Origin of the sequence: Streptomyces sp. Root1304 (genome assembly GCF_001426405.1) — a bacterium.
In the GTDB taxonomy this organism is placed as follows: Bacteria; Actinomycetota; Actinomycetes; order Streptomycetales; family Streptomycetaceae; genus Streptomyces.
Genome location: NZ_LMEP01000005.1, coordinates 156,720 through 213,005, shown reverse-complemented (window position 1 = coordinate 213,005; position 56,286 = coordinate 156,720). Strand labels below are relative to the sequence as shown.

Annotated in this window: 54 protein-coding genes and 3 pseudogenes (1 of these 57 cut by a window edge); 33 read left to right on the top strand and 24 right to left on the bottom strand. The window is 73.0% G+C overall.

From position 1 onward, the window contains the following. The 3 genes from ASD33_RS09825 to ASD33_RS09815 form a co-directional block, all read left to right on the top strand. Positions 1–423 carry the end of a substrate-binding domain-containing protein gene (locus tag ASD33_RS09825; protein ID WP_056556674.1) on the top strand. The gene continues 711 nt to the left of window position 1, outside the view, so the window shows 423 of its 1,134 coding nt (coding positions 712–1,134); its start codon lies beyond the left edge, outside the window; the stop codon is at positions 421–423. Between the two features lie 91 nt (positions 424–514). Continuing rightward, on the top strand, positions 515–1,447 hold the full coding sequence (locus tag ASD33_RS09820; RefSeq protein WP_056556671.1) for an SIS domain-containing protein: 933 nt from the start codon (positions 515–517) through the stop codon (positions 1,445–1,447). Beyond that, complete coding sequence (locus ASD33_RS09815) at positions 1,444–2,196, top strand: PIG-L deacetylase family protein (RefSeq protein ID WP_056556668.1); 753 nt, start codon at positions 1,444–1,446, stop codon at positions 2,194–2,196. Before ASD33_RS09820 ends, ASD33_RS09815 begins: the two co-directional genes overlap by 4 nt. 86 nt (positions 2,197–2,282) lie before the next feature. Here ASD33_RS09815 and ASD33_RS09810 read toward each other — a convergent pair whose 3' ends face one another. After that, a complete protein-coding gene (locus ASD33_RS09810; RefSeq protein WP_056556665.1) occupies positions 2,283–3,056 on the bottom strand; it encodes a VOC family protein in 774 nt (257 codons plus the stop codon). A gap of 126 nt (positions 3,057–3,182) precedes the next feature. Then, complete coding sequence (locus ASD33_RS09805; RefSeq protein WP_056556663.1) at positions 3,183–4,166, bottom strand: NAD(P)/FAD-dependent oxidoreductase; 984 nt, start codon at positions 4,164–4,166, stop codon at positions 3,183–3,185. Between the two features lie 66 nt (positions 4,167–4,232). Here ASD33_RS09805 and ASD33_RS09800 point away from each other — a divergent pair, with 66 nt between their 5' ends. From ASD33_RS09800 to ASD33_RS34015, 11 genes and pseudogenes are all read left to right on the top strand, one after another. Then, positions 4,233–4,820 (top strand): XRE family transcriptional regulator, encoded by a 588-nt coding sequence (locus ASD33_RS09800; protein WP_056556660.1) that lies wholly within the window; start codon positions 4,233–4,235, stop codon positions 4,818–4,820. A gap of 67 nt (positions 4,821–4,887) precedes the next feature. Next, complete coding sequence (locus ASD33_RS09795; RefSeq protein ID WP_056556657.1) at positions 4,888–5,856, top strand: NADPH:quinone oxidoreductase family protein; 969 nt, start codon at positions 4,888–4,890, stop codon at positions 5,854–5,856. Beyond that, a complete protein-coding gene (locus ASD33_RS09790; protein ID WP_056556654.1) occupies positions 5,853–7,037 on the top strand; it encodes an acyl-CoA dehydrogenase family protein in 1,185 nt (394 codons plus the stop codon). Before ASD33_RS09795 ends, ASD33_RS09790 begins: the two co-directional genes overlap by 4 nt. Next, positions 7,034–8,206, top strand: coding sequence for an acyl-CoA dehydrogenase family protein (locus ASD33_RS09785; protein WP_056556651.1), 1,173 nt, complete (start codon positions 7,034–7,036; stop codon positions 8,204–8,206). The genes ASD33_RS09790 and ASD33_RS09785 overlap by 4 nt, the downstream gene beginning before the upstream one ends. A gap of 134 nt (positions 8,207–8,340) precedes the next feature. Continuing rightward, positions 8,341–9,957, top strand: coding sequence for an ABC transporter substrate-binding protein (locus ASD33_RS09780; protein WP_056557016.1), 1,617 nt, complete (start codon positions 8,341–8,343; stop codon positions 9,955–9,957). After that, entirely contained in the window at positions 9,954–10,946 is a 993-nt protein-coding gene (locus ASD33_RS09775) for an ABC transporter permease (RefSeq protein WP_056556649.1), read from the top strand. Before ASD33_RS09780 ends, ASD33_RS09775 begins: the two co-directional genes overlap by 4 nt. Then, positions 10,939–11,775 (top strand): ABC transporter permease, encoded by an 837-nt coding sequence (locus ASD33_RS09770; protein WP_056556646.1) that lies wholly within the window; start codon positions 10,939–10,941, stop codon positions 11,773–11,775. The genes ASD33_RS09775 and ASD33_RS09770 overlap by 8 nt, the downstream gene beginning before the upstream one ends. A gap of 29 nt (positions 11,776–11,804) precedes the next feature. Then, entirely contained in the window at positions 11,805–12,800 is a 996-nt protein-coding gene (locus ASD33_RS09765; RefSeq protein WP_056557013.1) for an ABC transporter ATP-binding protein, read from the top strand. Further along, positions 12,793–13,458, top strand: a complete 666-nt coding sequence (locus ASD33_RS09760; protein WP_056556643.1) for an ATP-binding cassette domain-containing protein — start codon at positions 12,793–12,795, stop codon at positions 13,456–13,458. Before ASD33_RS09765 ends, ASD33_RS09760 begins: the two co-directional genes overlap by 8 nt. A gap of 113 nt (positions 13,459–13,571) precedes the next feature. Further along, positions 13,572–13,766, top strand: a complete 195-nt coding sequence (locus ASD33_RS09755) for a hypothetical protein (RefSeq protein ID WP_056557010.1) — start codon at positions 13,572–13,574, stop codon at positions 13,764–13,766. Between the two features lie 136 nt (positions 13,767–13,902). Beyond that, positions 13,903–14,238: pseudogene (locus ASD33_RS34015) on the top strand (hypothetical protein); the annotation flags it as partial. A gap of 263 nt (positions 14,239–14,501) precedes the next feature. Here the strand turns inward: ASD33_RS34015 and ASD33_RS09745 are convergent. From ASD33_RS09745 to ASD33_RS09735, 3 genes are all read right to left on the bottom strand, one after another. Further along, positions 14,502–14,750 carry a hypothetical protein gene (locus ASD33_RS09745; RefSeq protein ID WP_157870017.1) on the bottom strand — a complete coding sequence of 83 codons (249 nt, stop codon included), beginning with the start codon at positions 14,748–14,750 and terminating at the stop codon, positions 14,502–14,504. 175 nt (positions 14,751–14,925) lie between these two features. Beyond that, positions 14,926–15,576: a fasciclin domain-containing protein gene (locus tag ASD33_RS09740; RefSeq protein WP_056556635.1), complete on the bottom strand. Its 651-nt coding sequence runs from the start codon at positions 15,574–15,576 to the stop codon at positions 14,926–14,928. Between the two features lie 88 nt (positions 15,577–15,664). After that, complete coding sequence (locus ASD33_RS09735; RefSeq protein ID WP_056556632.1) at positions 15,665–17,248, bottom strand: molybdopterin-dependent oxidoreductase; 1,584 nt, start codon at positions 17,246–17,248, stop codon at positions 15,665–15,667. Positions 17,249–17,739: 491 nt separating this feature from the next. Between ASD33_RS09735 and ASD33_RS09730 the strand changes: the two genes are divergently transcribed. Beyond that, positions 17,740–18,150 (top strand): ATP-binding protein, encoded by a 411-nt coding sequence (locus ASD33_RS09730; RefSeq protein ID WP_079044678.1) that lies wholly within the window; start codon positions 17,740–17,742, stop codon positions 18,148–18,150. A gap of 150 nt (positions 18,151–18,300) precedes the next feature. Here the strand turns inward: ASD33_RS09730 and ASD33_RS09725 are convergent, their stop codons facing one another. Further along, positions 18,301–18,540: a chaplin gene (locus tag ASD33_RS09725; protein ID WP_056556629.1), complete on the bottom strand. Its 240-nt coding sequence runs from the start codon at positions 18,538–18,540 to the stop codon at positions 18,301–18,303. A gap of 440 nt (positions 18,541–18,980) precedes the next feature. On the opposite strand from ASD33_RS09725, the gene sigK reads away from it, so the two are divergent. From sigK to ASD33_RS36200, 5 genes and pseudogenes are all read left to right on the top strand, one after another. Then, positions 18,981–19,505, top strand: a complete 525-nt coding sequence (sigK, locus tag ASD33_RS09720) for an ECF RNA polymerase sigma factor SigK (protein ID WP_242426895.1) — start codon at positions 18,981–18,983, stop codon at positions 19,503–19,505. Beyond that, positions 19,502–20,251 (top strand): anti-sigma factor, encoded by a 750-nt coding sequence (locus ASD33_RS09715; RefSeq protein WP_056556625.1) that lies wholly within the window; start codon positions 19,502–19,504, stop codon positions 20,249–20,251. Before sigK ends, ASD33_RS09715 begins: the two co-directional genes overlap by 4 nt. Before the next feature lie 37 nt (positions 20,252–20,288). Further along, the gene (locus ASD33_RS36205) at positions 20,289–20,474 is read left to right on the top strand and encodes a hypothetical protein (RefSeq protein ID WP_056556622.1); all 186 of its coding nucleotides are present in this window, start codon (positions 20,289–20,291) and stop codon (positions 20,472–20,474) included. A gap of 261 nt (positions 20,475–20,735) precedes the next feature. Then, positions 20,736–21,995, top strand: a complete 1,260-nt coding sequence (locus tag ASD33_RS09705) for an FAD-dependent oxidoreductase (RefSeq protein ID WP_242426886.1) — start codon at positions 20,736–20,738, stop codon at positions 21,993–21,995. Further along, a pseudogene (locus tag ASD33_RS36200) lies at positions 21,992–22,168 on the top strand (DUF1365 family protein); the annotation flags it as partial. The gene ASD33_RS09705 and the pseudogene ASD33_RS36200, both read left to right, overlap by 4 nt. Before the next feature lie 173 nt (positions 22,169–22,341). Here ASD33_RS36200 and ASD33_RS09700 read toward each other — a convergent pair. The 4 genes from ASD33_RS09700 to ASD33_RS09685 form a co-directional block, all read right to left on the bottom strand. Next, positions 22,342–23,388, bottom strand: a complete 1,047-nt coding sequence (locus tag ASD33_RS09700; protein ID WP_056556616.1) for a hypothetical protein — start codon at positions 23,386–23,388, stop codon at positions 22,342–22,344. Between the two features lie 12 nt (positions 23,389–23,400). Then, entirely contained in the window at positions 23,401–23,697 is a 297-nt protein-coding gene (locus ASD33_RS09695; RefSeq protein ID WP_003955561.1) for a DUF4193 domain-containing protein, read from the bottom strand. A gap of 395 nt (positions 23,698–24,092) precedes the next feature. After that, positions 24,093–25,331 carry a HAMP domain-containing sensor histidine kinase gene (locus tag ASD33_RS09690; RefSeq protein ID WP_056556612.1) on the bottom strand — a complete coding sequence of 413 codons (1,239 nt, stop codon included), beginning with the start codon at positions 25,329–25,331 and terminating at the stop codon, positions 24,093–24,095. Between the two features lie 4 nt (positions 25,332–25,335). Beyond that, on the bottom strand, positions 25,336–25,989 hold the full coding sequence (locus tag ASD33_RS09685; protein ID WP_030146958.1) for a response regulator transcription factor: 654 nt from the start codon (positions 25,987–25,989) through the stop codon (positions 25,336–25,338). Between the two features lie 373 nt (positions 25,990–26,362). On the opposite strand from ASD33_RS09685, the gene ASD33_RS35745 reads away from it, so the two are divergent. Then, positions 26,363–26,536 carry a hypothetical protein gene (locus ASD33_RS35745; protein ID WP_199863492.1) on the top strand — a complete coding sequence of 58 codons (174 nt, stop codon included), beginning with the start codon at positions 26,363–26,365 and terminating at the stop codon, positions 26,534–26,536. A gap of 167 nt (positions 26,537–26,703) precedes the next feature. Here the strand turns inward: ASD33_RS35745 and ASD33_RS09675 are convergent, their stop codons facing one another. Further along, entirely contained in the window at positions 26,704–27,534 is an 831-nt protein-coding gene (locus tag ASD33_RS09675; RefSeq protein ID WP_056556606.1) for an inositol monophosphatase family protein, read from the bottom strand. A gap of 9 nt (positions 27,535–27,543) precedes the next feature. Further along, complete coding sequence (locus ASD33_RS09670; protein ID WP_056556603.1) at positions 27,544–28,671, bottom strand: ferrochelatase; 1,128 nt, start codon at positions 28,669–28,671, stop codon at positions 27,544–27,546. Between the two features lie 185 nt (positions 28,672–28,856). Between ASD33_RS09670 and ASD33_RS09665 the strand changes: the two genes are divergently transcribed. Both ASD33_RS09665 and ASD33_RS09660 read left to right on the top strand, forming a co-directional pair. After that, complete coding sequence (locus tag ASD33_RS09665) at positions 28,857–30,119, top strand: MFS transporter (protein ID WP_056556600.1); 1,263 nt, start codon at positions 28,857–28,859, stop codon at positions 30,117–30,119. Continuing rightward, on the top strand, positions 30,058–31,398 hold the full coding sequence (locus ASD33_RS09660) for a D-arabinono-1,4-lactone oxidase (protein WP_056556598.1): 1,341 nt from the start codon (positions 30,058–30,060) through the stop codon (positions 31,396–31,398). The genes ASD33_RS09665 and ASD33_RS09660 overlap by 62 nt, the downstream gene beginning before the upstream one ends. Before the next feature lie 10 nt (positions 31,399–31,408). Here ASD33_RS09660 and ASD33_RS09655 read toward each other — a convergent pair whose 3' ends face one another. Then, positions 31,409–32,299: a hypothetical protein gene (locus ASD33_RS09655; protein WP_063991925.1), complete on the bottom strand. Its 891-nt coding sequence runs from the start codon at positions 32,297–32,299 to the stop codon at positions 31,409–31,411. Between the two features lie 486 nt (positions 32,300–32,785). On the opposite strand from ASD33_RS09655, the gene sepH reads away from it, so the two are divergent. Further along, positions 32,786–33,832: a septation protein SepH gene (sepH, locus tag ASD33_RS09650; RefSeq protein ID WP_056556593.1), complete on the top strand. Its 1,047-nt coding sequence runs from the start codon at positions 32,786–32,788 to the stop codon at positions 33,830–33,832. Positions 33,833–33,922: 90 nt separating this feature from the next. On the opposite strand, the gene ASD33_RS09645 is transcribed toward sepH, so the two are convergent. Further along, positions 33,923–34,750 (bottom strand): sulfurtransferase, encoded by an 828-nt coding sequence (locus ASD33_RS09645; RefSeq protein ID WP_056556590.1) that lies wholly within the window; start codon positions 34,748–34,750, stop codon positions 33,923–33,925. 182 nt (positions 34,751–34,932) lie between these two features. Between ASD33_RS09645 and ASD33_RS09640 the strand changes: the two genes are divergently transcribed. After that, positions 34,933–35,706 (top strand): VOC family protein, encoded by a 774-nt coding sequence (locus ASD33_RS09640; RefSeq protein ID WP_079044675.1) that lies wholly within the window; start codon positions 34,933–34,935, stop codon positions 35,704–35,706. Between the two features lie 134 nt (positions 35,707–35,840). On the opposite strand, the gene ASD33_RS09635 is transcribed toward ASD33_RS09640, so the two are convergent. The 4 genes from ASD33_RS09635 to ASD33_RS09620 all read right to left on the bottom strand — a co-directional run bounded on the left by ASD33_RS09635 (position 35,841) and on the right by ASD33_RS09620 (position 41,695). Further along, on the bottom strand, positions 35,841–37,214 hold the full coding sequence (locus ASD33_RS09635; protein WP_056556585.1) for a polysialyltransferase family glycosyltransferase: 1,374 nt from the start codon (positions 37,212–37,214) through the stop codon (positions 35,841–35,843). 3 nt (positions 37,215–37,217) lie between these two features. Further along, the gene (locus ASD33_RS09630) at positions 37,218–38,183 is read right to left on the bottom strand and encodes a glycosyltransferase family 2 protein (RefSeq protein WP_056556581.1); all 966 of its coding nucleotides are present in this window, start codon (positions 38,181–38,183) and stop codon (positions 37,218–37,220) included. A 141-nt stretch (positions 38,184–38,324) separates the two neighbouring features. Then, a complete protein-coding gene (locus ASD33_RS09625) occupies positions 38,325–40,919 on the bottom strand; it encodes a YfhO family protein (protein WP_079044674.1) in 2,595 nt (864 codons plus the stop codon). 158 nt (positions 40,920–41,077) lie between these two features. Continuing rightward, positions 41,078–41,695, bottom strand: a complete 618-nt coding sequence (locus ASD33_RS09620) for an isochorismatase family protein (RefSeq protein WP_056556578.1) — start codon at positions 41,693–41,695, stop codon at positions 41,078–41,080. 154 nt (positions 41,696–41,849) lie between these two features. On the opposite strand from ASD33_RS09620, the gene ASD33_RS09615 reads away from it, so the two are divergent. Then, a complete protein-coding gene (locus ASD33_RS09615) occupies positions 41,850–42,536 on the top strand; it encodes a TetR/AcrR family transcriptional regulator (protein ID WP_056556574.1) in 687 nt (228 codons plus the stop codon). A 99-nt stretch (positions 42,537–42,635) separates the two neighbouring features. Here the strand turns inward: ASD33_RS09615 and ASD33_RS09610 are convergent, their stop codons facing one another. Next, the gene (locus ASD33_RS09610; protein WP_056556571.1) at positions 42,636–43,772 is read right to left on the bottom strand and encodes a hypothetical protein; all 1,137 of its coding nucleotides are present in this window, start codon (positions 43,770–43,772) and stop codon (positions 42,636–42,638) included. Positions 43,773–43,955: 183 nt separating this feature from the next. Here ASD33_RS09610 and ASD33_RS09605 point away from each other — a divergent pair, with 183 nt between their 5' ends. After that, entirely contained in the window at positions 43,956–44,918 is a 963-nt protein-coding gene (locus ASD33_RS09605; RefSeq protein WP_079044673.1) for a LysR family transcriptional regulator, read from the top strand. A gap of 178 nt (positions 44,919–45,096) precedes the next feature. On the opposite strand, the gene ASD33_RS09600 is transcribed toward ASD33_RS09605, so the two are convergent. The 4 genes from ASD33_RS09600 to ASD33_RS09585 form a co-directional block, all read right to left on the bottom strand. After that, positions 45,097–46,323 carry an FAD-dependent monooxygenase gene (locus tag ASD33_RS09600; RefSeq protein WP_056556566.1) on the bottom strand — a complete coding sequence of 409 codons (1,227 nt, stop codon included), beginning with the start codon at positions 46,321–46,323 and terminating at the stop codon, positions 45,097–45,099. Next, positions 46,320–46,574 (bottom strand): hypothetical protein, encoded by a 255-nt coding sequence (locus ASD33_RS09595; RefSeq protein WP_056556562.1) that lies wholly within the window; start codon positions 46,572–46,574, stop codon positions 46,320–46,322. The genes ASD33_RS09600 and ASD33_RS09595 overlap by 4 nt, the downstream gene beginning before the upstream one ends. Further along, positions 46,571–47,179 carry a VOC family protein gene (locus ASD33_RS09590; protein WP_056556559.1) on the bottom strand — a complete coding sequence of 203 codons (609 nt, stop codon included), beginning with the start codon at positions 47,177–47,179 and terminating at the stop codon, positions 46,571–46,573. The genes ASD33_RS09595 and ASD33_RS09590 overlap by 4 nt, the downstream gene beginning before the upstream one ends. Before the next feature lie 92 nt (positions 47,180–47,271). After that, positions 47,272–48,681, bottom strand: coding sequence for an MFS transporter (locus ASD33_RS09585; protein WP_079044672.1), 1,410 nt, complete (start codon positions 48,679–48,681; stop codon positions 47,272–47,274). Positions 48,682–48,869: 188 nt separating this feature from the next. On the opposite strand from ASD33_RS09585, the gene ASD33_RS09580 reads away from it, so the two are divergent. Then, positions 48,870–49,745, top strand: coding sequence for a LysR family transcriptional regulator (locus tag ASD33_RS09580; protein WP_056556556.1), 876 nt, complete (start codon positions 48,870–48,872; stop codon positions 49,743–49,745). Between the two features lie 20 nt (positions 49,746–49,765). Here the strand turns inward: ASD33_RS09580 and ASD33_RS09575 are convergent, their stop codons facing one another. Beyond that, positions 49,766–51,499, bottom strand: a complete 1,734-nt coding sequence (locus ASD33_RS09575; RefSeq protein ID WP_056556553.1) for a class I adenylate-forming enzyme family protein — start codon at positions 51,497–51,499, stop codon at positions 49,766–49,768. A 535-nt stretch (positions 51,500–52,034) separates the two neighbouring features. Here ASD33_RS09575 and ASD33_RS09570 point away from each other — a divergent pair. The 5 genes and pseudogenes from ASD33_RS09570 to metK form a co-directional block, all read left to right on the top strand. Next, complete coding sequence (locus ASD33_RS09570; RefSeq protein ID WP_157870016.1) at positions 52,035–52,862, top strand: hypothetical protein; 828 nt, start codon at positions 52,035–52,037, stop codon at positions 52,860–52,862. Positions 52,863–53,001: 139 nt separating this feature from the next. Continuing rightward, positions 53,002–53,694, top strand: coding sequence for an O-methyltransferase (locus tag ASD33_RS09565; RefSeq protein WP_056556547.1), 693 nt, complete (start codon positions 53,002–53,004; stop codon positions 53,692–53,694). Beyond that, positions 53,694–54,983 carry a 3-deoxy-7-phosphoheptulonate synthase gene (locus tag ASD33_RS09560; protein ID WP_079044670.1) on the top strand — a complete coding sequence of 430 codons (1,290 nt, stop codon included), beginning with the start codon at positions 53,694–53,696 and terminating at the stop codon, positions 54,981–54,983. Before ASD33_RS09565 ends, ASD33_RS09560 begins: the two co-directional genes overlap by 1 nt. Positions 54,984–55,020: 37 nt before the next feature. After that, positions 55,021–55,353, top strand: coding sequence for an antibiotic biosynthesis monooxygenase family protein (locus ASD33_RS09555; RefSeq protein ID WP_056556545.1), 333 nt, complete (start codon positions 55,021–55,023; stop codon positions 55,351–55,353). A gap of 167 nt (positions 55,354–55,520) precedes the next feature. Then, positions 55,521–56,286, top strand: a pseudogene (gene metK, locus ASD33_RS09550) (methionine adenosyltransferase); the annotation flags it as partial.

Genomic DNA, 56,286 nt, shown 5'->3' with positions numbered 1-56,286 from the left:
CACGACCTCGGACTGCCCGAGGCACCGCCCCACGAGCGGGACGTGATGGCCGGCTGGGACGCCGACCGCGCCGGCCGGGCCCTCGCCGCGCTCCGCGCCGCCGGGGTCACCGCCGCCCTCTGCTTCGGCGACCGGGAGGCCGCGCTGATGCTGGCCGCGGCCCGCCGCGCCGGGGTCCGCGTCCCCGAGGACCTCGCCCTGATCAGCTACGACAACGAGTTCGCCGACATCGCGGAGACCCCGCTGACGGCCGTGTCCCCGCCCAAGTACCAGCTGGGCCGGCTCGCCGCGCAGATCCTGCTCCGCCGCCTCGCCGAGGGCGAGGCCGCCCCGCTCCACCAGGTGCAGCTGCGCCCCCGGCTGGTCGTCCGGGCCTCCTGCGGGGGCCGGCCGGGAACCGGCGGCGCGCGAAAGTCCAAGTAATGGTCCGACATTGCTCATGGAGTGCTCTCGACGGCTGCCGGTAGAACTCGGTCCGGGCCCCGCGGGGGAGCCCTGCGAGAGAGGACCCGACATGAGCACCCACGTCAGCGCGGAGATCGCCGGCCAGCCCGACTGCTGGCGCCGTGCCGCCGAGATCGCGGACCGTCACGCCGAACCGCTCCCGGCCCGCGGCGAGCGCGTCGCGGTGGTCGGCTGCGGCACCTCGTACTTCATCGCCCGCGCCTACGCGGCCCTGCGCGAGTCCCTCGGCGCGGGCGAGACCGACGCCTTCCCGGCCTCCGACACCACGCCGCTCGGCCGCGGCTACGACCGGATCGTGGCCCTCACCCGCTCCGGCACCACGACGGAGGTCGGGAACCTGCTGGCCCGGGCGGCCGGGAACATCCCGACGCTCGTCCTCACCGGCGTGCCCGGAAGCCCGGCCGGCCGGCTCGCCGACCGGGTGATCGACCTCGGCTTCGCCGACGAACGCTCCGTCGTCCAGACCCGGTTCGCGACCACGGCCCTCCAACTCCTGCGCGCGGGCCTCGGGGTGGACCTGACGCCCTCCATCACCGACGCCGAACTCGTCCTCTACGAACGGCTGCCCGCCGCCTGGGAGCGGCGCGGCCAGTTCACCTTCCTCGGCACCGGCTGGACCGTCGGTCTCGCCGACGAGGCGGCGCTCAAGCTCCGCGAAGTCGCCCGCGCCTGGACGGAGTCGTACGCGGCGATGGAGTACCGACACGGGCCGATCAGCATCAGCGACCGGTCCAGCCTCGTCTGGTGCCTCGGCCCCGCCCCCTCCGGGCTGCGGGACGAAGTGGAGTCCACCGGCGCCCTGTTCGCCGCCGACGCGATCGACCCGGTCGCCGCGCTCGTCCGCGCCCAGCGGCTCGCGGTCGCCCTCGCGGACCGGCGCGGACTCAACCCCGACCGGCCCCGGAACGTCTCGCGTTCGGTGATCCTTTCCGGAGCGTTCCGCCCGACCGCGTCGGAGGCGGCCCGTATCCTGCGGCCATGACCGGAACCGATGTCACGGACCTCGCGGAGATGCCCGCCGACTGGCAGCGCGCCCTCGCCGTCGTCGCCCACCCCGACGACCTGGAGTACGGCTGCGCGGCCGCCGTCGCCGAGTGGACCGACGCCGGGAAGGAGGTCGTGTACGTCCTCGCCACCCGCGGCGAGGCGGGCATCGACACCCTCGCCCCGGACGTCTGCGGTCCGCTCCGCGAGCGCGAGCAGCGGGACAGCGCGGCCGTCGTCGGCGTGGAGACGGTCGAGTTCCTCGACCACCGCGACGGGACGATCGAGTACGGGCTCGGGCTGCGCCGTGACATCGCGGCCGCGATCCGCCGCCACCGCCCGGAGCTCGTCCTCACCCTCAACCACCGGGACACCTGGGGCGGCGGCCCTGGCGCCCCCTGGAACACCCCGGACCACCTGGCCGTCGGCCGTGCCACGCTCGACGCGGCGGCCGACGCCGGAAACCGCTGGATCTTCCCCGAGCTCACCGAGCAGGGGCTCGACCCCTGGAACGGCGTGCGCTGGGTGGCGGTCGCGGCCTCCAGCACCCCGACGCACGCCGTCGACGCGAGCCGGGGCCTGGACCGCGCGATCCGTTCGCTCCTCTGCCACCGCGCCTACATCGAGGCCCTCACGGACGAGGACCCGGAGGAGTACGTCCGTTCCTTCCTCACCACCGCGACGGGCCGGTCCGCCGACCGCTTCGGCGGCCGGCCCGCGGTGACCTTCGAGCTCTTCGCCCGCTGACGGGCACGGCCGGGCCGGACCCGGCCGTGCCCCGGTACGCCCGCCGACGGCGGCCGTGCCCCGGGGCGCCTCCGACGGCGGCCGGGTCAGGCCGCCGGCGCGGGCTTGAGGACCGCGAAGGGCGCACCGAAGGGGTCGGCCAGCCAGGCGATGCGGCCGACGCCCGGGATGTCGACCGCCGGCATCACGACCGAGCCGCCGTTGCCCTGCGCGGTGGCCGCCATCGCGTCGACGTCCACCACCGCGAAGTACGGGATCCAGCGGGGAGTGTCGCTCTGGAGCTCGGCGGCGCCGCCGAAGGAGGTGTCCTGCTGGTCGCCCTCGGCCGTGGAGACCACCCGGTACGTCATGCCGGGCGCGTCCATCTCCGCCCAGCGCCAGCCGAACAGGCTCCCGTAGAAGCCGAGGACGGCCTCCGGGTCGGTGACGTGCAGTTCCACCCAGACCAGGGTGTTCGTCGACGAGGTCCGTTCGAGGCCCTGGGTGGTGCCCGCCTGCCAGACGGCGAACTCCGCGCCGCCCGGGTCGGTGAGGGCGGCCATCCGCCCGGCCTCCATGACGTCGAAGGCCGCCGCCCGCACGGCGCCGCCCGCCGCCTCGGCCGCCTTCTGGGTGGCGTCCGCGTCCGGGGTCCGGAAGTAGACCGTCCAGGCGCTGTGCGCGCCCTCCTCGGTGAGCGGGCCGAGCGCCGCGACCGTACGGCCGTCCTGCTGGAAGAAGCCGTAGCCCCCGGTCTCGGGCCCCGCCGAGCGGAACTCCCAGCCGAGGACGGCGCCGTAGAAGGCGGCCGCCGCGTCGGTGTCGGGGCTGCCGAGGTCGATCCAGCAGGGCGAACCCTTGGTGAACTGCGTACCGAGCATGGGAGGTGTCCCGTCCTTCCGTCGTCCGTCACTGCCGGGGCCCCGCCGACGGTTCCTCCGGCGTGTCGGCCACCATGGCCGATCCTCGTCGCTCGACCCGGACGGCGCAGCCGCAGCCCCGCGCGTTCATCCGGTCGGCCGACCGGCCCCGTCCGCCCGCCGGCGCGCCACCGCGTCCTCCAGGTCGGCGAAGACCAGCTCGCCGTTGAGCGCCGCGCCCGCCCGGTAGCCCCGGCTGACCGCGTTGACCACCTGCTCCTGCGGGCCGGTCACGTTCCCGGCCGCCCACACACCGGGCACGCTCGTGCGGCCCGTCTCGTCCACCGCGACGAACTCTCCGAAGGGCGTCTCGCGCAGCTCCGCGCCGAGCCGCCGCAGCAGCCCGTCCCGGGGTGCGAAGCGCGAGGCGGCGGCGAACACCACCGAGCGGGCCACGGTCCGGCCGCCGGCCAGCCGCACCCCGGTCAGCCGGTCGTCCTCCACCACGAGCCCCGTCACCTCGCCCCGCTCGATCCGCACGCCCGCCGCGTCGAGGAGGGCCGCCTCGTGCTCCGAGGGCTCGGCGGCGGTGTGCAGGAACAGGGTCACGTCCTTCGACCAGTGCGCGACCATGAGCGCCTGGTGGGCGGCCATCGTGGGATGGGCGATGACCCCGAAGGACCCGTCGCGGACCTCCCAGCCGTGGCAGTAGGGGCAGTGCAGCACGTCGCGGCCCCACCGCTCGGCGAGCCCGTCGATCGCGGGCAGCTCGTCGACGAGCCCCGTGGTCACGACCAGCCGGCGCGCGGCAACCGTGCCGCCGTCCGCCAGGGTGACGGTGAAGCCGCCGTGCCCGTCGGGCGCCGCGTCCGTCACCTCACCGGTCCGGAAGCCGACCCCGTACTCCGCGATCTCGGCCCGTCCGGCGGCGAGGAAGTCCGCCGGGCTCATGCCGTCCCGGGACAGGACGCCCTGCATGTGCGCGGCGGGCGCGTTGCGCGGCTCCCCGGCGTCGACCACCAGGGTCCTGCGCCGCGCCCGGCCCAGGATCAGGGCCGCGCTGAGCCCGGCCGCGCCCCCGCCGATCACCAGGGCCTCGTAGTCGTACGTGTCGTCCAGATGTGCGTTCATACGGCGAGCGTCGCCCGCACCCGGAGATACGGCAAGCCAAGTTGCCGTTTCTGCAACACTGGGCGCATGACCGAAGACGACCGCATAGACGCCGTCCTGAACGAGGTCGGCCCCCGGCTCCGCCGCGTCCGCCGCGACCGGGGTGTCACCCTCGCCGAACTCTCCGCCGCCACCGGCATCTCCGTGAGCACCCTGTCCCGCCTGGAGTCCGGGCAGCGCAAACCCAGCCTCGAACTCCTCCTTCCGCTCGCCCGCGCCCATCAGGTCCCGCTCGACGAACTCGTCGGCGCCCCCGCCACCGGCGACCCGAGGGTCAAGGCCAAGCCGATCGTGCGCCACGGCCGCACGATGTTCCCGCTGACCCGGCAGCCCGGCGGCCTCCAGGCGTACAAGGTGATCCAGGAGGAGACGCAGGGCGAACCGGACCCGCGCGTCCACGAGGGCTACGAATGGCTCTACGTGCTCTCCGGGAAGCTCCGGCTGGTCCTCGGCGAGCACGACGTCGTCCTCGCCGCGGGGGAGGCGGCCGAGTTCGACACCCGCGTCCCGCACTGGTTCGGCCCGACGGCCGACGGGCCGGTGGAGTTCCTCAGCCTGTTCGGGCCGCAGGGGGAGCGGATGCACGTCAGGGCCCGCCCGAAGAAGTCCGGCTGAGCCGTTCCCCCGGATGCAAGCGACCGCTTAGTATGCACCGACCGCTCGGTATGGAGGAGGCTTCCGGATGCAGGCATGGCGTGTGTACGAGAACGGGGAACCGGCCGCGGTGATGCGCCGCGAGGAGGTGGACCCGCCCACGCCCGGCGACGGTCAGGTCCTCCTCAGGGTCCGCGCCGCGAACGTCAACTTCCCCGACGCGCTGCTCTGCCGCGGCCACTACCAGGTCCGCCCCCCGCTGCCCTTCACCCCCGGCGTCGAGGTCTGCGCCGAGACCGAGGACGGCCGCCGGGTCGTCACCACCGCCGCCCTCCCGCACGGCGGCTTCGCCGACCTCGTGCTCGCCGACGCCGCCGGGCTGCTCCCCGCCCCCGACGCGCTCGACGACGCCGAGGCCGCCGCCCTCCACATCGGCTACCAGACCGGCTGGTTCGGCCTGCACCGCCGCGCCGCCCTCCGGGCGGGCGAGACCCTCCTCGTCCACGCGGCGGCCGGCGGCGTCGGCAGCGCCGCCGTCCAGCTCGGCAAGGCCGCGGGCGCCACCGTCATCGGCGTCGTCGGCGGACCCGAGAAGGCCGCCGTCGCCCGCTCCCTCGGCTGCGACCTGGTGATCGACCGCCGCTCCGAGGACGTCGTCGCCGCCGTCAAGGCCGCGACCGGCGGACGCGGCGCCGACGTGATCTACGACCCCGTCGGCGGCGAGGCCTACCAGCAGTCCGCGAAGTGCGTCGCCTTCGAGGGCCGGATCGTGATCGTCGGCTTCGCCAGCGGTACCGTCCCCGCCCCCGCGCTCAACCACGCCCTCGTGAAGAACTACGCGGTCCTCGGCCTCCACTGGGGCCTCTACGCGGCGAAGGACCCGGCCTCGATCGCCCGCTGTCACGAGACCCTGACCGAGTACGCGGCCAAGGGCCTCATCAAGCCGCTCATCGGCGAGCGCGTCCCCTTCGCCGGGGCGGCGGACGCCGTCCAGCGCGTCGCCGACGGCACCACCACCGGCCGTCTCGTCGTCCTCCCGGAAGGGGACCGCGCATGACCCGCGCCGAGGAACTCCGCTCACTCACCAGGGCGTTGCTGGCCGAGCACCCGCCCGCCACGACCGACCGCACCGACTTCCTGCGCGCCCGCTTCGACGCCGGACTCGCCTGGGTGCACTACCCCGTCGGCCTCGGCGGGCTCGACGCGCCCCGCGCGCTCCAGACCGTCGTCGACGCCGAACTCGCCGCCGCCGGCGCCCCCGACAACGACCCGCGCAGGATCGGGATCGGCCTCGGCATGGCCGCCCCCACCGTCCTCGCCCACGGCTCCGACGAGGTCAAGCGGCGCTTCCTCCGGCCGCTCTGGGTCGGCGAGGAGGTCTGGTGCCAGCTCTTCAGCGAGCCCGGGGCGGGCTCCGACCTCGCCGCGCTCGCCACCCGGGCCGTCCGGGACGACGCGGGGGACTGGATCGTCGACGGACAGAAGGTGTGGACCTCCAGCGCCCACGTCGCCCGCTGGGCCATCCTCATCGCCCGCACCGACCCGGACGCGCCCAAGCACCGGGGCATCACCTACTTCGTCTGCGACATGACCGACCCCGGCGTGGAGGTCCGGCCGCTGCGCCAGATCACCGGCGAGGCCGAGTTCAACGAGGTCTTCCTCACCGGCGTCCGCATCCCCGACGCCCACCGCCTCGGCGAGGTCGGCGACGGCTGGCGGGTCGCGCAGACCACCCTCATGAACGAGCGGGTCTCCATCGGCGGCGCCCGCATCCCCCGCGAGGGCGGCATGATCGGGAAGGCCGCCGCCACCTGGCGCGAACGTCCCGAGCTGCGCACCCACGACCTGCACCGGCGCCTCCTCGACCTGTGGGTCGACGCCGAGGTGGCCAGGCTGTCCGGCGAGCGGCTCCGGCAGCAGCTCGTCGCGGGCCGCCCCGGCCCCGAGGGCAGCGCGATGAAACTGGCCTTCGCCCGCCTCAACCAGGCCATCAGCGGCCTGGAGGTCGAACTCCTCTGCGACGAGGGCCTGTTGTACGGGGAATGGGAGATGCGCCGCCCCGAACTCGTCGACTTCACCGGCCGCGACGCGGGCTACCGCTATCTGCGGTCCAAGGGCAACTCGATCGAGGGCGGTACGAGCGAGGTGCTGCTCAACATCGTCGCCGAGCGGGTCCTCGGCCTGCCGCCGGAGCCCCGCAACGACAAGGACGTCGCCTGGAAGGACCTCACCCGATGACGGAATCGACGGAACCGACGGCCTTGCCGGAGCCGACGGAACAGCCGCTGGACCTCCTCCACTCCGAGACCGAGGAGGATCTCCGGGCGGCCGTCCGCGCCCTGCTCGCGGGCCGGGCCGGGCACCAGGCCGTCCTGGGCCGGATCGAGACGGACGACCCCTACGTCCCCGGCCTCTGGAAGTCCCTCGCCGCCGACATGGGCGCCGCCGGCCTGCTCGTACCCGAGAAGCTCGGCGGCCAGGGCGCGAGCCACCGTGAGGCCGCCGTCGTCCTGGAGGAGCTGGGCCGAACGGTCGCCCCGCTGCCGTATCTGACGAGCGCCGTGGTGGCCACCGAGACGCTGCTGGCCCTGGCGCAGGAGAGCCAGGAGGCGGCCGGACTGCTCGCGGACCTCGCGAGCGGGCGCACGGTCGCGGTCCTCGCCGTACCGCTGTCGACGGCGCCGGGCGCGATCCCCGGGCCCACCGGCTCCGGATCCGACTCCCGATCCGACTCCGACTCCGACTCCGACTCCGACTCCGTCCCCGGTGTCGCCGACGCCGTCGCCGCCGACCTGTTCCTCGTGCCGCGCACCGACGGCCTGTACGCCGTCCCGGCCGACGCCGCGACCGTCGTGCCGCAGAGCCCGCTCGACCTCACCCGCCCGCTCGCCACCGTCACCACCCGGGCCGGGAGCGGCACCCGCCTCGCGGACCCCGACGCATCCGGGGCGGCGGTCCGGCGCGGACTGCTCGCCGGGGCCGGCCTCCTCGCCTCCGAGCAGCTCGGCCTCGCCGAGTGGTGTCTGGAGGAGACCGTCCGGTACACCCGTGAGCGCCACCAGTTCAACCGGCCGGTCGGCTCCTTCCAGGCGCTCAAGCACCGCATGGCGCAGCTCTGGCTGGACCTCGTCGGGGCCAGGGCGGCGGCCCGCGCCGCCGCAGACGCCCTCGCCACGGGCCGCGCGGACGCCCCGCTGCTGGTGGCCGTCGCCCAGGCGTACTGCTCCAAGGTGGCCGTCCGGGCCGCCGAGGAGTGCGTACAGCTGCACGGCGGGATCGGGATGACCTGGGAGCATCCGGCGCACCTGGCGCTGAAGCGGGCCAAGTCCGACCAGATCGCCCTGGGTTCGGCGGGCCGTCACCAGGACACGATCGCCGCCCTGGTCGGCCTGGAGCCCCCTCGGTAGGCCACGAGGCAGGCCCCGCACAGGCCCCCGGGTGAGCCCCGGGTAAGGGGCCCCTGTGTTCACACCCCTTTACATACTGTTTAATTGCGAGTCGTTCGCAATAACAGTTGATCTCCAAGAGGGGTGTGGACACGATGACCGCCCGATCCGTCCGCGGCGGGGCCGCCGCGATACTCGCGGGGGCCCTCGCGCTCACCGCGGCGGCCTGCACGAACCCCGGCAGCACCGCCGGAGGCTCCGGCGGACCCAAGGATTCCGCGGTCGTCGGCATCGCCTACGAGCCCGAGACCCTCAGCCCCCTCCTCGGCTACGGAAAGGACGGCAACTCCAAGATCTTCGACGGGCTGCTCGCCTTCGACGCCGACATGAAGCTCGTCCCGGCGCTCGCCACGAAGCTGCCCCACGTCACCGCCGACGGGCTCACCTACACGTACACCCTCCGCGAGGGCGTCACCTTCAGCGACGGAGCCCCCTTCACGGCCGAGGACGTCGTCTTCACGTACCGGACGATCCTCGACCCGAAGACGAACAACCCCTCCCGCACCGAACTGGACGCCCTCGGGAGCGTCGAGGCGATCGGCGACGACACCGTCGTCTTCCACCTCAAGTACCCCTACGCGCCCTTCGCGCAGCGCACCGTCCACGCCATCGCCCCCGCGCACGCCGCCGCGGAGCAGGACGTCAACACCGGCGCCTTCACCACGAAGCCGATCGGCACCGGACCGTACGTCCTCACCGGCTGGTCCAAGGGCGAGAAGCTCAGCTTCAAGGCCAACCCGACCTACTGGAACGGCGCGCCCGCGGTGAAGAAGTTCACCATGGCGATCATCAAGGACGACGACGTCCGCGCCACCCGGCTGCGCGCCGGGGACCTCGACGGCGCCGTCCTGCCGCCCAACCTGGCCGCCGGGTTCAAGGACGACAAGGCGAAGCGGACCTGGACGGCCAGGACCTACGACTACCGCACGGTCACCCTCCCCACCCACCAACCGGTCACCGGCGACACCGCCGTCCGCCGCGCCCTCGACCTCGCCGTCGACCGGCAGACCATGGTCGACAAGATCCTCGAAGGCGCCGGGAAGCCCGCGTACGGTCCCGTCCCGACCGACAGCCCCTGGTTCGCGAAGGGCACCGAGCGCCGCCACGACCTCGCCGGCGCGCAGAAGCTCCTCGACGAGGCCGGCTGGAAGGCAGGCCCCGACGGCGTCCGTGTCAGGAACGGCGTCCGCGCCGCCTTCCCGCTCTGGTACCTCTCCGGCGACAAGCTCCGCCAGGACCACGCCCTCGCCTACGTCTCCGACGCCAAGAAGGCCGGCATCGACATCACCGCCCAGGCCGGCACCTGGGAGGTCATCGAGCCCCGGATGAAGACCGACGCCGTCCTCGCGGGCGGCGGCTCGCCCGGCGACCCCGACTTCGACCAGTACCTGCTGCTCAAGTCCACCCTCGCCGGCGACGGCTTCAACAACATGGCGTGGTACGACAACAAGGCCGTCGACCGCGCCCTCGACGAGGGCCGCCGCACCGACGACCCCACCGGGCGCCGTGCCGCGTACGACACCGTCCAGCGCGAACTGGTGAAGAACCCGGGCTACACCTTCCTCACCCACATCGACCACCTCTACGTCATGAACGACGCCTGGGACGGCCCCAGCACCCAGACCGAGCCCCACGACCACGGGCTCGCCTCCGGCCCCTGGTGGAACGTCGAGAGCTGGAAGCCGAAGAAGGCCGGGGCGGCCGAGAAGTGAAGCGCCGCCTCCCCTGGGGGGCCATGGCGCGGATGACGGGACGGCGCGCCCTCGCCGCCGTCCCCGTCCTCCTCGCGGTCACCCTCGCGGTGTTCGCCGTCGCCGAAGCCTCCCCGTTCGACCCCGTCAAGGCCTATGCCGGCACCGCCGGACTCACCGCCTCGCAGGAGAACCTCGACCAGCTGCGCGCCAACCTCGGCGTCGACCGGCCCCTGCTCACCCGCTGGTGGGAGTGGCTCACCTCGGCCCTCACCGGCGACCTCGGCGACTCCGCCGTCATGCGCCGCCCCGTCGCCGAGGTCGTCGGCGAACGCCTCGGCTGGTCCGTCCTCCTCGCCGTCACCGCCTTCCTCGTCGCCATCGCACTCGGCACCCTCCTCGGCGTCCTCGCCGGACGCCGACGCGGCGGCCTCGTCGACCGGGCCGTCAGCTCCGTCGCGTACACCCTGGAAGCCGCCCCCGCGTTCTGGCTCGGCCTCCTCGCCATCTGGTTCTTCGCCCTCGAGCTCGGCGCCCTGCCCGCCGGGGGACTCACCGACACCGGCAGCGACGTCGTCACCGCCGGCCAGGTCGCCCGCCACCTCGTGCTGCCCGCGCTCGTCCTCGGCGTCTCCCAGCTGCCCTGGTTCTTCCTCTACGTCCGCCAGGGCGTCGGCGACGCCCTCGACGAGGACCCCGTGCGCGGGGCCCGCGCCCGCGGCCTGCGTGAACGCACCGTCCTCACCGGCCACGCCCTCCGCTCCGGAATGCTGCCCATGCTCACCCTCGTCGGCTCCCGCGTCCCCGAACTCATCACCGGCGCACTGCTCGTGGAGACCGTCTTCAGCTGGCCCGGCATCGCCGCCGCCACCGTCCAGGCCGCCACCTCCGTGGACTTCCCGCTGCTCGCGGCCCTCACCGTGCTCGCCACCGCCGCCGTCCTCCTCGGCAACCTCCTCTCCGACCTCCTCTACGGACTCGCCGACCCGAGGGTGGGCTTCGATGGCTGACCCGCGCACCCACCGTCTGCGGCTCTGGAGCTCCGCCCTCGTCGTCGGCGCCGTCCTGCTCGCCGTCCTCCTCGTGCCCCCGCTCGTCCAGCTCGACGAACAGGCCGTCGACCTCTCCAGGAAGCTCCTCCCGCCGTCCTGGGAGCACCCCTTCGGCACCGACGACCTCGGCCGCGACCTCCTTCTGCGCTGTGTCCACGGCCTGCGGATCTCGCTCCTCGTCGGCCTCGTCGCCGCGCTCGTCGCCACCGTCGTCGGCACCGCCGTGGGCGCGGCCGCAGGGGCGCTCGGCGGCTGGACCGACCGCACCCTGATGCGGCTCGTCGACGCGTTCTCCTCCGTACCACACCTGCTGCTCGGCATCTTCGTGGTCGCCCTCTTCCGGCCCGGCGTCTGGCCCGTCATCGCCTCCGTCGCCGTCACCCACTGGCTCTCCACCGCCCGGATCGTGCGCTCCGAGGTCCTCTCCCTGCGCACCCGCCCCTTCGTCGACGCCGCCGTCTCCGGCGGCGCCACCCGGTGGCGCGTCACCGTCCGGCACCTGCTCCCCGCGGTGCTGCCCCAGGCCGGGCTGGCGGCCGTCCTGATGATCCCGCACGCCATGTGGCACGAGTCCGCGCTGTCCTTCCTCGGCCTCGGCCTCCCCAGCCACCAGGCCAGCCTGGGCAACCTCGTCCAGAACGCCCGTTCCTCGCTCCTCGCGGGCCACGGCTGGCCCACCCTCTTCCCCGGCCTCCTCCTCATCGTCCCCACCCTCGCCATCGCGGGCCTCGCCGGCGTCTGGCGCGACCGCCTCAACCCGCGCCGCCGATCGGAGCTGATGCTGTGAACGCCCCGTACGCTCCCCAGGACCGGGTCCTGCGCGCGCTTGACGCCGTCAGCGCCGAGCGGGCCGAGGGGGCCGTGCTCAGCGTCCGCGACCTGAGCGTCCGCTTCCGGCTGCGCGGCGGGCGGAGCGTCGCCGCCGTCAGTGAGGCCGGGTTCGACCTCGGCGCGGGGGAGTGCCTCGCCCTCGTCGGCGAGAGCGGCTGCGGCAAGTCCGTCCTCGCCTCCGCCCTCCTCGGGCTGCTGCCGGGGAACGCCGAGGCCTCCGGCACGGCCCTCCTCGCGGGCCCGGCCGGCGAGGAGGGCGTCGATCTGCTCGCCGCCGACGAGAAGACCCTCGCCCGGACGGTACGGGGCCGCCGCGTCGGACTCGTACCGCAGAGCCCCGCCGCCCACCTCACCCCCGTCCGCACCGTACGGTCCCAGCTGGAGGAGACCGTCCGCGCCCTCACCGGCACCGCCCGCCGCGCCCGACGCGAGGCCGCCGAGGAGGCCGCCGCACGCGCCGCCTTCCCCGCCGGGCACCTCGACCGCTACCCCCACGAACTCTCCGGCGGCCTCGCCCAGCGCGCCGCCACCGCCCTCGCCCTCATCGGCGGCGCCCCCCTCCTGCTCGCCGACGAACCCACCACCGGCCTCGACCGCGACCTCGTCGACCGCACCGTCGACGAACTCCGCCGCCACGCCGACGACGGCCGCGCCCTGCTCCTCATCACCCACGACCTGGCCGCCGCCGCCCGGATCGCCGACCGCGTCGCCGTCATGTACGCCGGCCGCATCGTCGAGATCGCCCCCGCCCAGCGGTTCTTCGGCCCCGTCGGGCCCCGCCACCCCTACGCCCGCGGCCTCCTCGACGCCCTCCCCGACCGGGCCTTCGCCCCGATCCCCGGCATGCCCCCGGAACTCTCCGCGCTGCCCGAGGGCTGCGCCTTCGCCCCGCGCTGCCCGCTCGCCACCGAACTCTGCGCCGAACGGCCCGCGTTCACCGCGGGCGTGGCCTGCCACCACCCGGAGCACCCCCGTGCTTGAACTCGACACCGTCACCGCCGGATACGACCGCCGCGCCCCCGTCTTCCGGGGCGCCTCCCTCACCGTCGCCCCCGGGGAGTCCGTCGGACTCCTCGGCCCCAGCGGCTGCGGCAAGTCCACCCTGGCCCGGGTCGCCGCCCTCCTCCACCGCCCCGACGCCGGCCGTCTGGTCCTCGACGGCACCGAGGTCACCGCCTGGCGCCACCGCGCCCCGCGCGCGCTGCGCACCGCCGTCGGCGTCGTCTTCCAGCAGCCCCGCACGGCCGCCGACCCCCGGCTCACCCTCGCCGACCTCGTCGTCGAACCCCTCCGCGCCACCGGCCGGCGCGCCGAGGCCGCCGCCCGCCTCGCCGAACTCGCCCCCGCCGTCGGACTCACCCCCGACCTGCTCGTCCGCCGCCCCCACGAGGTCAGCGACGGCCAGCTGCAACGCGCCTGCCTGGGCCGCGCCCTGGCCCTCCGTCCCCGCTGGCTGATCTGCGACGAGATGACGGCCATGCTCGACGCCTCGACCACGGCCGCCCTGGTGGCCGCCGTCGAGACCTACCGCACCGAAACCGGCGCGGGCCTCCTCGCCGTGGGCCACGACCGCGTCCTGCTGAACCGCTGGTGCGACCGAACGGTCGAGTGGAAGGACTGCCTGCCCACCGCCTCCTGACCGGATCTCACCCGTATGGCCGCCCCGCCATACGCCCGGACGGACCGTGCATTCCGCCACACTGTCCGCCGAACGCCGCAATTCCGGTGCGGCGACGGAGGGACGTGAAGGCGATGGCCGTTTCCATTTCTGTCGTGGTGCTGCTGGTGGTGCTGGCCGCGATCTTCCTGCGCAGCGGCGGGCTCAAGTTCACCCACGCGCTCGTCTGCGCCCTGCTCGGCTTCTTCCTCGCCGGCACCAGCATGGCGCCCACCATCCACAACGGCGTCGCCGCCACCGCCAACGTGGTCTCCAGCCTCAGGCCGTGAGCGTTGCGGGGGCGTGAACGGAGGTGAACCGCCGTGAACCGCCCGTGAATCCAGGGGCGGTTCCGTGTACATCTCCAGCACCCGGGCCTAGCGTCGGCCGCCGGCGCGACCGACGTGCGGACCCCGAGGAGCCGCCTTGACCACGCATCCGCCCCGACGACGAGCTCGCGCCCTGGCGCTCATCGTGCTCGCCGCCACCTTCCTCGCGGGCGCCGCCCCCGGCGCCCAGGCCGAGGAGGTCCCCCTCGGCCTCGGCCACCGGCTCGTCGACCACTACGAGGGCGCCCCCGGCACCGCGCGACCGGTTCCCGGCAAGGGCACCGCCCAGCACCCGTACCTCGTCCCCAACGGGCGCAGCGGCATGCATGCCGACGGCGCCGGGAGCGGCACCCACCCCTACCCCGGGCCCCTCGGCCGCGACCCGAAGGTGGACAGCGAGAAGATCGCGCCCGTCGGCGGCGAGTGCGCGACCCCCAGGGCGGCTTGGTTCTCCCCATGCTCTCCCCGGCGGGCACTGCTTCGGCATGAGGTGCAGCCCCTGGTCAAGGCTGTGCTCGGCTCGGAGGGGCTACGCAAAGCGTCAAGGGGGGCGCCGGTCGGTGCGACGAAGGCGGTCCGGCCGGCGAGGAGGCGGGCTGACCGGGCCGCGTAGTCCTCGGCGGCCCAGCCGATCCGGCGGAACAGTAGGCGGACAGCTCCGGTTCGCGGATGAGTGGCGCCGGTGCCCGGGATGGGTCAGAGCAGGCTTCTACTGCGGACGGGCAGGATGCTCAGGGTCTTGACGGTGCCGTCCTCGTGGAACGAGATCGGCCCGTTCCACTTGCTGGCCTCTTCGGCGCTGGGCAGGGCGGAGCGGATTTCGTAGGCTGCCTGCCGGTATTCCTTCACACGCCCTTCGCTGATCAGCCCGTACAGTCTCGTGTCCCTTCCGGAGAATCCCTCGATGCGTAAGTTCTCCATGCGGAATACGTGGTTGGTCCCCACGAATTTCCTGTCGGCGACTGTGATCTCGGCGTCGTGAGAGCTGGAGGTGGCGGCGAAGGTGGGAACGTCGTAAGGCTCGCGGCCTTGGCTGGGCCGTGGTGATGCCGGTGGCCCCGCACCCTTCCTGGGAGGACGGGTGCAGGGCCACCGTGACGTGCGGACCGTGCGCGAAGCCCTACTGGGGCATGAGGACGGTGTCGATGATGTAGACGTTGGCGTTGGCGGTCTTCACGTTGCCGCAGACCACGTTGGCGGTGTCGTTGACCTTGTAGGACTCGCCGGAGCCGGTGGTGGTGATCATGCCCTTCTGGAGGGTCTCGAAGCTGCCGTTCTCCAGCTGCTTGGGGGTGAGCTTCTGGCCGACGACGTGGTAGGTGAGGATCTTGGTGAGGGTGGCCTTGTCGGCGAGGACCTTGTCGAGGTCGGCCTTCGGGATCTTGGCGAAGGCGTCGTTGGTCGGGGCGAAGACGGTGATGTTCTCGGCGTTGTTGAGGGTGTCGACGAGGCCGGCCTTCTTGACCGCGGTCACGAGGGTGGACAGGGCCGGGTTGTTGGACGCGGCGGTGGCGACCGGGTCCTTGGCCATGCCGTCGAAGGAGCCCGCGCCCTCCTTCGGCACCCCGGCACAGGCCGGGCCGAAGGGCTGGTCGTCGGTCACCGGCGCCTCGGAGGGGGTGCCCGCCTCCCTCGTCGTCTCCGCGGCGGCCGTGGTGGGAGCGGCGGCCTTGGTGTCGTTGCCGGAGTCTGAGCACGCGGCCAGGGAGAAGGGCAGCGCGACGGCGGCGGCGACGGCGATCGCGATGCGGCGGATCTTCATGCTGTTCATGATCAGGTGCTCCTTGGGGATTCTTCTCTGAGGTGTCGAGGTGGTTGGTCGTGCTGCCCGGTGGGGGCCTTGTGGCCGTCCGGGTGGTCTAGGGGACGGTGACGAAGACGCTGTGCCAGCCGCTCGCCCCGTCGGGGATGGTGCGGGTGCGCTGTTCGGTCTGGACCTGGCCGGTGCCGTCGGTGGCGCGGACGGTGAGCGTGTGTCCGCCGGGGGTGGCCTGCCAGCGGTAGGACCACTGCCGCCAGGTGTCGACGCCTGCCTGACGGGCGAGGTCGGCGTCCTGCCAGGGCCCGTCGTCGACGCGGATCTGGACGCGGGTGATGCCGCGGCGCTGGGCCCATGCGACGCCGGCGACGGTGACGGTGCCGGCGGCGGGGCGGGCGAAGGGTTTGGGGGTGTCGATGCGCACCTGGGTCTTGATCGGCGCGCGTCGTGCCCACTTCCGCTTCACCCAGTAGGGGTCGTAGGCGTCGAAGGTGCTGAGCTCGATGTCCTCGATCCACTTGCAGGCGGAGACGTAGCCGTAGAGGCCGGGGACGAGCATGCGGACGGGGAAGCCGTGCTCGAAGGGCAGGGGTTCGCCGTTCATGCCGACGGCGAGCATCGCGTCCCGGCCGTCCATGACGTCCTCGACGGGGGTGCCGAGGGTCATGCCGTCCACGGAGCGGGCGACCAGCTGATCCGCCCGGCCGCCCTTCGACGGCGGCCGGACGCCGGCTTCCTCCAGGAGGTCGGCGAGGGGTACGCCGAGCCAGCGGGCGTTGCCGATGTAGGGGCCGCCGACCTCGTTGGAGACGCAGGTCAGGGTGATGTCGCGTTCGATGAGTGGGCGGGCCAGGAGCTGGTCGAGGGTGTAGGTGCGGGGGCGGGAGACCCCCTTGCCGTGGACGCGCAGCCGCCAGGTTCCGGCGTCGACCTTGGGCACGGTCAGGGCGGTGTCGACGCGGTAGAAGTCGGCGTTGGGTGTGGTGAAGGCTGTGATGCCCGGCACCTTCAGCTGGACACCGGCCGGGACGGAGGGGGCCGGAGAGGCGGGTCCGGGGAGCACCAGGCCTTCCCGGGAGGCGACGGCTCCCCGACCTTGCCGACCGGTGAAGTACCGGCCCAGTGCGCCGGCGGAGGTCGCGGCGACGGCGGTCACACCGGCAGCGGCGAGGAACCCGCGCCTGCTCCGCGCGCCGGGGTTTGTCTGACCGCCCGCATCGGCCGGGGCGGGAACGGGGGCGGCTTCGGTCGCCAGCACGTACAGCGCCACGGCTCCCGCGACCGCTCCAGCGACCGAGGGCAGCAGGTCACCGGCGCCGGTGGAGTCGGGACGGCTGAGAGCCGCGGCGGCGCCGACGATCCCGAACAGCAACACCCCCGCCGCACCGGCGCGCCGATGCGACATGGCCAGGATGCCGAGGCCGACGGCGATGAGGGCGAGGATCGCGAGAATCCCCAGTTGGAGAACGATCTTGTCGTTCTCCCCGAACGTGCGGATCGCGAAGTCCTTCACCGCGGCAGGCGTCCGGTCGATGACCGCCCCGCCCACCGCGGTCACCGGTCCGGCCGCCGGCCGCACCAGTCCGGCGACCAGCTCGGCCACGGCCAACGCCGTGAACGCGGCCAGGAGTCCGGCCGGCGCGCCGAGTGCGGCGCGGACGAGTTTGCTGCGGAAGCTGCTCACATTGCTGCATTCGACGGCCGCCGCCCGGCGGATTGGTCCGACCCACGAAAGAGTGAAGCCTCCTTCCGGTGTTGCCTTACGCGGCGGGCATGGAGGCGGTGGCGCGGCCATGGTCTCTGGCGCGCGGAGCGGAGCTCGTGGTGGGGCGGCGTCGGTCGCCGGGGAGGAGGGCGGGCCCCAGATGCAGCGGCCGAGGACGGGGGCGAGGAAGAGGCCTACGTGAGGGATGCCGTCGGTCTGCGCGACCGCGCCGGGAGGGACGGTGCGGGGGTCGGCGGCAGCGGAGAACGGCGCCTGGGTTCGCCGTCCTCGTCCGATTCGGTCACGGCAGCGGGAGCGGGAAGGCGGGGCTGGAGATCACTCTGACGGTCGCTCGGCACTTCTCCCGGATCCAGGCAATCCATCGCGGCAGTCGTCACGCATCACCACAACTCCACGGAGTTCCCCTTCACCCGGTATTCCTGTCACGAAGACCGCTGCGAGGAATCATCATGGACACCGCCATCGCTCCCTGCGGATGTCCGGCCACGCTGCATCTGCCGCTCCTCTCGGACGGACGCGCGGCCCGCCAGGCCCGTCAGGCCGCGGCACGGCTCCTGGCACAGGAGGCGGACGCCTGGCCCCGTGAGGTTGCCGAGGATTTCGTACTGATCGTCTCGGAGCTGGTCGGCAATGCGGTGCTCCACGCCGCCGGGCCTTACGTGCTCACCTTGAGCCTGGAGCGGGGGCGGGCGGGTATCGCCGTGAGCGACGGCACGGCGGACCTGTCAGGGGAGCACGGCGACGCGCGGCGCGAGGAGCCGGGAGGCCGGGGGCTGAAGATCGTGCGGGCGCTGGGGGCAGACCTATTCGTCAGCCCCTCCATCCGGGGCAAGCAGGTCATCGCGGTCCTCACCTGGTAGCCCAGGCGGAAGGACGTGGTGCCGCGGGCGGCTGTGCCGACAGCCGCCCGCGGCCGACCCGCATGGAGCGCGCTGCTCTCCGGGCGGATCACCGGTCCGCGCCACCCCGTCTTGTAGGCGGCGGACCGGAGCTCTTCTCGCGGTGCTCGGTCAGGCGTTGACGCAGGTGTTGCCGAAGGACGGGTTCAGCAGCCCGATCACGCTGACGGTGTTGCCGCACGCGTTGACCGGGATGTGGACGGGAACCTGCACGAGGTTGCCCGATCCCACTCCCGGCGAGTGGGCGGCCACTCCCTGCGCACCGGCATCGGCCGATGCCATCGACGCCCCGCCGACGACCACCGCACCGGCCGCCAGGGCCACCGCCAGACCGTGTCGCACACGAACCATGTGAACTACCTCCCACGAGGGTGCCTCGGCCGCGCAACCCGCGCGGCCGGTGAGGGGAGCCGGAGAACGTCGCTCCACTCGCCTCACGCACCGTCTTCGCCGTTCTACGCCTTCCGGCTTGGCCGCTGCGCCCGGCTTCCCTCGAACGGGCTACTCAGCGATGGCGCGGGTGACGAAGCGCCACCCATCCACACGCCCGTCCGCTACGAAGAATGGACGAGATACCCACCAGACTTCGGTCACCGGACCGTCCCCGGACGGTCCGGCACGATCGAGCGACGACAAAGGACCGGCATGCGATGGACGCCCCGCCCCCCGACGGCCGGCCCAGGCCGCCCCTTCGCCTTCTGTCCCCGGCCGGAGCGGCGCAGGTGAAACAGCCGCTTCCCTTTGGCGCCGGCCGCAACGGCTGCCCTGCCCCCAGCGACCTCACCGAGCTCATGGGCGAGGTGGCGCGCGGCGACAAGCAGGCCTTCTCCGCCCTCTACGACGCCCTGGCACCTCTGGTCTTCGGCATCGTGGTCAAAGTGGTGCGCGACCGGGCGCAGTCGGAGGAGGTCACCCAGGAGGTCATGATCGACCTGTGGCGGCAGGCGGCGCGCTACCGGCCCGAGGCCGGCGCGGTGACGGCGTGGGCGGCGACGATCGCCCACCGTCGGGCCGTGGACCGGGTCCGCTCCGCCCAGGCCGCCACCGACCGCGAGCACGCCCAGGCCGCCCGCGAGCACACCACCGCCTTCGACGAGGTCGCCGAACAGGTCGAGAGCCGGCTGGAGACCGAACAGGTACGGCGCTGTCTGCGCGGCCTGACCGAACTCCAGCACCAGGCCGTGACCCTGGCCTACTACCAGGGCCTGACCTACCGTGAGGTCGCCGAAGCCCTGCGCACGCCTCTTCCCACCATCAAGACACGCATGCGCGACGGGCTCATCCGGCTCCGCGACTGCATGGGGGTGACCACATGAACCACCACGCCACCGACGTCCACACCCTCGTCGCCGCCTACGCCCTGGGCGCACTCGACGACGCCGAACGCAAGGACTTCGACGCCCACCTCCAGACGTGCGAGGCATGCCGCCAGGAAGCCGCCGAGTTCCAGGCGACCACGGCGCGCCTGGCGGCAGCGGTCGCCCAGCCGCCGCCTCCGGCCGCCAAGGCACAGGTCATGGCCGCCATCGACGGCGTACGTCAGCTGCCCCCACGCGTCCCCGCCGCCAGTGCGGCGCCCGCCCTCGGCGGCATCCTGCGCCGCCGGGCCGTACCCCTGGCCCTGGCCGCCAGCGTGGCAGCCGCCGCACTGGGCGGCGTCGCGGTCTGGCAGACACAGAACGGACAGGACCTCGAACAGCGGGCACGCCAGGCCCAGCAGCAGCTCGACGCGGTCAGCGCCGTCCTGGCAGCCCCCGACGCCCGCACCGTCCACGGCAAGTCCGCCAACGGAGCCCTGACCACCGTCGTCGCGTCCGACCAGCAGAACAAGGCCGTCTTCACCGCCGCCAACCTGCCCGCACCCGGCGCGGGCAAGACCTACCAGCTGTGGCTCGACCACGACGGCACCATGCGCCCGGCCGGACTGATCAACCACGACGGCAGCGTGATCCTCACCGGCGACCCCGCCGATGCGGGCGCCGTCGGCCTCACCCTCGAACCCGACGGAGGATCCCCCCAGCCCACCACCGACCCCCTGCTGCTGATGGCCCTTCCCACCTGACCGGGCGCTCCGCATCCATCAGCGATCGAGGTACTTCATGGCAAGCACCCCGGAGATCGGGGACGTCGTCGGCGACTTCTACCCGGCCGGCGGACATCTGGACGGCGGAACCGTCCATCGCCGCGACTCCACCCTGTGCGAGCAGCGCGGCAAGCCCCTCGTCCTCGTCTGTCCGACCAAGGCCGTACGGTGGCGAAGTCCTGCGGGAACAGCGCACCCCTGAGCGGTCTGCGCCGGTCGGTGTTCGTCATCGACGGCCACGGCCGCCTGCACCGGAAGCACGTCACCGCCATAGGCGCCACCTACCCGCCCACCGTCACGCCGAGCACGCACCTCGCCGGCCTCACCGGCTGAATCGGCACAGCTCTTCGACCGACCCTCCACCCCGCGGTCACACACCACGCCAATCCGATCGTCCGGCTGCTGCGAAGTACGGGTGAAACGCAGCAGCCGAGCGGGGTGTCGAGTGGCGGGAGCGCTTGTGGTGGGAGACCGGAAAGTGGCCGTGGTCGGCGCCGGGGTGGCCGGACTGACCGCCGCCTACGTCCTGGCGTCCTCGTACGAGGTCACCCTGTACGAGGCGGACGGACGACTCGGCGGCCACGCCCACACCCGTGACCTGCCGGCCCCCGGAGGCCGGCAGGTCGCCGTGGACTCCGGGTTCATCGTCCACAACGAACGCACCTACCCCACTCTGGTGCAGCTGTTCCGCGAACTGGGGATCGGCACGCAGGACGCCGAGATGAGCATGTCGGTGCGGTGCGACGGCTGCGGCCTGGAGTACGCGGGCGCACGCGGCCCGGCCGCTCTGTTCGCCTCCCGGGCCGCCCTGCGAGGCCGCCACCTGCGTCTGCTGGCGGAGGTTCCGGCTTTCCACCGCGGCGCCCGCCGCCTGCTGGCCCGCACACCGCGTTCGGGCGTCACGCTCGGGGACTTCCTGCGCGTGGGCGGGTACTCCGCCTACTTCGTCAGCCACTTCGCCCTCCCCCTGGTCTCCGCGGTCTGGTCCTGCCCGGCACGCACCGCCCTGTCCTACCCCGCCGCCTACCTCTTCGCCTTCCTCGACCACCACGGCCTGCTGTCCGTCACCGGCTCCCCACAGTGGAAGACCGTCACCGGCGGCTCCGCCGCCTACGTCGAGGCCGCCGCCAAACACATCCAGCGGGTCCGGACCTCCAGCCCCGTCAACGCCGTCCGGCGCACCAGCCGGGGCGTGCTGATCACCACCGCCGACGCGACCACCGACGCCCACGACGCCGTGGTGATCGCCACCCACCCCGACCAGGCACTGCGGATGCTCGCGGACCCCACCACGGACGAGAAGCGGCTCCTGGGCGCGTTCACCTACTCCCGCAACCCCACCGTCCTGCACACCGACACCACCGTCCTGCCCCGCTCGCCGCGCGCCCGCGCCTGCTGGAACTACCGCATGACCAGCTGCGACTCCACGGCCGAGCCCGTCCGCGTCAGCTACGACATACGGCGGCTCCAGCAGCTGCCCGCCGGCGCCGACTACGTCGTCACTCTCGGCGGCGAGGACGGCATCGCCGCCGACCGGGTGGTGGAGCGGATGGTGTACGGACACCCGGTGTACACCCCCACCTCGGTCGCAGCCCAGCGGGAACTGCCCCGACTCAACACGGCCACGACCGCGTACGCCGGGGCCTGGCACGGCTGGGGCTTCCACGAGGACGGCTGCCGCTCCGGCGTCCAGGCTGCCCGCTCCCTGGGGGTGAGCTCGTGACCGGGACCGATTCCGCTGCCGCGCTCACGGCGGCCGGGAAACCGGCGCTGTACGACTGCGCGATCACACACGTCCGCCGCGCGCCCCTGCGGCACGCACTGCGGCACCGCACCTACCTGTGGTACGTGGACCTCGACCGGCTCCCTGTGTTGCCCCGGCCGCTGCGTCCCCTAGGGCCTGTCGTCACACTCCCGTCTGCCCCRCGACGCCTGGMACGCACTCTCGCCGCACCGGGCGAAAGCCCGAGTACGGTCCAGTACGAGGGCTTCCACCCGGCACGCCGAGAGCACGCACCAGACGCCGCGGGGCCGCCCTTCGGGCAACGACAGGAGTKTGACGACAGGCCCTAGAAGCCGATTTCCTTCGGGTTCTCGGGCTGTTCCAGCGGGGGCAACTCCCGGAGGGCGTCCCAGGGGACCTGGCGGCGGCGCAGGTCCTTGCGGATGTGCCCGGCGAGCTTCTTGGTGTCGCGGCGGTTCATGACCGCGCCGACGGCCGCGCCCACCATGAACGGCATGAGGTTCGGCAGGTTGCGGACCATGCGCTTCATGATCTGCTGGCGCAGTTCGCGCTTGAGCTGGCCGCCGAGCGCCGCGTTGACGGTGGTGGGTCTGGTGGGGTCGATGCCCCGCTCCTCGGCCCAGGAGGTCAGATAGGCCGCCGAGCGCTGGGGGAGCCGGCCGGGCGGCCGGAGTCCGTAGACCTCGTGCAGCTCGGCGATGAGTTTGAGTTCCACGGCGGCGACGCCGGTGATCTCGGCCGCGAGTTCCGCCGGCATGGCCGGGGGTACGGGGAGCATGGCGGCGGCACCGACGCTCGCGCCCACGGTCGAGCTCGCGTTCGCCGCGCCGGCGACGAGTTTGTCGGCGAGTTCTTCCGGGCCGAGGCCGGGGAAGTGTCTGCGAAGGGTCGCCAGATCGCGGACCGGGATCCGCGGGGCGAGGTCGATCAACCGGTCGGCGAGATGGCCGAGGCCCGCCTTGGCGCTGTCGCCGCCGCGCTTCACGCCCTTTCGGACGCCCTGCGCGACGCCGCGCCGGACGGCGTCGATCCGGTCGGAGTCGATCTTGATCTTGTCGAGCTGGGCCCGTGCGGGATTGGCGAGGCGACCGACGGCGCCGAAGCGTCCGCCCTGACGCGCCTCGTCCGGCACGTCGTTCCGTCCCGCTCCGCGCTCCACCGGCAGCGGGGCCGGGTCCGGCTCGGCGGGTGCTTCGAGCGAGGCCGGGAGGCCTCGCTCGTCGTCACGTACGCCGAGGGAGTGCGGGGCGGCGGCGTGCTCGGCTTCAGGGGCCTCCTGGGCACCCTCTGCCGGGCCTGTGCCGCCCTTGAACGTCTTCCGGCTCCCGGGGAGCCGGGGACGCCGCTTCCGGGACGGTGTGTCGCCTGCCACGGCCGTACGACCTCAGTCGCAGTCGCGGCAGATCGGCTGGCCGTTCTTCTCCCTGGCCAGCTGGCTGCGGTGGTGCACGAGGAAGCAGCTCATGCAGGTGAACTCGTCGGCCTGCTTGGGCAGGACCCGGACGGCCAGCTCCTCGTTCGAGAGGTCGGCGCCGGGAAGCTCCAGGCCTTCGGCGGCCTCGAACTCGTCGACGTCGACGGTCGAGGTCGACTTGTCGTTCCGGCGGGCCTTCAGTTCTTCAAGGCTGTCCGAGTCGACGTCGTCGTCGGTCTTGCGTGGGGTGTCGTAATCCGTTGCCATGTCGCTCTCCCCCTCTGGGTGGTTGCGGGTGTCTCAGCGCACGTAACGCGTGAGAGGTCGGACTTGTGCCCGACCTGAGGCGGAGATTTTGCCTCACATCAAGGTCTGTTACTCAATCGACACCCGTCCCGTCCTCTCGCGAGTGACCGGCTTCGGGTGGCGAACCGGACCGTACACGGTCCCGTGGGCGCCGCTCGCAGGCGCCACCCCGTGTACTTCCCGTCAATCCAGGCCCGGGAAACCCGGACTTTTCCTGGTTTTCCGAGGGATTTCTCGGTCACGGAGAGTGGAGATCCGGACACCCTCTCCTGTGATCGATCACACATGAGCGTCTCAGGATCGGGGCCCCGGAATTCCGCGCAAAGCGAACGGAACCGGTCGGCTCGTGCAGTCTGTCAGATCGGCAGAGTGACGCGCATCACGAGACCGCCCCCCTCGCGGGGCTCCGCGATGATACGGCCGCCGTGCGCGCGGGCCACGGATCTGGCGATCGACAGGCCGAGGCCGACGCCCTTGTCGCTGCCGGTCCGCTCCTGCCGGAGCCGCCGGAAGGGCTCGAAGAGGTTGTCGATCTCGTACGCGGGGACCACCGGTCCCGTGTTCGAGACGACCAGGACCGCCTGGCCGTCCTTGACCTCGGTGAGGACCTCCACCCAGCCTCCCTCCGGCACGTTGTACCGGACGGCGTTCTGGAGCAGGTTCAGCGCGATCCGCTCCAGCAGGACGCCGTTGCCCTGGACGACCGCCGGCTCGCGCTCGCCCCTGATCTCGACCCCCTTGGCCTCGGCCTCGGAGCGCACCTGGTCCACGCCCCGCGAGGCGACCTCGGCCAGGTCGACGGGCTTGCGCTCGACGATCTGGTTGTCGCTCCGGGCGAGCAGCAGCAGGCCCTCGACGAGCTGTTCGCTGCGCTCGTTGGTGGCGAGCAGGGTCTTGCCGAGCTGCTGGAGCTCCACCGGCGCCGCCGGGTCCGAGAGGTGGACCTCCAGGAGGGTGCGGTTGATCGCGAGCGGGGTCCGCAGCTCGTGCGAGGCGTTCGCGACGAACCGCTGCTGGGCGGTGAAGGCCCGCTCCAGGCGGTCCAGCATCTCGTCGAAGGTGTCGGCGAGCTCCTTCAGCTCGTCGTCGGGGCCGTCCAGCTCGATCCGCCGGGACAGGTCGGAGCCGGCCACCTGGCGGGCGGTCCGGGTGATCCGGCCGAGCGGGGAGAGCACCCGTCCCGCCATGGCGTAGCCGAAGGCGAAGGCGATGATGCTCATGCCGAGCAGGGCGAAGAGGGAGCGGCGCAGCAGATCCTCCAGAGCGAGGTCGCTCTGGTGGCGGAGGCAGACGGAGACGGCCTCGTTGAGCTGCTCCCCGGTGCCCTGCACGGGCAGCTGGCACCAGGAGGTGGTCGGCTGGACCTTGCCCTCGACGACCTTGAAGGGCAGCTCGGAGACGCTGTCCGTGAGGGCCTGGGCGGTGAACAGGTAGATGATCGAGAGCAGCAGGATGCCCGCGATCAGGAACATCCCGCCGTACAGCAGGGTGAGCCGTATCCGGATCGTCGGGCGGAGCAGCGGGCGGACCGGGTCCCTGGGGTCCCAGGTCGGTTTCGGGGGCGCCTGGGGATGCGGCGCGGGGGTGGTGGCCATCGGGTCAGATCCGGTACCCGGAGCCGGGGACCGTGACGATGACCGGCGGCTCGCCGAGCTTGCGGCGCAGGGTCATGACGGTGACCCGGACGACGTTGGTGAACGGGTCCGTGTTCTCGTCCCAGGCCTTCTCCAGGAGCTGCTCGGCGGAGACGACGGCGCCCTCGCTGCGCATGAGGACCTCCAGGACGGCGAACTCCTTCGGCGCGAGCTGGACCTCCTTGCCCTCGCGGAAGACCTCGCGGCGGTTCGGGTCGAGCTTGATGCCGGCGCGCTCCAGGACGGGAGGCAGCGGCACGCTCGTACGACGGCCGAGGGCCCGTACGCGCGCGGTGAGCTCGGTGAAGGCGAAGGGCTTGGGGAGGTAGTCGTCCGCGCCGAGCTCCAGGCCCTCGACGCGGTCGCTGACGTCGCCGGAGGCGGTGAGCATCAGGACGCGGGTGGGCATGCCCAGCTCCACGATCTTGCGGCAGACGTCGTCACCGTGGACGAGGGGGAGGTCGCGGTCGAGGACGACGACGTCGTAGTCGTTCACCCCGACCCGCTCCAGGGCCGCGGCGCCGTCGTACACGACGTCGACGGCCATGGCCTCCCGGCGCAGTCCGGTGGCCACCGCATCGGCGAGCAGCTGCTCGTCCTCGACGACGAGTACGCGCACGTCGTACATCCTTCCCCTTGAGCTGCGGTCCGGAGGCGGACCGGCTGAAATCCGAGCACTGACTGTGCGTGTCCATCCTGCCCCGTACGCGCGTAAACCGGCTGTAAGGCGGCGGTGCGGGGCCCCGGGACGGGTGGGCGACGGCGAGGGCGCGCACGGGGGCGCGTGGCCGGTCCCGAAGAATTCACCGGAATTCCGGGCCAGTTGAGGTTTCTCTGAGGAAGGGGTTGGGGAGGACGACTGCACACCCCGTGATCACGCCCTGTATGTGGCGCGCCACCTACCGCTCTCTGTCCCCCAGAGACCGCAGCGTGTGATCCACCCACCCTCGGCACATCCCCGTGCCACCGGACCCATGACGAGGGGGCGCACGATGGACGCTTTCACCGCAGGACTGCTGCACCGCATCAGGACCACGCAGACGGACCTCACGCGGGCTCGTGAGACGGGCGACGACTACTTGGCGGAGGTCGAGCAGGCGGAGCTGGAGGACCTGCACCGGCTGGCCGCCGAGCACGGCGTGGAGGTCGCCGCGGCGGGTCTCTGACCCGTCGTACCGCCCGCCGGGCGCCCGTAGGGCCGTCCAGACCGTCTCACCCGCACCGCTTCGAGCCGTTCCCGTTCCCGAATCCGCATTCCCGATCCCGCACGCGTGCGAGGGCCCCGGCGCCGTATCCCGGCTCCGGGGCCCTCGCGCGTCCGTCGCCGGGCCCGCTAGTCGTGCCAGGCGCCCAGTTCCTCCAGGAGGCCCTGGAGGGGTGCGAAGAGGCCCGGGGAGGCGGCCAGGGTCAGTTCTCCCGACTCCGGCTCCCCCGGGCGGCCTCCGGTCAGGGCGCCGGCCTCGCGGGCGATCAGGGCGCCGGCGGCGAGGTCCCAGGGGTTCAGGCCGCGCTCGTAGTAGGCGTCGAGCCGGCCCGCGGCGACATCGCAGAGGTCGATGGCGGCCGAGCCGCCCCGGCGGATGTCGCGGACGAGCGGGATCACCCGCCGGGCGATCTCCGCCTGATGGGCGCGCCGGTCCCGGAGGTATCCGAAGCCCGTGCCGAGGAGTGCCTCGTCGAGGACGGGCGAGGGGCGGACGGCGAGGCGCCGGTCCCCCGCGTACGCGCCGCCGCCGAGGACCGCCCGGTACGTCTCGCCGCGCATCGGGGCCTCCACGACGCCGACGACGGTCTCGCCGTCGCGTTCGGCGGCGATGGAGACGGCCCAGGTGGGCAGGCCGTACAGGTAGTTCACGGTGCCGTCGAGCGGGTCGATGACCCAGCGGACGCCGCTGGTGCCGGGGCTCGACGCGCCCTCCTCGCCGAGGAAGCCGTCGGCCGGGCGGTGCTCGGCGAGGAAGCCGGTGATCAGCTTCTCGGCGGCGATGTCCATCTCGGTGACCACGTCGACGGCGCTGGACTTGGTCCTGGCCACGGCGAGGTCGTCGGGCCTGCCGTCGCGCAGCAGCGCTCCGGCGCGGCGGGCCGCCTCCAGGGCGAGGCCGAGCAGTTCGGCGAGCAGCGGGTCTTCGGGACGCGAGTGCGTCGTGAGCGGGTCGGTCACGAGGTCTCCTCAGGCGTACGGGCTGTCGGCTCCGGCGGCGGCGGGACGCTCCGCCCTGGCCGGGCAGCAGCCGATCGGGCACAGGTCGTGGGAGGGGCCGAGGGCGCCGAGCGCGCACCGCTCGGCCCGGGTCCCGCGCTCGGCCGCGGCCCGCTCCAGGACGAGTTCGCGGACGGCGGCGGCGAAGCGCGGGTCGGCGCCGACGGTCGCGGAGCGCCGGACGGGCAGTCCGAGTGCGGCGGCCTTGGCCGTGGCCTCGGTGTCGAGGTCGTAGAGGACCTCCATGTGGTCGGAGACGAAGCCGATCGGGACCATGACGGCCGCGGGGACGCCGGCGCCGTGCAGCTCCTCCAGGTGGTCGCAGATGTCGGGCTCCAGCCACGGGATGTGGGGGGCGCCGCTGCGGGACTGGTAGACGAGCTTCCAGGGGTGCTCGGTCCCGGTGGCCGCCGTGACCGCGTCGGCGATCACCCGTGCCACGTCAAGGTGCTGGCGGACGTAGGCCCCGCCCTCGCCGTGCTCGGTGACCGGTCCGGAGGTGTCGGCTGCGGACTCGGGGATGGAGTGGGTCGTGAAGGCGAGGTGGGCGCCGTCGCGGACGGCCGGGTCGAGCTCGTCGAGGGCGGCGAGGACGCCCTCGATCATGGGCTCGACGAAGCCGGGGTGGTTGAAGTAGTGCCGGAGCTTGTCGACCCGGGGCAGCGGGAGGCCCTCCGCCTCCAGGGTGGCGAGCGCGTCGGCGAGGTTCTCGCGGTACTGGCGGCAGCCGGAGTAGGAGGCGTACGCGCTGGTGGCGAGGACGGCGATGTGGCGCCGCCCGTCGGTGATCATCTCGCGGAGGGTGTCGGTGAGGTAGGGGGCCCAGTTCCGGTTCCCCCAGTAGACCGGCAGGCCGAGGCCGGACTCCGCGAAGTCCGTGCGCAGGGCGTCGAGGAGCGCGCGGTTCTGGTCGTTGATCGGGGAGACGCCGCCGAAGAGGAAGTAGTGCTGCCCCACTTCCTTGAGCCGTTCCTTCGGGATGCCGCGGCCGCGCGTCACGTTCTCCAGGAACGGGACCACGTCGTCCGGACCCTCGGGGCCGCCGAAGGAGAGCAGCAGCAGGGCGTCGTACGGGGCGGGATCGTGCTGATCGGACATGGCACCGATCCTCCCACCCGCCTCCGACGGCGGTCGGCGCGGCCCGTCCGGCCGCGCGCGTCCGAAAAATGGGGATGACTCATCCAGTTCAACCCCGTAGGCTTTAGCTCTTAATTACACGTGTGGGCGCCCGCTCGGGCGGCCGCACGGAAGCCGCGCCCCCACGCGGAGATCCGGAGACCCCCTTGCCCAGTCCCTACCGCGCGATCTTCGAGGCGCCCGGCTCCACCCTGTTCTCCGTCGCCGGACTCCTCGGCCGGATGCCCCTGTCGATGATGGGCATCGGCATCGTGACGATGATCTCCCAGGTCACCGGCCGGTACGGGCTGGCCGGCGCCCTGTCCGCGACGCTCGCGGCGTCCGCGGCGGTCCTCGGCCCGCTGGTCTCCCGGCTCGTCGACCAGTACGGACAGCGCAAGGTCCTCCGCCCCTTCACCCTGGTCTCGCTCGCGGCGGCGGCCGGACTCCTGCTCTGCGTGCAGCAGGACGCCCCCGACTGGACGTTCTTCGTCTTCACGGCCCTGGTCGGCTGTGTCCCGAGCGTCGGGGCGATGACCCGCTCCCGCTGGGCCGCGATCTACCGGGGCGACGGGCGGCGGCTGCACACGGCGTACTCCTGGGAGTCGATCGTCGACGAGGTCTGCTTCGTCTTCGGCCCGATCCTCTCGATCGGCCTCTCGACGACCTGGTTCCCCGAGGCCGGTCCGCTGTTCGCCGGGGTGTTCCTGGCCATCGGCGTCTTCTGGCTGACCTCGCAGCGCGCCACCGAACCGGCTCCCCACCCCCGGGACGGCGGGCGCAGCACGTCCGCGCTCCGCTCCCCCGGACTCCAGGTGCTGGCCCTGGCCTTCGTCGCCACCGGCGCCATCTTCGGCTCGATCGACGTGGTGACCGTGGCGTTCGCCGAGGAGCAGGGAAAGAAGGCCGCCGCCAGTCTGGTTCTGGCCGTCTACGCGCTCGGGTCCGGCCTGGCCGGCGCCGTCTTCGGGCTGCTCCACCTCAAGGGCGAGGCGTCCCGCAGGTGGCTCCTGGGCATCTGCGCGATGGCCGTGAGTATGATCCCCCTCCTACTGGCCGGGAACTTGCCGTTGCTGGCCGTGGCGCTCTTTGTCGCGGGCCTGTCCATCGCACCGACGATGGTGACCACCATGGCCCTCGTCGAAGCGCACGTACCGCGCACCAAGCTGACCGAGGGCATGACCTGGACGGGTACCGGGCTCGCGGTCGGCGTGGCGCTCGGCTCCTCGGCCGCCGGCATGGTGGTCGACGCGTCGGGGGCCGAGGCGGGGTACGTGGTGCCCGTCGTCTCGGGTGCGGTCGCGGTCGCGGTGGGTCTCCTCGGACATCGCCGGCTGCGCAGGCCGGCACCGAACCGGGAGGGGCAGCGTGAGCGGGACGACAACAGCGGGGTCGGGCAGCACCAGGACGGCGAACAGCCCGTGGCGTAACTGGGCGGGGAACGTCACGTCCCGCCCCGTGCGGGAGGTGAGTCCGGCCTCGGCCGAGGAGCTCGCCGAGGCGGTCCGCCGGGCGGCCCGGGACGGGCTGCGGGTGAAGACGGTCGGCACCGGCCACTCCTTCACCTCGATCGCGGCCACCGACGGCGTCCTGATCCGGCCGGGCCTGCTGACCGGGATCCGGCGGATCGACCGCGAGGCGATGACCGTCACGGTCGAGTCCGGCACCCCGCTCAAGCGGCTCAACGTGGCGCTGGCCCGGGAGGGCCTGTCGCTCACGAACATGGGCGACATCATGGAGCAGACCGTCGCCGGGGCCACCTCGACGGGCACTCACGGCACCGGCCGCGAGTCGGCCTCCATAGCCGCGCAGATCCGCGAGCTGGAGCTGGTGACGGCCTCCGGCGAGCTGATGACCTGTTCGGAGAAGGAGAACCCGGAGGTCTTCGCCGCCGCCCGGATCGGGCTCGGCGCCCTCGGCGTGGTCACCGCGATCACCTTCGCGGTGGAGCCGGTCTTCCTGCTCACCGCGCGCGAGGAGCCGATGACCTTCGACCGGGTCACCGAGGAGTTCGACGCGCTGCACGCGGAGAACGAGCACTTCGAGTTCTACTGGTTCCCCCACACGGACAACTGCAACACCAAGCGCAACAACCGGAGCGCGGGCCCCGCCGCTCCCCCCGGCCGGATCGGCGGCTGGGTCGAGGACGAACTGCTCTCCAACGGCCTCTTCCAGGTGGCCTGCTCGCTGGGCCGGGCCGTCCCGCCGGTCATCCCCTCGATCGCCAAGGTCTCCAGCCGGGCCCTGTCGGCCCGTACGTACACCGACATCCCTTACAAGGTCTTCACGTCTCCGCGCCGCGTCCGCTTCCTGGAGATGGAGTACGCGCTTCCGCGTGAGGCGGCGGTCGCCGCGCTGCGCGAGGTCAAGGCGATGGTCGAGCGCTCGCCGCTCAAGGTGAGCTTCCCGGTGGAGGTGCGGACCGCCCCGGCGGACGACATCGCGCTGTCCACGGCCTCCGGCCGGGAGACCGCGTACATCGCCGTCCACCTCTACAAGGGAACGCCCCACCACGCCTACTTCACCGCGGTGGAGCGCATCATGACGGCGCACGGGGGCCGCCCCCACTGGGGCAAGGTGCACACCCGCGACGCCGCCTACTTCTCCGAGGTCTACCCGCGCTTCGCCGAGTTCACGGCGCTGCGCGACCGGCTCGACCCGGACCGGCTGTTCGCCAACGACTACCTTCGGCGCGTCCTGGGCGACTGACGGCCGGCCGTCACTCGGCCGCGGCGCCGGCTCCGGCTCCCGCCGGGGCCGGGTCTGCCGGGTCCGCCGGAGCCTCCGGCGCGCCGGTCCCCTCGGTCGGCTCCCCTGTCGGGGCGGTCGGCTCCGTCGTGGGGCCGGTGGTCGGACCGGTCGGTGTCGGCGCGGGCGTCGGCCCGCTGTCGGCGGAGCCGGAGGGGGTCGGCTCCGGCGAGGGGTCGGCGGTGCCGTCCCGGCCGGAGTCCCGGTCGCCCGGGGTCGGCGTCCCTCCGGTCCCCGGGGTGTCGGCGCCGGAGCCGTCGGCCGATCCGGTCGGCGCGGGCGTGGGGTCCTTGTCCCCGTCCGGCGCCTCCTGCCCGGTGCTTCCGCCGCCCCGGACGACGGACCCGAAGGTGGTCGTCCCCTGGGTCCCGCTGAAGTCCTGGCCGGAGACCAGCTCGTACGTGGTGATGCCGCCCATGGTGACGCCGAAGACGAGCGCGGCGGCGACGGCCGGGCGCTTCCAGCCCCGGACACGGGTGCCGTGGGTGGTCGCCGCGCCGAACTCCTCGTCCACCGGGAGCGGCGCCGGAACCGTGCCGAGCATCAGGGTGCGGTCGGCCGGCGGCCCCGGCACGGACGGCACCTGACGGGCCCTCGGCCTGCCGACGGCGGTCGCGTCGCGCATCTGCTCGCCGGTGCGGCGGAAAAGGTGCTGGAAGAGCGGACCTCCGCAGGTGGCGATGACACTGATCACACCGGCGCCCAGGATCGTGCCGTACACACCGAGGGTGGAGGCCAGCTTGGCGGCGATGACGGCGGCCAGGGCGCTGCCGGAGACCTGAGCGACACTCAGGTCGATCCTCCTCCTGCCGCCCTCCTTCTCCTCCGGCTCGTCCGTGTCGGTATTCGGCCTGTGACGCATCTCCAACCCCTGACGGTTCATCCGTTCGCCTTGCACCCAGAAGGGACAAATGGGCGAAGCGAATAGTTCCGTTTCTGCTGGTTCTGTGAAGAGCGACACGTACGGGGGAAGATCGCGGACACTCAACTCCCGTACAGCCCGAGAAGTTGGGCGGCGCGCCGGTCCACCCAGGTGGCCCGAATGGAGTACATTGACGAACCCTGGGTCCGGACGCCTTCACGGGTGCCCCGGATCGAGGGGCGGGAGCCGGAAACGGCACTCGAACCGGCGGCGCCGAGGCACCGCACGGAAGCCGGATGCACAGAGTGACCGCCTGTCACTCCGCGTAGCCATCCGGTAACCGTGCCATAACGGCGTTCCAGGGTCCACGCCCGACACGCCGGGCAACTCGGCAAGGTAGTGGCAGGCTGCACCCGGGCAGGCCACACTCGACTAGCGGAAGCAGCGACGCACGTGACGTCGGCAGGCACCACCCGGGAGGTCCCCATGCCCGAACTGCGTGTCGTGGCCGTCTCCAACGACGGCACACGACTGGTGCTGAAGGCTGCTGACAGCACGGAGTACACACTTCCGATCGACGAGCGGCTGCGCGCCGCCGTGCGCAACGACCGCGCGCGCCTCGGCCAGATCGAGATCGAGGTGGAGAGCCACCTCCGCCCCCGTGACATCCAGGCGCGCATAAGGGCCGGTGCCTCCGCCGAGGAGGTCGCCCAGCTCGCCGGCATCCCCGTCGATCGCGTACGCCGCTTCGAGGGCCCCGTGCTCGCGGAGCGCGCCTTCATGGCCGAGCGCGCCCGCAAGACCCCGGTCCGCAGGCCCGGCGAGAACAGCGGTCCCCAGCTCGGCGAGGCGGTGCAGGAGCGACTGCTGCTGCGCGGCGCCGAGAAGGACACCGTGCAGTGGGACTCCTGGCGGCGGGACGACGGCACCTGGGAGGTGCTGCTCGTCTACCGCGTCGCGGGCGAGGTCCACACCGCCAGCTGGACGTACGACCCGCCCCGGCGGCTCGTCCAGGCCGTGGACGACGAGGCCCGTGCGCTGATCGGCGAGACCGACGACACGATCGCGGCCGCGCCGGAACCGAGCTTCCCCTTCGTGCCGCGCATCGCCCGGCTGCCCAGGGACCGGCCGCTGGACCGCGCCCTGGACCGCCAGCTCGACCACCGGCAGCTGGAGCGGGCGTCCGCCTCCGCTTCCGCCCCGGTCGAGCCGGAGGAGGAGCGGGACTCGCTCACCAGCCTGCTGGAGGCCGTACCGAGCTTCCGCGGCGACATGATCGTGCCCGAGCCCACGGACACGGAGCCGGCGGAGGAGGCCGAGGCGGAGGAACCGCCGGCGACGGCCGCTTCGGCGGGTGCCGGTTCCGCGTACGCCGATGTGCTGATGCCGCGCGCCGTCTCGGGGCACCGGGACCGGCTCACCGGGACCACGGACCGCCAGGCCGAGGCGGACGGGGTCCGTCCGGGCCGCCGGGCGGCGGTCCCCAGCTGGGACGAGATCGTCTTCGGCACGCGCAGGAAGAAGCAGGACTGACGGAGCACGGCCCATGCCGTGGTCGTAGTCGTAGTCGTACGGGAGCGGGGCCCGCGCCGGATCGGTGCGGGCCCCGCTCTCGTGCCTCCGTTACTGCGGGTCCGGGCCCGTGGCCACCGGGCGGGCCGGGTCGGCGGACCACTCCGACCAGGATCCGGCGTAGAGGGCGGCCGGGATGCCGGCGACCTCCAGGGCCAGGACCTCATGGGCGCCGGAGACCCCCGAGCCGCAGTAGACCGCGACCGGCCTCCCCTCGGCGGCGCCGAGGGCGGTGAAACGGTCCCGCAGGGTGTCGGCGCCCAGGAAGCGTCCCTCCCCGTCGACGTTCTCGGTGGTCGGCGCGGAGACCGCGCCCGGAATGTGCCCGCCGACCCGGTCGATGGGCTCCACGTCCCCCCGGTAGCGCTCGGCCGCCCGCGCGTCGAGCAGCAGCCCCGAACGGGGGAGTGCCGCCGCGCCGTCCGTGTCCAGCAGCCCCAGGGCGCCCGGCTCCGGCCGGAAGTCGCCCGGCTCCGGCGCGGGGACCTTCTCCGTGAGCTCCCCCGTCCAGGCCGCGAGACCCCCGTCGAGCACCCGCACGTCCCGGTGGCCCGCCCAGCGGAGCAGCCACCAGGCGCGGGCCGCGGCCCAGCCGAGGCCGCCGTCGTAGACGACGACCGGGGTGTCCGCCGAGACCCCCGCACGGCGCATCGCCGCCCCGAAGGCCGCCGGGTCGGGCAGCGGGTGGCGCCCGCCGCTCCCGGGCGGGCCCGCGAGCTCCGTGTCCAGGTCGACGTAGACCGCTCCGGGCAGGTGCCCGGCCTCGTACACCGGTCGTCCGGGCGGGCCGCCCAGCGTCCAGCGGACGTCCAGGAGGACCGGCGGCCGGGCCCCGGCCGACTCGCTCAGCAGTTCGCTTGCGGAGATGATGGGCTTCATGGGTGCCATCCTCGCGCAGCCGCACGGCCGCGGACGAGGACCCGGCCTCCGCCCCGCGTCATCACGGCGGGATCGCGCCACTCTTTGGTGCGACCAGGGCACGCCGCGGCCCCGTCGGTGACACCATGCGGACGGGACACGGCAGGACACGGCCACGACGATGGTCCGAGGAGAGAGTCACGATGACCGAGGCGACTCGGCGCACACCCGGCACACCCTGTTGGGTGAGCCTGATGGTGCACGGGCTTGACGCCACCCAGGAGTTCTACAACGCGCTCTTCGGCTGGGAGTTCGTGCCCGGGCCACAGCATCTCGGCCCGTACGTGCGCGCGCTGCTCGACGGCCGGGAGGTGGCGGGCATCGGCCAGCTGCCGCCCGACCGGCACCTGCGGATCGCCTGGACGCCGTATCTGGCCACCGCCGACGCCGACGAGACCGCCGAGAGCATCCGCTGCTGCGGCGGCACCGTGGCGGTGGGCCCGCTCGACGCGGGCGAGGCCGGCCGGATGGCGATCTGTTCCGACCCCGTCGGCGCGGTCTTCGGCGTCTGGGAGGCGGCGGCGCACCACGGCACGGCGGCGGCCGGACCGCCGGGGACCCCGGTGTGGAACGAGCTGCTGACGTACGAGTCGTCATCGGTCGGCAAGTTCTACCGGTCGGTCTTCGGCTACGAGGTGGAGCCGGTCGAGTCCGCCGACGACGACTACGCGACACTCCGGGTGGGCGGGGACCCGGTGGCTTCCCTCCACGGCGTCGGCAACGAGCTGCCGCGCGACCGGGGCCCGCACTGGATGACGTACTTCGAGGTCGCGGACGTGGACGCAAGCGCCGGGCTCGTCGCGGAACTCGGCGGCCAGGTGCTGCGCCCGCCGTGCGACGCGAGGGCGGGACGGCTGGCCCTGGTGACGGACCTGGAAGGGGCGGTCTTCAGCCTCGTCAGGTCCGCCGCGCCGTGACACGTACGGGCTGACGGGGGCCTCACCGGTTGACGCGGGCGGGGCTGACGTGACGCCGTTCCGGTTGACGCGGGCGGGCCGGCGCGGCCCGCCCGTCCCTGCGCCCCGGTCCGCGCCGGTCCACCCCGGTCCGCTCAGCCCCGTCGTGACCGGACGAGCGTCCTGCGGAGGCGGGAGGCCGCGCCGCCCCGGGCCGGGGCGGGCGCACCGCCCGGCAGGCCCAGCTCGCCGAGGCGTTCGGCGGTGAAGTGGTGCGCCGTGCCCGGTTCCGCGTGGTGCGCGGCGAGGAAGCGGGTGGTCTCCTCGCGCAGGCCCGGATGGATCTTGTGCCGCATGCAGTAGCCGACGGCGCGGACCAGCGGCGTGAGCGAGTCCGGTGCCGGTCCCGGGACCTTCGGCGCCTCGCCCCGCTCCAGGTCGGGCAGGAGGTGGTCGACGACGGTGAGGGGGATGCGGTTGCTGTTCTCGAAGGGGGTGAGCCGTTCGAGGACCTCGGCCGTGCCCACGCGCGCGACGGGGATGTCGTAGTACACGGCGGCGGTGAGCATCGCCGTGGAGAAGCACCCGACGACGAGCCGGGGCGCGCACCGCTCGTAGAAGGTCTCGGCGAGCAGCGGCCCGTCGAGGACGGTGAGCCGTACGCCGGACCGGTCCGCCTCCTCCTGGAGGGCCAGGGAGTAGCTGGGGGGCGCGGTCGGATGGGGCTTGAAGACCACCGAGCGGTGTCCGTCGGCGACGGCGCCGCGCAGCATCCGCACGTGCAGGTCCTCCTCCTCCTCGGCGGTGAGGAGGCCGAGGGCGGCGAGGTACTGGCCGAGCAGCAGGGCGGTGGGCTCGGCGGCTGCCGCGCGCGCGATGTCCGGGTCCTCGGCCGCCGCCTCCGCGATCTCGGCGAGCACCGCGCGGAAGGCGTCGTCGGGGACGAGCTCGGGCTCCACCCCGTACTCGCTCAGGAGGAGGGGCCGGAGCCCCGGCACCAGGTCGAGGTGGAGGACCCGCCGGATGCGGCAGGCGATCGACTGCGCGAGGTCGTTGCGGGTCGGGCCGTAGCTCATGAGGCCGTCCGCGTAGACGTGCAGGGCGCTCTCGGGGAAGGTGCCGGCGAGCGCCTTGGCGGGGTTGACCTGGATGGATTCCACGATCAGCTCCACCGGGGCGGCGCCGAGGCCCCAGGCGGTGCGCAGGACGCGCTGCCAGAGCGGTGCCTCCTCGGGGCGGGGGGCCCAGGCGGCGGGGTGGTACGGGTGGATCGTCTCGTTCCAGTCGAGGGTGCCGTCGAAGCGGGCGGCGATCCGCTCGTAGCCGGTCATGGTCTCCAGGCGCAGCGCGGTCTCCGGGATCTCGGCGTTGCGCGAGATCAGCAGGAGCCTGCGGGCGTCCTCCCGGGGGCCGAACCGTCCGGCGTCGAGCGCGGCGGCGAGGGTGGCGGCGCCGTACAGGGTGGAGACCTGGAAGATCTGGACCGGCCGGTGGTCGGGGACGGCCGGGGCGGCGGGGGCGGGGGCCATGGGTCAGGCGGTCCTTCCGGTGTCGCGCAGGCTCCGGAGGAGGGTGCTGCGGGGGGTGTCCATGGTGGCCAGGGTCTCGTCGAGGACCTGCTGCGGCATCCGGTGCAGCGCGTCGCCGACGTCGGCGCGGAGCCGCTTGGCGACGGCGGGCTCGTACTTCTCGACCTTGCCCATGTGGAAGGCGATCATCGCGCAGTACGTGCGGACCGCTTTCGGGAGGAACCGGTCCGCCTCCGCGTCCCGGGACACGTCGTCGAGCAGGAGGTCGTACGACGGAATGAAGTCGAGCTGCCGGTTGTCGGTGATCTGGGTGAGCGAGGTCGTGACACCGCGCCGGTAGAAGACGCCGTGCAGGGAAAGGGCCGCGAAGGTACGGGCCTTGAGGTGGAGCCGCCAGATCCAGAGGCGGTCCTCGGCCGTTCTGAGGGAGGTCTCGAAACGCGAGGCGCCGTTCTCGAAGAGCCGGGCGCTGTAGATACCGAAGGGGACGAACGGATAGTCCACCATCGTCACCATGCTGGCGGGCGAGATTCCGTCCCTGGGGTCCATGACGGTGTCGCGGCGCTTGGCGGGGGCGTAGCGGATCTGCCGCTTCCTGCCTTCCGAGAGGACGTGGTCGGTCCGGGCGAAATCGCAGCCCAGGCGGTCGATTCCGGCGACGGTGGCGCTGAGGTGGCCGGGTGCGTACCAGTCGTCGCCGTCGAGGAAGGTGATGTAGTCGCCGCGTGCGGCGTCGATCCCGGTGTTACGCGCCTGGGCGACGCCGCTGTTCTTCTCGTGCCGGATGACGGTGGAATTCGGAAGACGGTCGCGCCAGCGGTCGAGGGTTTCCGGGGTGTCGTCCGTCGAGCAGTCGTCGATCAGCAGGAATTCGAATTCCGGATCCGCGTTGTTCGCGAGACTGCGCAGGGTGTCGGGAGCGTATGCCCCGACATTGTGGAACGGTACGACGACGGACAGTTTCGGCACTCGGGATCCCCAACTGAATCGAATAGTTAAACGCCGCTACGGCGGGCAGGTTAACGCTCCACTTTTCCGGGCGAACGATCCGAGCGTGCACTCCGGGTGAACTCTTGTCGTCCTCCGTGGAAAGGCCGTGGGGAAGTCGGTTCACCGGCGGGTCCGCCGGTGCAGGACCCCCGTCACGAGGAGGGCGAGCAGGGCGGCCGCGCCGACCGCGCCGCCGAGACGGAGGCCCGGGGGCCGGAAGGAGCAGGTGACCGTGCTCGCCCGCCCGTCGAGCGGGACGGCGACGAGCCCGCCGTACGCGCGCGCGGGGCGGGGTTCCGCGTCACCGGCGGCGCAGCTCCAGCCCGAGATGCGGGGCACGGCGAGCACGGCGGTGCCGGTGCTGCCCGGGGGCAGTTCGGCGGTGACGGTGTGCCCGGTGGCGCGCACCCGGGTGGCGCCGGTGTCGGTCAGCCCGCGTACGGCGGTGTCGAGCCGGTCCGGCACCAGGCAGCCGACGGGCTGGCGCGGCAGCCGCGGCCTGCCCTCGGGTTCCAGGGCGATCCGCACCTCTCCGGACGCCGGGACGGCGCCGAGGGCCCGCATCGGCGCGCGGACGGAGGGCGGCTTGCCCTCGAAGTCCACGGGCCGCTCCCCCGCGAGGGTCGCCGAGCCCTTGTACTCGGGCGCCCAGAACCAGGCCCGGGAGCCCGCCGGGCACCGGGCGGTGAGGGTCCGTCCGGTGCGGGCGACGGGCGGCAGCTCGTACACGGAGGCACCGAGCAGGCGTTCCTGGACGGCGAAGGCCGAGTCCCCGGAGGCGGCGGGCGGGCGGGCCGAGGGCCGTACGGTGACGAGCGGCGGTACGGGGGTGGTGGCGACGGACACCGCGGCACGGGGCGCCCGGTCCTGGCGCAGCGGCCCGTCCGGCGTCGAGCGGATCCGGGTGCCGATGGAGAACAGCGCGTCCGTCACGGGGTTGTCGAGGGTGACCGGGTGCCGGCCCTTGGCGTAGTAGCCGAAGCCGAGGGAGGCCAGGGTGCGGGAGGTCACGTCGGCGGTGAGGCTGCTGTAGTAGTCGGGGCCCTGCCCCCCGACGAGCAGGACGTCGTTGCCGCCGGGGACCTCGCCGGGGTCGGTCCGGTGGCGGGGCCAGGCGTCCGCGCGGGCCACCTCCTCGGCGACGGCCGTGTGCCAGGGGCCGATCCTGGGCGACCAGGAGACCTTGTCGCGCTGTTGCTCCTCGATCCGCTTGCCGGTGACGACGGCCTCGCCCGCCTGGGCGGCGACGAGCAGCGCGAGGGCGAGAACGGGCAGTACGCGCGCGGTGCGCCACCGTACGGAGGTACTCGCGGCGGACTCCGGACGCGTGGGGTCCGTCGCCCGGGCCGCGGCCCGGCGTGCGCCCGGCAGCGCGAGCAGGACGGCGGCGAGGGCCGGCGCGGCGGCCGTGCCGAAGGCGGGGAAGGTCCACGGGTCGATGTCCACGCTCCCCCGGGCCGCCCAGGCCAGCATCCCGAGCAGCGCGCCGCCCCCGAGGAGTGCGACGGGTCGCGGCACGCCCCCGGCGCCCGAGAACCAGGCGGCGACGAGCAGCAGCCCGCACAGGACGAAGGTCTGGCGGTACGGAATGCCGTTGGGCGACGCCCCGGCGTGCCAGACGAGATGCGTCGGCTCCCACTGGAGGGAGAGCGTGACCAGGACGACCGCAGCCGTCCAGCCGGCCCGGACGCGCGGGGCGACGGACCGGTTGAAAGGCAGGGTGAGGGCGAGGGCGAGTGCGGGGGTGCCGATGAAGAGGGCGGGGCTCGCGACGCTCGCGGTGGCCGGCAGGAACCGGGCGAGGACGTCCGTCCAGGCCGCCGGCGCGAAGGTGGTCGCGGGGGTGGGGTCGGCGACCTTCGTCGCGAGGAAGATCACCACGACGAGGGGTGCGGCGAGCCCGATGCCGATGAGGACTCCGCGCGCGGCGCGCAGCGCGCCGATGAGGCGCTGCCGGGCGGTGGCGCTCTCCTCGGCCGTGAGGAGCCGTACGACGAGGAAGACGGCGGCGCCGAGCGTCGCCATGTACGCCGTGTAGAAGTTGGCGGTCCAGGCGAGGGCGACGACCAGCGGCCCGAGGACGGGGCGTCGTCCGGTGCGGGCCCACTCGCCGACCAGGCAGAGCAGCGGGAAGGCGACGAGGCCGTCGAGCCACATCGGGACGGTGGCGCCGTAGTTGAAGGTCCAGCCGGAGAGCGCGTACGCGGTGCCCAGCACGGCGGCGACCGGCCACGGGCCGGGGCGCAGCCGCAGGAGCAGCAGCGCCATCGCGGCGCCGGCGGCGGTGATCTTGGCGGCGGTGACGACGTACAGGGCGAGTTCGATCCGGTCCGCCGGGAAGAGCACGACGAGCAGGTCGAAGGGGCTGCTCAGATAGGTGCCGATGTCCCCGAGGAAGTTGGAGCCGAAGCCGGAGTTCCAGTTGAGGAAGGCGTCGCCGTGGGTCTCGCCGAGGAGGAACGAGCGCCAGTACGCGTGGAACGGCAGGTACTGCTGGCCGAGGTCGACGATGTTCCTGGTCACCGGCCCGAAGGGGTACGTACGGGAGAGCCGGGTGGCGAGGCAGAGCAGGACGGCGGTGAGCAGGGCGGCGGAGAGCGGCCCCGCGAGCGCCGGGGAGCGCAGGGCCCGGCGGGGGCCGCGGGCCCGGGGCGGGCCGCCCGTGCCCTCCTCGCCGTCGACCTCGTCGAGCAGGGTCTCGGCGGCGGGGGGCACACGTCCTCCAAGGGGCGCACGGAACGGGAACGCCCGGAGCTGGAACCGTCACGGGCCGACCGCCATTACCGCCGAGGCGGGCGACCCGTAACCGATCATCAGGCGGTCTTCCGGTACACCTCGGGTGAACTCCCGGGGGCGCGGACGGTGACCGGCGGTCAGCCGGCCGGGGTGGCGGCCACCAGTTCGTCGACCGTACGGGCCACCGTGCCGAACAGGTCGGCGACGGTGGTCAGTCCGGCCGTGTGGAGCACGTCCGAGGCGACGACGGTGCCGTCCGGGGCCTCCAGGGAGCGGGTCGCGGTGGCCTCGGCGACCACGGTCGGGCGGTAGCCGAGGTTGAAGGCGCCCTGCGCGGTGAAGAGGACGCACATGTGCGTCATGAACCCGGCGATGACGAGGTCGCCGCCCGCGCCGAGGTCCTTGAGGGTCTCTTCGAGGTCGGTGGCGTGGAAGGCGTTCGGGAACTGCTTGACGACGACCTTCTCGCCCTCGACGGGGGCGACCTCGTCGCTGATCGCGCCGATCTCGGCCCGGATGTCGTACGGGGTGCCCTCGCCGCCGTCGTTGACGACGTGCACGACCGGAGTGCCGGCGGCGCGGGCGGCGGCGAGCAGGCGCGCTCCGGCGGCGAGGGCCTTCTCGGCACCGTCGAGGCGCATGACGCCGGTGCGGTAGGTGTTCTGGAAGTCGATGAGGATCAGGGTCGCGTCGGCGAGGCGCGGCAGCTCCTGGGGCAGGCCGATCACATCGCGGAGGGTGGTGGAGGCGGTCATGGCCGTTCCTTTCGTGGCGGGACACGGGGGTTGTTTGCAACGCTAACACAGTTCGTTAGCGTCGATAACGCGGAGAGCGGGCGGCGCCCTGGTCCGCCCGCCCTCGGGGCGGATTCGCCCAGGTCCGGACTGTTAGCGCTGATACCGTGAAGGCATGTCGACGGCACGAGAGCGCATCCTGGAAGCCACCGAGGAACTTCTCGCCACCAAGGACGCGTCGGCGATCTCGACCCGCGCCATCTGCGACCGGGCGAAGGTCGGCATGCCCGAGATCTACCGCCAGTTCGGCGACAAGCAGGGGCTGTTGACCGCCGTCGCCGACATCGGCTTCGAGCGCTTCCTCGCCGACAAGCGGCGCAACCCCCTCACCGACGACCCGGTCGAGGACCTGCGGACGGCGTGGAACAGCCACGTCGCGTTCGCCCTCCGCAACCCGCACCTCTACCGGCTGATGTTCACGCCGACGAGCGACGCCAAGCCGGAGGCCGTCAAGGAGGCCCAGGCGCTCCTCCTCAAGGCCCTGGAGCGCTGCCGCGACGCGGGACGGCTGCGGATGCCCCCCGAACTCGCCGGACAGGCCGTCCTCTCCGCCAACGTGGGCGTGTGCATGATGGCGCTGTCGTACCCCGGTCTGTTCGGCGGCTCCGGCATCTCCCCCGCCGTACGGGACGCGGTGATCGACAGGGTCACCGGCGACGAGCGGGAGGACACCCGGATCGAGGCGGCGACCGTCCTCGCCCAGACGCTGCTCGCCACCCTCACGGGGACACCCCCGAGCACCCCGGACCTCGACCGGCCGACGCGCGCACCGGGTCGGCCGGTCGCCACCCCGGAGGCGTGACAGCCCGGGGGCCGGACGCCGCCCCGGAGGCGTGACAGCCCGGGGGCCGGACGCCGCCCCGGAGGCGTGACAGCCCGGGGAGCAGGCGACTTCGACCGGTCAGCCCCGCGCACCCTCCCGCCGGGAGAAGGGGCAGGCGTCACCGGCCCCGGCGGGGGCGGAGTACGCCGTCCCGTCGGCGGCCGACGCGCCGAGCTGGTGCAGGATCTCGTCGGCGAGCAGATCCTGCGGGCCCTTGAGCGCGTCCGCGGCCGCCCGGTCCGAGGGGAAGACCAGCTCGGCGGCGATGTTGTCCTGCACGATCCGGGCGAGGTTGTCCAGGGCCACGAAGACCGGGTCCGCGGGCGGCTCGGCGGCCGGAAGGTCGATCAGACGGGTCGCCACCGTGGCCGGATTCATACAGCGCCTGATGATGATCGTGTTCTGGTTCCGTACGGACGTGGCCCACTGGGACAGCACGACGGCGTACAGGTCCCGCCACGCCCGCTCGCCGATCTCGGCCCGCCACCTCCGCATGACGCCCTCCACGCCCGCGATCTGCGCCTCGGCCGCGTACGCCATGTTGGTGCGGATGCCCGCGTACACACCGGCGGAGAAGTCCTCGAAGGACGCGATGCCCACGGAGCCGGACCTCAGGGACTCCGCGATGAACCCGAGCGCCCCGTCCAGCACCCGCGCGGACGCGCCCGCCATCTCCGGCGGCAGGCCCGCCTCGCCGAGCCGCCCGCGGGCGGCGGTCAGCAGACCGGCGTACTCCTGGAGCGGAGTGATCCAGCCACGGGGCCCGGTCCCCCCGGAGGCGACCATCCCGAGGTCGTGCGGATCGATGCGGAAGCCGTTGGGGACATGGGGGACCCGGCCGCCCAGATACGGCGCGACGATCGCGAAGACGCCGAGCGGCACATGGCTGATCGACTTCGCCAGCTCAAACACCTCCCCGGCGGGGTGCAGCGATTCGCGCGCGCCCTCGTGCACGAGGGTGAACCGTCCCCCCTTTGCGTCGTTCTGGACGACGAGAACGGGGCTCAGACGGGCGATCAGACCGGACTTGAGCCCGGCGTAGTGGGCGCGCATGCCGCCGTTGAGCGCGACGATCGCGTCTCGGGCCCCGCTCGGCGCCCCCACCGCCGGGGCCGCCGGGGCTGCCGGGGCTGCCGGGGCCGCCGGGGCGCCACCGAGCGTGACCGCGGCGCCGGTCGCGGCCGCGCCGCCGAGCAGCCTTCTGCGTGTCGTCATCTTCTGCCTTCCGTCGAGGAGTCGCCTGGCAGACGTGACAACGACGCCACCCGTCGGCGCGAAGCGGACCGTCACCCTCCCGCACCCGCCGAAAGCCCCCGCCCGGCCCCTCAACCCCTTGGATTCTCAAGCGAGTCCGATGAACGGGCAAAGTTTCGGAGACAAAACCCAACATGTGCGCCCATGCCTCATGAGGCCCCGAGGCGCACATCCGGGCGATCGGGTAGGAATGCTTTCGTATATCAGTTCGTTATGTGGGTTGATCAGGGGGAGAATCCGCTGCAACGTGATATCGAAATCAAACTCCTGCGCACTCTGCTGGCCGTCGTCGACGCGGACGGATTCTCCCGTGCCGCACAGTCGCTCCACGTGACCCAGCCGACCGTCAGCCAGCAGATCCAGCGTCTCGAATCCATCATCCAGGCGCCCTTGTTCCAGCGCGCCAAGCGACCGTTGCGACTGACCCCCGCCGGCCGCGAACTCGTGACACACGCCCGTCGCGTCGTCGCGCTCAACAACGACGTGCTCTCCAAGCTGACCGCCATCCGCAGCCTGGACACGTTCAGCATGGGCTGCTCGATCCACTTCGCCGACCGATTACGCGTGATGCTCTCGCAACTGGCCGTGGACCGGCCCCATCTGACCTGCGCCGTGGTCACCGGCCTCAGCGCGTCCCTCGTCGACCGCCTCACCGAGGGGGACCTCGAAGCGGCCCTGCTGCTCGGCACCCACACCGAGCGTTCCGAGATGCTGGGGCGGCTGCGCCTCGCGTGGTTCGGCCACGTCCCCGTCACCTCGGACGACCGGATCCCCATCGCCCTGCACGGCGGCCAGTCGGCCCTGGGCCTGCACATCGTCGAGACCCTCGCCGCACACGACGTGGCCTGGCACTCCGTTCCCTGGTCCACCGACCCGCTGGCCATCCGGGCGTCCGTCCAGGCCGGTCTGGCGTACACGGCCCTGGAGGAGCGCGCCCACCACAACCACCCCGAGCTGAGACCCGCGCCGCCCGGACTCCTGGGACCGGCCCCGGAACCGCTTCCGGTGTACCTGGCCTTCTCGCCCACCGCCCGCGAACCGGTCGTGGACGCCGCACGGGCCGCCGCCCGCGCCCTCCTCAAGGGCGCCCCGGTGTCGGCACCCTGAGGAGCGAACCCGGGAGGACCCGGAGAGGCGGCCGGGGAGCACCCTGACAGGCGGCCCCGGAGCCCCGGGAGGAGCACCCCGCGAAATGACCTCCGACGACGGCCCCGCCACCGGTCCGGGGGATGTAACCGGTCGCGTCCGGGCCGCCGTCGGAGGTGTACGGGGGCGGTGGAAGAGGTCAGTACGAGCCCCGGGCCGCTCCCTTGGCGGCCAGCTTCGGGCCGTACGGGGCCGAGTCCAGCCACTCGCCCGCGCGGCGGCCCGCGTCGGCGACCGCCGCGGCCGCGCGCTGGCGCAGCCACAGCGCCGGGTGACGGGCCAGCATGTGTTCCAGGGCGGCGCTGGCGCAGGCGCGGTTGTACGTCGCCGCCTCCTTGCGCTCCTCCGCGAAGCGCGTGACCGCGGCCCCGGCCGCCCGTGCGTCGCGCCCCGCCTCCAGGGCCTGCGCGACGGCCTCCACGGCCCGTACCGCGTCGGGGATGCTGGAGTTCATCCCGCGCGCCCCGAACGGCGCGAACAGATGCGCCGCCTCACCGGTCAGCAGCACCCGCCGGTGGGTGTCGGTGAAGTGGGCCGCGACCTGCTGGGCGAAGCGGTACGTCGAGACCCAGCGGACCCGCTCGCCGTACGCCTCCGGCAGGATGCGCGGGATCCAGTGGCGCAGGCCCTCCGGCGAGACGTACCGCGCGGGGTCGTCGTTCACCAGGAGGTTGAGGTCCACCCGCCAGCCGCCCGCGAAGGGCACGGTCAGGACGTTGCGGCCGCCGACTCCGGGGTGCCGGTAGTGGAAGACCCGCTCGATGGGCATGGGGTGGTGTTCGGGGTCGTCGTCGAGGTCGACGACGACGAAGGTGTTCTGCGAGCGCGGCCCCTCCAGCGGGCTGCCGATCGCCGAACGCAGCGCCGAACGGGAGCCGTCGGCGGCGATGACGTAGTCGGCGCTCCACTCGCGGCCGGTGGAGTCCGTGAGCAGGACGCCGTCCGGCGTCGACCGGGCCGACGTCACCTCGACGCCCCGGTGGAACTCCACCCCCTGCCGGCGGCAGGCCGCCGCCATCAGGTCCTCGGTGATCACCTGCGGCAGGCTGGTGAAGGGCGGGAGGCCGGCGCGGCCGACCGGCGGGTAGGTGCGCGCGTATATCTCCTTGCCGCCCCAGTACGAGCGCTTGGTCGCCCACATGATCCCGCGGCCGGCCACCTCGTGGCCGAGTCCCGGGCTGAGCCGCTCCAGCTCGCGCAGCGAGGCACCGTGCAGATACGCGGCGCGGCTGCCGGGCCGTACCGACTCCTCGGTGCGGCGCTCCAGGACGACGGCGGGCAGGCCCGCGGCGCGCAGGGCCAGGGCGGCGGCGAGGCCGGCCGGGCCGGCGCCCGCGATCAGGACCGGGTGGGTGCTCGCGCTCATGCCGACTCCTTGGCGAGGTGGAGCGTGTCGGAGGTGAAGCGGACGATGCGGCCGTCGAGACCGCCGGTGAGGCTCGCGTGCCAGAGGGCGGTGCGGATCACCGTCTCGTCGCGGTGGAGCACGATCTCGTCCTCCGCGGTGCTCAGTTCCACGTAGTCGCCGGTGCGGCGGGCCGTCATGCCGGCCGCCTCGGCGGTGCGGACGACGGGTTCGAACTCCGGTACGTCGAGCACGTACAACGCGAGCGTCACCGTACGTCTCCTTCCGCGGCCTTGCGGATCAGCTCTGCCTTCCGCTGCCACAGCGCCTCCACGGAGGGCCGGGGGGACTCGGCGACGTCGGCGAGGGCCAGGACCGTCAGCTCGGCGTCGCGCGAGTCGATCCCGGACATCACCCGCAGCGGGCGGGTGATCTCCAGCTGGATGCCGTTGGGGTCGTCGAAGTAGATCGACTCGATGAGTTCGTGGGCGAGGGGCCGGGTGACCCGTACGCCCCGGGCCTTCAGCCGGTCCCGCCAGTCGAGGAGTTCCTCCTCCGTGTCGACGTGGAAGGCGAGGTGCCGGGAGCGGTGCATGAGGTCGCTGGGGGCGTCCTCCTCCGGCAGGCCGAAGTAGTAGAAGAACGCGAGGCGGTTGCCCGCCCCCATGTCGAAGAAGAAGTGCACGAAGTCCGGGTAGTCCTCGGTGACCCAGCCCGTCGCGGTGATCGCGTGCACCAGGGGCATCTCCAGCACCTGCGTGTAGAACTCGACGGTGGCGCGGGGCCGCCAGGTGACGAAGGCGAGATGGTCGACCCCGTCGACGCGCGGGCCCGGCGGAGCCGCCTGGGGGCGGCCGGGCGGTGATGCGGTTGCCAATGCTCCTCCTGTGTGTGCGGAATGCCGGGGGCCGGCATGTCGGCAGATCGGCAGGTCAGCAGGTCGCTGCACGGCGCGGGGTCGACATCGGTTCAGCTCGCGGTGCGCCCCTTGAGTCCCGTCACGGCGATCAGCGCGCCGAGCAGCAGCGTCAGACCGGCGACGACGAGCGCCCACTGGGTGCCGTCGGCGTTGGTCGCGGACAGGTTGAGGATCACGCCGAGGACGGCGACTCCGAGCGAAGCGCCCACCTGGCGGGCGGAGTTGAGCGCGCCCGCGCCGATGCCCGCCAGATCGGTCGGTACGGAACTCGCCATGCCGGCGACGAGCGCGGGCAGTGCGAAGGAGACGCCGAAGCCGAAGGCGAGCAGGCCCACCACGGTGGCCCCCAGGGCGAGCGCCGAGTTGTCGGTGAACGGCGCCTGGAGCAGCGCGCCGAAGCCCATGAGGAGGAACCCGGTGGTGGCGGGGCGGCGCGGGCCGATCCGTCCGACCAGGCGTCCGGTGTAGATGGGGTTGAAGGCGGTGGGCAGGGTCAGCGGCAGGAAGGCCAGGCCGGCGGCGAGGGACGAGTAGCCGCGGCTCTCCTGGAAGTACAGCGACAGGGTGAACAGCAGCCCGGACAGACCGAAGTTGGCGAGCAGACCGGAGCCGAGCGCGGCGGAGAAGCCACGGCTGCGGAACATCCGCAGCGGCAGCATCGCCGCGTCCCCGGCCCGCTTTTCGGCGGTGACGAACACGACGGCTCCGACGGCCGCGAGCACCAGGGCGACCAGCACCGGACCGGTGCCCCAGCCCTTGCCCGGCCCCTCGATCAGCGCGTACGACAGGGCGCCGAGGGCGATCACGGCGCTGAGCTGGCCGGTGACGTCGAGGCCGCTGCGCTGCTTGCGGGCGGTCTCGGGGGCGAGGCGCACGGCGATGACGTAACTCACCGCGGCCAGCGGCACGTTGATGAGGAAGATCGCGCGCCAGCCGACGGTGTCGGTGAGCAGACCGCCGACGAGCGGACCGGCGGCGAGGGCCGCGCCGGTGATCGCCGCCCAGTTGCCGACGGCGCGGGCGCGGTCGGCGGGCTCCGTATAGGCGTTGGTGATGACGGCGAGCGAGGAGGGCAGCAGCAGCGCTCCGGCGACGCCGAGGGCGAGCCGCAGGGCCACCATGGCGCCCAGGGTGCTCGCGGCGGCGGTGACCCCGGAGAGCAGCCCGAAGGCGACGAGGCCCCAGAGGAAGACCCGGCGGCCGCCGTAGCGGTCGGAGAGCCAGCCGGCGGTGAGCAGTAACGCGGCGAACGTGATCGTGTAGCCGTTGGTGACCCACTGCAGACCGCTCAGTCCGATGTGGAGGTCACTGGAGATGGCGGGGAGCGCCACCGAGACGATCGTCATGTCCAGCAGAACCATGAAGTAGCCGAGCGAGAGGCCGATCAGCAGGGTCCGCGAGGGCTTGTCGGTTCGTGCCGGTGCGACGGAAGCCCGCTGAGGTTCCGCCTGCGTCGACATGATTTCTCCTTTGTTTCGGGTGTTTCGGATTCACTCGACAGCCGCCGCATACGAAGGGCGATACGGGGGCCGGAGGGCGTCAGAAACCATTCAACCGGACCGGAAAGGCGAATTGCCGCTGGTGACGACGGGAATGAGCTATGGGTAGCATCGGCTCAGCCGATCAGTCATCGAGGGGGCCCGAAGTCATGGAGTTACGCCATCTCCGGACGTTCGAAACGGTTGCCAGGACGCTCAGCGTCACCCAGGCCGCCAAGGAACTTCACTACGCCCAGTCCAGCGTCAGCGACCAGATCCAGGCGCTGGAACGCGAGCTGGGAGTCGAGCTGCTCGACCGCTCCCAGCGCCGGGTGCGCCTGACACCGCAGGGCGTGGCCCTGTCGGAGTACACCGATCGCATCCTCAGTCTGCTGGAGGAGGCGCGCTGGGCGGTGGCCCGGCCCGGCTCCGACGTGTCGGTCGGGGCGCTGGAGACGGTCTGTCTGCACGTCCTGCCCGAGGTGCTCTCGCGCTACCGCTCGCTGTATCCGGAGTCCCGGGTGCGAATCGCGCAGGACAACCGGGGCGAGCTGTACAAGGCGGTGCGCCGGGGCGACCTGGACATCTGTCTGACCTTCGGCGATCCGCCGGCGGACGCCGGGCTGCGGGCCGAGACGCTGACCGAGGAGCCGCTGGTCGTCATCGCGCCCCCCGGCCATCCGCTGGCCGCGCGCGGCCGGGCCCACCTCGCGGAGCTCGTGGCGGAGCCCTTCCTCGCCACCGGACGCGGCTGCGGCTTCCGGGAGATGTACGACAACGCCTTCACGGGCCGGGTCGCCAAGGAGCCGGTCGCGGAGGTCGCGAGCATCGGCGCGCTGGGCGCGTGCGTGGCCGCCGGCATGGGCTGCGCGCTCCTTCCGTACCTCGCGGTGCGCGCCCAGGCCGACCGGGGCGAGGTCGCGATCGTCGAGGTCGACGACGTGGATCTGCACACCTCGGTCACGATGACGTGGCTGGACCGGAATTCGGCCAATCCGAACCTGAACGGGCTGCAGGTCGTCCTGCGCAAGCACCTGGGCGGCTGACGACGGCCGGCGGGGGCCGCTCACGGTGTCGGGTCCGGCGCGTGGGATCCGTCGCGTGCCGGTGCTGGCGCCGATGGCGTGGCCGCCGGTGCCGTCGCCCGTCGCCGCCCGGGCGGATGCGCCGGGAGCGGTGGCAGCGGGATCGCCGTCAGACGGGCGCGGGCCGTCTTGCCGGTGACGGTCGTCGGCAGTCGTGGGACGACGACCAGCTGTTCGGGAAGTTTGTACGGGGCCAGCCCCTTGGCGGCGAGGTGACCGGTGACCTCCTCAAGGGTCAGCCGGGTGCCCTCCCGCAGGGCGGCGATCAGACAGGAGCGCTGGCCGAGCCGGGGATCGGGACGGCCGATGACCGCGTGCTGGGCGAGCTGCGGCAGGTCGTCGAGGAGTTCCTCCACCTCCAGCGCGCTGAACTTGAGCCCTCCCCGGTTGATCAGTTCGTCGGCGCGGCCCCGGTAGACGACCGAGCCGTCCGCTTCGAGCGCGGCCAGATCGCCGGAGCGCAGCCAGCCGTCGTCGGTGAGGGCGTCCCTGCTCTGCTCGGGCGCCCGGTAGTACGCGGAGAACATGTAGGGGCTGCGGAACTGCAGCTCGCCGGTCTCGCCGGGCACGGCCGGCTCGCCCTCCCAATTGAGCACCCGCACCTGGGATCCGAAGGCCGGCCGGCCGATGCCGAACGCCGCCTCGGGCGGGTCTTCGGGGCGGGTGTACGTACCGGCGCCCACCTCCGTCATCCCCCACTGCACGATGATCCGGGAGGCGAGGTTCCGCCGTACCCGCTCGGCGAGTTCGCGGGGAACGGGCGCGCCGCCCGTCCGCACCTCGCGCAGGGCGGGCCTGGGGGCGGTCCCGTCCTCCTCGATCAGGGACAGCAGGTCGCGGAGCTGGGCCGGTACGGCGAAGGCGGCCGTGGCGCCGGTCGCCTCCAGGGTCTCGGCGAACCTCCGGGGCTCCCAGCCGTCGAACAGTCCGACGGCCCCGCCGGTGACCAGCGCGAGATGGACCGAGAGCAGCCCGAAGGCGTGGCTGAGCGGGCTCGCGGAGACGACGGTGTCATGGGCGCCGAGGGCGCCGTCCGCCGCGACGGCGGCGGCGTTGCCGAGGAGCCCGCCGTGGCTGTGCACGCAGAGCTTCGGGCGCCGGGAGGTCGTCCCGGAGGAGGCGAGCAGCACCAGCGGGGTCCGCGGGTCGCTCGGCGGGGGCGGTAGGGCGAGGGGGCTGTCGTACGGCTCCGCTGGGGTGGCGGCGGTCGGGCCGGGGCTGTCGTACGGCTCCGTGGTGGGGTCCGCGCTGTCGGCGGGCCCTCCCCCGAAGAGTTCCGCCAGCTCGGGCAGTCCGCCGGTGTCGCCGGCCGCCCCGTCCGGGGACACCCACACGTGCCGCAGCGAGGCGCACCGCTCGCGCAGGGCGCGGGTCTCCTCCAGGCGGTCGTGGCCCCGGTGGGAGGCACGGGTGACCAGGGCGACCGCGCAGGACTGCTCGATCAGGGTCTGCGCCTCGTGGAGGCCGTAAGCGGAATGCAGGGGCAGCAGCACGATGCCGAGCCGGGCGGTGGCCGCGTGGAGCACCACCAGTTCCCAGGAGTTGGGCAGCCGGGTCGCGAGGACGTCGCCGGCCGTGAGGCCGTGCCGGTGCAGGGCGCCGGCGGTGTGTTCCGCCTGGCGCAGACAGTCGCGCCAGGTCCGCCATCCGCCGCCGTCCCAGATCGCGGGACGGGGGCGACGTGCGGCGGCTCGTTCCAGTGCGTCGGTGAACACGAGGAAACCTCCGATTGCGGGCAGAACGAAACTGGCACTGCCTTGCGACACGGATTCTGTGCGGCTCACCCATGGATCGTCCAGGACGACCCGATAAGAAATTCTGATGGGGCCGGGGCGGTCCAGCGCGATAAAGAAAAGCAATAGAGCCGATTCTTCGGCACTTTACCGGGGTGCCGCTTCCCCTCTCTTCGGCTCCGCCGATGGCGGTCATCGGCTGGGCCGAAGGGGGAAAGTCCGCCGAAATGGCCCGAGGGCCTGGAATCAGCGGTCACGGGAACGACGGGAAACATCAATACAGAAATATGGAGTTCCGTTTCCCGAACTGTCGGCACAGGCATCACGGACACCCATCGGCCGCACCGATGCGGGCCATCGACAAGGGCGGACAGCCGCGTTTGCCCTGGTCAAAGGGGGTGAAGAACGAGGAAGAGGCGTCCGGGACCCCGAAATCGGCCCGGCCCGACCGGATCCCCCTTGCCCGGCAACCGGAGATCGCCACAGAATTCCGACGTCCCCGAGGCAGGAGGAATCGATGGCCTTCGCTCACCCCTCAGGCACCACCGCCGGCAAATCCCGTTCCCCCGGAGCGATATCCGGGGTCGTGGACGGCGCGTTCTCCACGACCGACCTGCACCGCCTGGACGAGGCGATCCGTGACGCACGATTCGCCGCCGCCGCACCGGCGTCCGTCCTTCTCTCGCCGCTCGCCCCGCACGGCGAGGCGGCGGCACTGACCGAGCGGGAGTGCGTGTTCGACCACTGCGCCGTCCTGCTGTTCCCCACCACCCTCGCGGAGGGGCTGCGCCACCTCCGGGAACGCGGCCTCGCACCCCTGCCGACGGTGCCGAGCACGGTCGTACGCGGCCGGCTCGCCGAGCGCCACGGGCTCGACCCCGCACAGTGCGAGATCCACATCACCCGGCTGCGTCTGGAGTTGCCCGACGGACGACGGCACGCGGCGGTCGAGGTCTTCCTCTTCCCCCGCGACAGCGCGGCGTTCGGCGAGCGGATCGAGGCGGTCGAGACCACGGCCGGCTTCGAGAACCACACCGCGTACGTCGTCGGCCGTCCCTCCGCGCCGGTCCTGCGCCGGCTGGTCACCGCCTGGCAGGACGAGGCCGGACTGCTGTGGGAGGGCGGCGGCCACAACCCGCACGAGGGGGGCCCCGCCGGATCGACCGTCCTGTACTTCGTCCGCGACGAACGGCACCCCGCGCTCCGGCGCCGCTTCGAACTGCACTGCGCCGGTGACCAGCGCGAGGCCACCGCGGACCTTCCCCGCTCGGCGCAGGCGGTGCGCCGCGCCTACCGGGCCTGGCCGGCGGCCGCCCAGGACACCGCGAGACCGACGACCGGCTGACACAGGCCACCCGAACGACCGGCCCGCGTACGGCACTCGCTTCCACCGAAGCACCGCCCCGCGCATCAGCCGGAGCACCGCCCGAACACCCTCCGCCCTCCTGCGCACCCCATCCCCTGCGACCACCGGGAGTACCTCCGTGCTGCGGAACGACACGCTCAGGAACATCGCCCTCACCCCCGAACTGCACGACTATCTGCTCACCCAGGGCCGGATGACCCCCGACCCGCTCCTGATGGAACTCGCGGAGCGCACCCGGGCGGCGGTCCCCGACCAGGCCCACATGGTGGTCGCCCCCGAGGAGGCCGCCCTGCTGACCTTCCTGGTCCGGCTCCTCGGCGCCCGCCGGATCGTCGAGGTCGGCACCTTCACCGGCTCCTCCTCGCTCTGTCTGGCCCGCGGGCTCCCCCCGGGCGGGTCCCTGGTCACCTTCGACGTCAACGCCGAATGGGCCTCGGTGGCCCAGGAGTTCTGGGAGCGCGACGGGGTCGCCGACCGCATCGAGCTGCGGATCGGCCCGGCCGCGGAGACCCTGCGCCTGCTGCCCTCGGAGCCGTACCTCGATCTCGCCTTCATCGACGCCGACAAGCCCGGCTACATCGACTACTGGGAGGAGCTGGTCCCCCGGATGCGCCCCGGCGCGCTGATCCTGGTCGACAACACGCTCTTCAGCGGTCAGGTGGTCGACGAGTTCCCCGGCGAGAAGGCCGCCGCGGTCCACGCGTTCAACGAGTACGCCCGCAAGGACGACCGCGTCGAGCTGGTCATGCTGCCGGTCGCCGACGGCCTGACACTGGCCCGGCGGCTGCCGTCCGGCGAGTCGCCGTTCTGATGCCGGCCACCGGATCGCCGTATCCGCCGTCGACACCCGGCACCGGATACCCGCTGCACTCCCACGCCGTCGAGGTCGCCCTCGACGATCTGGACGAGGACTTCCCGCGCGATCTCGGCGCGGCCGAGCAGCAGCCCGACTGGGACGACCCCGTCCGCGTCGCGGCCGTCCGCTCCGAACTGGCGCGCCTGCCGGGGCTGGTGACCTGGGAGGAGGTCCGCCTGCTGCGGACCCTGCTCGCCGAGGCCGCCACCGGCCACTACCTGGTGATCCAGGCGGGTGACTGCGCCGAGGACCCGGCCGAGTGCGAGCCGTCGGCGGTGATGCGCAAGGCGGGACTGCTCGACGCCCTGGCCGGAGTGATGGTGGCGGCCACCGGCCGGCCGGTGGTGCGCATCGGCCGGATCGCCGGCCAGTTCGCGAAGCCGCGCAGCGCGAACACCGAGCTGGTCGACGGCGTGGTACTCCCCGTCTACCGGGGGCACTTGGTGAACAGACCCGAGCCGACCGAGGAGGCCCGCCGCCCCGACCCCAGCCGCATGCTGGAGTGCTACCACGCCGCCCACCGCGCCGTCACCTATCTGCGCCAGCGGACCAGCGACTGGGCACTGCCCACCGGCGCCCCGGTGTGGACCAGCCACGAAGCGCTCGTCCTCGACTACGAGTTGCCCCTGCTGCGCCGTACCGCCGCCGGCCACATCCTGCTGGCCTCCACGCACCTGCCCTGGATCGGCGAGCGCACCCGCCACGCGGACGGACCGCACGTCCGGATGCTGGCGCAGGTGACCAACCCGGTCGCGTGCAAGGTCGGCCCGACGACCCGGCCGGAGGAGCTGATCGCCCTGTGCGCCCGGCTCGACCCGCTGCGCGAGCCCGGCCGGCTCACCCTGATCTCGCGGATGGGCGCGGGGGCCGTCCGCGCGGCGCTGCCACCGCTGGTCGCCGCGGTGCGCGAGGCGGGGCACCGGGTGGCGTGGCTGTGCGACCCGATGCACGGCAACACCGTCAAGTCCCCGTCCGGCGTCAAGGTCCGGTCGGTCCGCACGGTGGTCGAGGAGGTCCGCGCCTTCCTGGAGGTGGTGGCCGAGGGCGGCGGCACGCCCGCCGGCCTCCACCTGGAGACCACCCCGTTCGACGTCGCCGAGTGCGTCTGGGGAGACCCGGCCGAACTCGACGCCGAGGCCGCCCGCGACGACGGCCGGCCCGCCCCCGCGTCCCACTGCGACCCCCGTCTCAACCCGCCGCAGGCGGTCGAGGTGGCCCGCGCCTGGACGACCCCACAGATCTGATCCCGCCCGGGATCACCGAGGAAAGGCATTCGACACCATGTCAGAAACCGTCATCCGCACCGACGACGGCACCTTCGCGATGATCAACGTCTTCGAAGTGGAGCCCGAGAAGCAGCAGGAGCTGGCCGAGGTCCTCAGCGAGGGCGCGGAAAAGTTCATCCGGCACCGTCCGGGCTGCATCTCGGTCAACATCATGACGAGCCTCGACGGCAAGCGTCTCGTCTACTACGCGCAGTGGCGCAGCAAGGCCGACATCAAGTCGACCATGGCCGACCCGGACGTCCAGGTCTACCGGGACAGGGCCGCCGCGCTGGGCAAGCCGGACCCGCACGCGTTCACGGTGTTCGCCGTCCACCACCCGGAGAGCTGACCGGGCGCTCCACCGAGAGAACCGGCCGAACGCTCCACGGGCACCGCGCCTCCCCCGCCCCAGGGGGCGGCGCGGTGCCCGGACCGCCCCACCGGCTCGGCACGCCCCCGCTTCCCACCACCTCGGCAAGACCCCGCCCGTCACCCCGGCAAGGAGAGGCCCCCGCCATGTCGTCCCGTCGTCTGTTCACCTCGGAGTCCGTGACCGAGGGCCATCCCGACAAGATCGCCGACCAGATCAGCGACACGATCCTCGACGCGCTGCTGCGCGAGGACCCCGCCTCCCGGGTCGCCGTCGAGACCCTGATCACGACCGGCCTGGTGCACGTGGCCGGCGAGGTCACCACCACCGCGTACGCGCCGATCGCCCAGCTGGTGCGCGAGAAGATCCTCGACATCGGCTACGACTCCTCCCAGAAGGGCTTCGACGGCGCCTCCTGCGGCGTCTCGGTGTCCCTCGGCACCCAGTCCCCGGACATCGCCCAGGGCGTGGACACCGGCGGCGCCGGCGACCAGGGCCTGATGTTCGGCTACGCGACCGACGAGACGCCCGAGCTGATGCCGCTGCCGATCCGCCTCGCCCACGGCCTCTCCCAGCGGCTGACCGCCGTCCGCAGGAACGGCCGCGTCCCCTACCTCCGCCCGGACGGCAAGACGCAGGTCACCCTGGAGTACGACGGGGAGCGCGCCGCGCGTCTGGACACGGTCGTCGTCTCCTCCCAGCACGCGAGCGACATCGACCTGGACTCCCTGCTCGCCCCGGACATACGGGAGTTCGTCGTCGAGCCGGAGATCCGGGCCCTCCTGGAGTCGGGCATCAAGATCGACACCGACGACTACCGGCTGCTGGTGAACCCGACCGGGCGTTTCGAGGTCGGCGGCCCGATGGGTGACGCCGGGCTCACCGGCCGGAAGATCATCATCGACACCTACG

Coding starts and splice junctions, on each gene's coding strand:
- ASD33_RS09820 (WP_056556671.1), top strand. CDS start 515: ATGAGCACCCACGTCAGCGCGGAGATCGCCGGCCAGCCCGACTGCTGG.
- ASD33_RS09815 (WP_056556668.1), top strand. CDS start 1,444: ATGACCGGAACCGATGTCACGGACCTCGCGGAGATGCCCGCCGACTGG.
- ASD33_RS09810 (WP_056556665.1), bottom strand. CDS start 3,056: ATGCTCGGTACGCAGTTCACCAAGGGTTCGCCCTGCTGGATCGACCTC.
- ASD33_RS09805 (WP_056556663.1), bottom strand. CDS start 4,166: ATGAACGCACATCTGGACGACACGTACGACTACGAGGCCCTGGTGATC.
- ASD33_RS09800 (WP_056556660.1), top strand. CDS start 4,233: ATGACCGAAGACGACCGCATAGACGCCGTCCTGAACGAGGTCGGCCCC.
- ASD33_RS09795 (WP_056556657.1), top strand. CDS start 4,888: ATGCAGGCATGGCGTGTGTACGAGAACGGGGAACCGGCCGCGGTGATG.
- ASD33_RS09790 (WP_056556654.1), top strand. CDS start 5,853: ATGACCCGCGCCGAGGAACTCCGCTCACTCACCAGGGCGTTGCTGGCC.
- ASD33_RS09785 (WP_056556651.1), top strand. CDS start 7,034: ATGACGGAATCGACGGAACCGACGGCCTTGCCGGAGCCGACGGAACAG.
- ASD33_RS09780 (WP_056557016.1), top strand. CDS start 8,341: ATGACCGCCCGATCCGTCCGCGGCGGGGCCGCCGCGATACTCGCGGGG.
- ASD33_RS09770 (WP_056556646.1), top strand. CDS start 10,939: ATGGCTGACCCGCGCACCCACCGTCTGCGGCTCTGGAGCTCCGCCCTC.
- ASD33_RS09755 (WP_056557010.1), top strand. CDS start 13,572: ATGGCCGTTTCCATTTCTGTCGTGGTGCTGCTGGTGGTGCTGGCCGCG.
- ASD33_RS09740 (WP_056556635.1), bottom strand. CDS start 15,576: ATGAACAGCATGAAGATCCGCCGCATCGCGATCGCCGTCGCCGCCGCC.
- ASD33_RS09730 (WP_079044678.1), top strand. CDS start 17,740: ATGGACACCGCCATCGCTCCCTGCGGATGTCCGGCCACGCTGCATCTG.
- ASD33_RS09725 (WP_056556629.1), bottom strand. CDS start 18,540: ATGGTTCGTGTGCGACACGGTCTGGCGGTGGCCCTGGCGGCCGGTGCG.
- sigK (WP_242426895.1), top strand. CDS start 18,981: ATGGGCGAGGTGGCGCGCGGCGACAAGCAGGCCTTCTCCGCCCTCTAC.
- ASD33_RS09715 (WP_056556625.1), top strand. CDS start 19,502: ATGAACCACCACGCCACCGACGTCCACACCCTCGTCGCCGCCTACGCC.
- ASD33_RS36205 (WP_056556622.1), top strand. CDS start 20,289: ATGGCAAGCACCCCGGAGATCGGGGACGTCGTCGGCGACTTCTACCCG.
- ASD33_RS09695 (WP_003955561.1), bottom strand. CDS start 23,697: ATGGCAACGGATTACGACACCCCACGCAAGACCGACGACGACGTCGAC.
- ASD33_RS09690 (WP_056556612.1), bottom strand. CDS start 25,331: ATGGCCACCACCCCCGCGCCGCATCCCCAGGCGCCCCCGAAACCGACC.
- ASD33_RS35745 (WP_199863492.1), top strand. CDS start 26,363: ATGGACGCTTTCACCGCAGGACTGCTGCACCGCATCAGGACCACGCAG.
- ASD33_RS09670 (WP_056556603.1), bottom strand. CDS start 28,671: ATGTCCGATCAGCACGATCCCGCCCCGTACGACGCCCTGCTGCTGCTC.
- ASD33_RS09655 (WP_063991925.1), bottom strand. CDS start 32,299: ATGCGTCACAGGCCGAATACCGACACGGACGAGCCGGAGGAGAAGGAG.
- sepH (WP_056556593.1), top strand. CDS start 32,786: ATGCCCGAACTGCGTGTCGTGGCCGTCTCCAACGACGGCACACGACTG.
- ASD33_RS09645 (WP_056556590.1), bottom strand. CDS start 34,750: ATGAAGCCCATCATCTCCGCAAGCGAACTGCTGAGCGAGTCGGCCGGG.
- ASD33_RS09640 (WP_079044675.1), top strand. CDS start 34,933: ATGACCGAGGCGACTCGGCGCACACCCGGCACACCCTGTTGGGTGAGC.
- ASD33_RS09635 (WP_056556585.1), bottom strand. CDS start 37,214: ATGGCCCCCGCCCCCGCCGCCCCGGCCGTCCCCGACCACCGGCCGGTC.
- ASD33_RS09620 (WP_056556578.1), bottom strand. CDS start 41,695: ATGACCGCCTCCACCACCCTCCGCGATGTGATCGGCCTGCCCCAGGAG.
- ASD33_RS09615 (WP_056556574.1), top strand. CDS start 41,850: ATGTCGACGGCACGAGAGCGCATCCTGGAAGCCACCGAGGAACTTCTC.
- ASD33_RS09610 (WP_056556571.1), bottom strand. CDS start 43,772: ATGACGACACGCAGAAGGCTGCTCGGCGGCGCGGCCGCGACCGGCGCC.
- ASD33_RS09605 (WP_079044673.1), top strand. CDS start 43,956: ATGCCTCATGAGGCCCCGAGGCGCACATCCGGGCGATCGGGTAGGAAT.
- ASD33_RS09600 (WP_056556566.1), bottom strand. CDS start 46,323: ATGAGCGCGAGCACCCACCCGGTCCTGATCGCGGGCGCCGGCCCGGCC.
- ASD33_RS09585 (WP_079044672.1), bottom strand. CDS start 48,681: ATGTCGACGCAGGCGGAACCTCAGCGGGCTTCCGTCGCACCGGCACGA.
- ASD33_RS09580 (WP_056556556.1), top strand. CDS start 48,870: ATGGAGTTACGCCATCTCCGGACGTTCGAAACGGTTGCCAGGACGCTC.
- ASD33_RS09570 (WP_157870016.1), top strand. CDS start 52,035: ATGGCCTTCGCTCACCCCTCAGGCACCACCGCCGGCAAATCCCGTTCC.
- ASD33_RS09560 (WP_079044670.1), top strand. CDS start 53,694: ATGCCGGCCACCGGATCGCCGTATCCGCCGTCGACACCCGGCACCGGA.
- ASD33_RS09555 (WP_056556545.1), top strand. CDS start 55,021: ATGTCAGAAACCGTCATCCGCACCGACGACGGCACCTTCGCGATGATC.